The 56,913-nt window shown below is 60.0% G+C and carries 53 protein-coding genes (2 of these 53 cut by a window edge); 23 read left to right on the forward strand and 30 right to left on the reverse strand.

Annotated elements, in window-relative coordinates; translation table 11 throughout:
* Positions 1 to 100, reverse strand: partial view of a bifunctional 2-C-methyl-D-erythritol 4-phosphate cytidylyltransferase/2-C-methyl-D-erythritol 2,4-cyclodiphosphate synthase gene (locus Q1B27_RS01920; RefSeq protein WP_299842797.1) — the 5' portion only. 1,031 nt of this gene lie to the left of the window's left edge; only the first 100 of its 1,131 coding nucleotides appear in the window; the start codon lies at positions 98 to 100; the stop codon falls past the left edge of the window.
* Positions 101 to 270: 170 nt separating this feature from the next.
* Between Q1B27_RS01920 and dusB the strand changes: the two genes are divergently transcribed.
* From dusB to Q1B27_RS01945, 5 genes are all read left to right on the forward strand, one after another.
* Positions 271 to 1,254, forward strand: a complete 984-nt coding sequence (gene dusB / locus Q1B27_RS01925) for a tRNA dihydrouridine synthase DusB (protein WP_299842800.1) — start codon at positions 271 to 273, stop codon at positions 1,252 to 1,254.
* Entirely contained in the window at positions 1,251 to 2,318 is a 1,068-nt protein-coding gene (locus Q1B27_RS01930; protein ID WP_299842802.1) for an ATP-binding protein, read from the forward strand. Before dusB ends, Q1B27_RS01930 begins: the two co-directional genes overlap by 4 nt.
* Positions 2,318 to 3,679: a response regulator gene (locus tag Q1B27_RS01935; RefSeq protein WP_299842805.1), complete on the forward strand. Its 1,362-nt coding sequence runs from the start codon at positions 2,318 to 2,320 to the stop codon at positions 3,677 to 3,679. Before Q1B27_RS01930 ends, Q1B27_RS01935 begins: the two co-directional genes overlap by 1 nt.
* Before the next feature lie 153 nt (positions 3,680 to 3,832).
* Entirely contained in the window at positions 3,833 to 6,037 is a 2,205-nt protein-coding gene (locus Q1B27_RS01940) for a PAS domain-containing sensor histidine kinase (RefSeq protein ID WP_299844836.1), read from the forward strand.
* Positions 6,038 to 6,044: 7 nt separating this feature from the next.
* Complete coding sequence (locus Q1B27_RS01945; RefSeq protein WP_299842808.1) at positions 6,045 to 7,466, forward strand: sigma-54 dependent transcriptional regulator; 1,422 nt, start codon at positions 6,045 to 6,047, stop codon at positions 7,464 to 7,466.
* A 325-nt stretch (positions 7,467 to 7,791) separates the two neighbouring features.
* On the opposite strand, the gene Q1B27_RS01950 is transcribed toward Q1B27_RS01945, so the two are convergent.
* A complete protein-coding gene (locus Q1B27_RS01950) occupies positions 7,792 to 8,268 on the reverse strand; it encodes a hypothetical protein (protein ID WP_299842811.1) in 477 nt (158 codons plus the stop codon).
* A 112-nt stretch (positions 8,269 to 8,380) separates the two neighbouring features.
* Between Q1B27_RS01950 and trkA the strand changes: the two genes are divergently transcribed.
* From trkA to Q1B27_RS01975, 5 genes are all read left to right on the forward strand, one after another.
* Entirely contained in the window at positions 8,381 to 9,757 is a 1,377-nt protein-coding gene (gene trkA / locus Q1B27_RS01955) for a Trk system potassium transporter TrkA (protein ID WP_299842814.1), read from the forward strand.
* 4 nt (positions 9,758 to 9,761) lie between these two features.
* Positions 9,762 to 11,282 carry a TrkH family potassium uptake protein gene (locus tag Q1B27_RS01960; protein ID WP_299842817.1) on the forward strand — a complete coding sequence of 507 codons (1,521 nt, stop codon included), beginning with the start codon at positions 9,762 to 9,764 and terminating at the stop codon, positions 11,280 to 11,282.
* 135 nt (positions 11,283 to 11,417) lie between these two features.
* Positions 11,418 to 11,657 (forward strand): RNA chaperone Hfq, encoded by a 240-nt coding sequence (gene hfq / locus Q1B27_RS01965; RefSeq protein ID WP_085800088.1) that lies wholly within the window; start codon positions 11,418 to 11,420, stop codon positions 11,655 to 11,657.
* Positions 11,654 to 12,931, forward strand: a complete 1,278-nt coding sequence (gene hflX, locus Q1B27_RS01970) for a GTPase HflX (RefSeq protein WP_299842827.1) — start codon at positions 11,654 to 11,656, stop codon at positions 12,929 to 12,931. Before hfq ends, hflX begins: the two co-directional genes overlap by 4 nt.
* 266 nt (positions 12,932 to 13,197) lie before the next feature.
* Entirely contained in the window at positions 13,198 to 13,662 is a 465-nt protein-coding gene (locus tag Q1B27_RS01975) for an NUDIX domain-containing protein (RefSeq protein ID WP_299842830.1), read from the forward strand.
* Positions 13,663 to 13,689: 27 nt separating this feature from the next.
* On the opposite strand, the gene Q1B27_RS01980 is transcribed toward Q1B27_RS01975, so the two are convergent.
* From Q1B27_RS01980 to Q1B27_RS01995, 4 genes are all read right to left on the reverse strand, one after another.
* Complete coding sequence (locus tag Q1B27_RS01980; RefSeq protein WP_299842833.1) at positions 13,690 to 14,142, reverse strand: carboxymuconolactone decarboxylase family protein; 453 nt, start codon at positions 14,140 to 14,142, stop codon at positions 13,690 to 13,692.
* Positions 14,143 to 14,339: 197 nt separating this feature from the next.
* The gene (locus Q1B27_RS01985) at positions 14,340 to 14,897 is read right to left on the reverse strand and encodes a TRAP transporter small permease (protein ID WP_299842836.1); all 558 of its coding nucleotides are present in this window, start codon (positions 14,895 to 14,897) and stop codon (positions 14,340 to 14,342) included.
* Between the two features lie 67 nt (positions 14,898 to 14,964).
* Entirely contained in the window at positions 14,965 to 16,254 is a 1,290-nt protein-coding gene (locus Q1B27_RS01990) for a TRAP transporter large permease (RefSeq protein WP_299842839.1), read from the reverse strand.
* A 106-nt stretch (positions 16,255 to 16,360) separates the two neighbouring features.
* Positions 16,361 to 17,401, reverse strand: a complete 1,041-nt coding sequence (locus Q1B27_RS01995) for a TRAP transporter substrate-binding protein (protein ID WP_299842842.1) — start codon at positions 17,399 to 17,401, stop codon at positions 16,361 to 16,363.
* Between the two features lie 174 nt (positions 17,402 to 17,575).
* Here Q1B27_RS01995 and Q1B27_RS02000 point away from each other — a divergent pair, with 174 nt between their 5' ends.
* On the forward strand, positions 17,576 to 19,039 hold the full coding sequence (locus Q1B27_RS02000; RefSeq protein ID WP_299842845.1) for a PLP-dependent aminotransferase family protein: 1,464 nt from the start codon (positions 17,576 to 17,578) through the stop codon (positions 19,037 to 19,039).
* 152 nt (positions 19,040 to 19,191) lie between these two features.
* Complete coding sequence (locus Q1B27_RS02005) at positions 19,192 to 20,364, forward strand: epoxide hydrolase family protein (RefSeq protein WP_299842848.1); 1,173 nt, start codon at positions 19,192 to 19,194, stop codon at positions 20,362 to 20,364.
* A gap of 88 nt (positions 20,365 to 20,452) precedes the next feature.
* Here the strand turns inward: Q1B27_RS02005 and Q1B27_RS02010 are convergent, their stop codons facing one another.
* A complete protein-coding gene (locus tag Q1B27_RS02010) occupies positions 20,453 to 21,127 on the reverse strand; it encodes a response regulator transcription factor (RefSeq protein WP_299842851.1) in 675 nt (224 codons plus the stop codon).
* Entirely contained in the window at positions 21,124 to 22,551 is a 1,428-nt protein-coding gene (locus tag Q1B27_RS02015; protein WP_299842854.1) for a cache domain-containing protein, read from the reverse strand. The genes Q1B27_RS02010 and Q1B27_RS02015 overlap by 4 nt, the downstream gene beginning before the upstream one ends.
* Positions 22,552 to 22,778: 227 nt before the next feature.
* On the opposite strand from Q1B27_RS02015, the gene Q1B27_RS02020 reads away from it, so the two are divergent.
* The 4 genes from Q1B27_RS02020 (at position 22,779) to Q1B27_RS02035 (ending at position 28,441) form a co-directional block, all read left to right on the forward strand.
* Entirely contained in the window at positions 22,779 to 23,864 is a 1,086-nt protein-coding gene (locus tag Q1B27_RS02020; protein ID WP_299842857.1) for a TRAP transporter substrate-binding protein, read from the forward strand.
* Between the two features lie 108 nt (positions 23,865 to 23,972).
* On the forward strand, positions 23,973 to 24,863 hold the full coding sequence (locus Q1B27_RS02025; RefSeq protein ID WP_299842860.1) for a TRAP transporter small permease subunit: 891 nt from the start codon (positions 23,973 to 23,975) through the stop codon (positions 24,861 to 24,863).
* A gap of 14 nt (positions 24,864 to 24,877) precedes the next feature.
* A complete protein-coding gene (locus tag Q1B27_RS02030; RefSeq protein ID WP_299842863.1) occupies positions 24,878 to 27,232 on the forward strand; it encodes a TRAP transporter large permease subunit in 2,355 nt (784 codons plus the stop codon).
* Between the two features lie 132 nt (positions 27,233 to 27,364).
* Positions 27,365 to 28,441, forward strand: a complete 1,077-nt coding sequence (locus tag Q1B27_RS02035) for an acyltransferase (protein ID WP_299842866.1) — start codon at positions 27,365 to 27,367, stop codon at positions 28,439 to 28,441.
* Between the two features lie 5 nt (positions 28,442 to 28,446).
* Here Q1B27_RS02035 and Q1B27_RS02040 read toward each other — a convergent pair whose 3' ends face one another.
* The 12 genes from Q1B27_RS02040 to Q1B27_RS02095 all read right to left on the reverse strand — a co-directional run bounded on the left by Q1B27_RS02040 (position 28,447) and on the right by Q1B27_RS02095 (position 40,379).
* Positions 28,447 to 29,274, reverse strand: coding sequence for an arginyltransferase (locus tag Q1B27_RS02040; protein WP_299842869.1), 828 nt, complete (start codon positions 29,272 to 29,274; stop codon positions 28,447 to 28,449).
* Positions 29,275 to 29,378: 104 nt separating this feature from the next.
* Positions 29,379 to 29,828 (reverse strand): RDD family protein, encoded by a 450-nt coding sequence (locus Q1B27_RS02045; RefSeq protein ID WP_299842871.1) that lies wholly within the window; start codon positions 29,826 to 29,828, stop codon positions 29,379 to 29,381.
* 54 nt (positions 29,829 to 29,882) lie between these two features.
* The gene (locus Q1B27_RS02050; RefSeq protein WP_299842874.1) at positions 29,883 to 30,314 is read right to left on the reverse strand and encodes a DUF2852 domain-containing protein; all 432 of its coding nucleotides are present in this window, start codon (positions 30,312 to 30,314) and stop codon (positions 29,883 to 29,885) included.
* A gap of 410 nt (positions 30,315 to 30,724) precedes the next feature.
* The gene (locus Q1B27_RS02055; protein ID WP_299842877.1) at positions 30,725 to 31,480 is read right to left on the reverse strand and encodes an ABC transporter ATP-binding protein; all 756 of its coding nucleotides are present in this window, start codon (positions 31,478 to 31,480) and stop codon (positions 30,725 to 30,727) included.
* Positions 31,477 to 32,262, reverse strand: coding sequence for an ABC transporter permease (locus tag Q1B27_RS02060; protein ID WP_299842880.1), 786 nt, complete (start codon positions 32,260 to 32,262; stop codon positions 31,477 to 31,479). The genes Q1B27_RS02055 and Q1B27_RS02060 overlap by 4 nt, the downstream gene beginning before the upstream one ends.
* Positions 32,259 to 33,299 (reverse strand): alanine racemase, encoded by a 1,041-nt coding sequence (gene alr, locus Q1B27_RS02065; protein WP_299842883.1) that lies wholly within the window; start codon positions 33,297 to 33,299, stop codon positions 32,259 to 32,261. Before alr ends, Q1B27_RS02060 begins: the two co-directional genes overlap by 4 nt.
* Positions 33,300 to 33,444: 145 nt before the next feature.
* Positions 33,445 to 33,891, reverse strand: coding sequence for a response regulator (locus Q1B27_RS02070; protein WP_299842886.1), 447 nt, complete (start codon positions 33,889 to 33,891; stop codon positions 33,445 to 33,447).
* Entirely contained in the window at positions 33,888 to 35,702 is a 1,815-nt protein-coding gene (locus Q1B27_RS02075) for a CHASE domain-containing protein (RefSeq protein WP_299842889.1), read from the reverse strand. Before Q1B27_RS02075 ends, Q1B27_RS02070 begins: the two co-directional genes overlap by 4 nt.
* Positions 35,703 to 35,929: 227 nt before the next feature.
* Positions 35,930 to 37,420 carry a replicative DNA helicase gene (locus tag Q1B27_RS02080; protein ID WP_299842891.1) on the reverse strand — a complete coding sequence of 497 codons (1,491 nt, stop codon included), beginning with the start codon at positions 37,418 to 37,420 and terminating at the stop codon, positions 35,930 to 35,932.
* A gap of 207 nt (positions 37,421 to 37,627) precedes the next feature.
* Positions 37,628 to 38,305, reverse strand: a complete 678-nt coding sequence (locus Q1B27_RS02085) for an orotate phosphoribosyltransferase (RefSeq protein WP_299842894.1) — start codon at positions 38,303 to 38,305, stop codon at positions 37,628 to 37,630.
* Positions 38,306 to 38,327: 22 nt separating this feature from the next.
* On the reverse strand, positions 38,328 to 39,365 hold the full coding sequence (pyrC, locus tag Q1B27_RS02090) for a dihydroorotase (RefSeq protein WP_299842897.1): 1,038 nt from the start codon (positions 39,363 to 39,365) through the stop codon (positions 38,328 to 38,330).
* 72 nt (positions 39,366 to 39,437) lie between these two features.
* A complete protein-coding gene (locus Q1B27_RS02095) occupies positions 39,438 to 40,379 on the reverse strand; it encodes a phosphoadenosine phosphosulfate reductase (RefSeq protein WP_299842900.1) in 942 nt (313 codons plus the stop codon).
* 186 nt (positions 40,380 to 40,565) lie between these two features.
* Between Q1B27_RS02095 and Q1B27_RS02100 the strand changes: the two genes are divergently transcribed.
* From Q1B27_RS02100 to Q1B27_RS02115, 4 genes are all read left to right on the forward strand, one after another.
* A complete protein-coding gene (locus tag Q1B27_RS02100) occupies positions 40,566 to 41,474 on the forward strand; it encodes a MoxR family ATPase (protein ID WP_299842902.1) in 909 nt (302 codons plus the stop codon).
* A 60-nt stretch (positions 41,475 to 41,534) separates the two neighbouring features.
* Positions 41,535 to 42,788, forward strand: coding sequence for a VWA domain-containing protein (locus tag Q1B27_RS02105; protein WP_299842905.1), 1,254 nt, complete (start codon positions 41,535 to 41,537; stop codon positions 42,786 to 42,788).
* A gap of 120 nt (positions 42,789 to 42,908) precedes the next feature.
* A complete protein-coding gene (locus Q1B27_RS02110; protein WP_299842908.1) occupies positions 42,909 to 43,871 on the forward strand; it encodes an XdhC family protein in 963 nt (320 codons plus the stop codon).
* Entirely contained in the window at positions 43,868 to 44,863 is a 996-nt protein-coding gene (locus tag Q1B27_RS02115) for a molybdopterin-binding protein (protein ID WP_299842911.1), read from the forward strand. The genes Q1B27_RS02110 and Q1B27_RS02115 overlap by 4 nt, the downstream gene beginning before the upstream one ends.
* Positions 44,864 to 45,277: 414 nt before the next feature.
* Here Q1B27_RS02115 and Q1B27_RS02120 read toward each other — a convergent pair whose 3' ends face one another.
* The 8 genes from Q1B27_RS02120 to Q1B27_RS02155 all read right to left on the reverse strand — a co-directional run bounded on the left by Q1B27_RS02120 (position 45,278) and on the right by Q1B27_RS02155 (position 51,916).
* On the reverse strand, positions 45,278 to 45,538 hold the full coding sequence (locus Q1B27_RS02120; RefSeq protein WP_299842913.1) for a 3-ketoacyl-ACP reductase: 261 nt from the start codon (positions 45,536 to 45,538) through the stop codon (positions 45,278 to 45,280).
* Positions 45,539 to 45,607: 69 nt separating this feature from the next.
* The gene (locus Q1B27_RS02125) at positions 45,608 to 46,720 is read right to left on the reverse strand and encodes a trypsin-like peptidase domain-containing protein (RefSeq protein WP_299842916.1); all 1,113 of its coding nucleotides are present in this window, start codon (positions 46,718 to 46,720) and stop codon (positions 45,608 to 45,610) included.
* Between the two features lie 99 nt (positions 46,721 to 46,819).
* Positions 46,820 to 47,092, reverse strand: a complete 273-nt coding sequence (locus Q1B27_RS02130; RefSeq protein ID WP_299842919.1) for a YrhK family protein — start codon at positions 47,090 to 47,092, stop codon at positions 46,820 to 46,822.
* Positions 47,093 to 47,102: 10 nt separating this feature from the next.
* Positions 47,103 to 47,735, reverse strand: coding sequence for a MarC family protein (locus Q1B27_RS02135; protein ID WP_299842922.1), 633 nt, complete (start codon positions 47,733 to 47,735; stop codon positions 47,103 to 47,105).
* Positions 47,736 to 47,921: 186 nt separating this feature from the next.
* Complete coding sequence (locus tag Q1B27_RS02140; protein ID WP_299842925.1) at positions 47,922 to 48,581, reverse strand: YfdX family protein; 660 nt, start codon at positions 48,579 to 48,581, stop codon at positions 47,922 to 47,924.
* A gap of 87 nt (positions 48,582 to 48,668) precedes the next feature.
* Complete coding sequence (locus Q1B27_RS02145) at positions 48,669 to 50,030, reverse strand: HAMP domain-containing sensor histidine kinase (protein ID WP_299842928.1); 1,362 nt, start codon at positions 50,028 to 50,030, stop codon at positions 48,669 to 48,671.
* A complete protein-coding gene (locus tag Q1B27_RS02150) occupies positions 50,017 to 50,694 on the reverse strand; it encodes a response regulator transcription factor (RefSeq protein WP_299842931.1) in 678 nt (225 codons plus the stop codon). The genes Q1B27_RS02145 and Q1B27_RS02150 overlap by 14 nt, the downstream gene beginning before the upstream one ends.
* 268 nt (positions 50,695 to 50,962) lie before the next feature.
* A complete protein-coding gene (locus tag Q1B27_RS02155) occupies positions 50,963 to 51,916 on the reverse strand; it encodes a radical SAM protein (protein ID WP_299842934.1) in 954 nt (317 codons plus the stop codon).
* Positions 51,917 to 52,098: 182 nt separating this feature from the next.
* Here Q1B27_RS02155 and zwf point away from each other — a divergent pair, with 182 nt between their 5' ends.
* The 3 genes from zwf to pgi are packed head-to-tail and all read left to right on the forward strand — an operon-like array spanning position 52,099 to position 55,834.
* Positions 52,099 to 53,553 (forward strand): glucose-6-phosphate dehydrogenase, encoded by a 1,455-nt coding sequence (gene zwf, locus Q1B27_RS02160; protein WP_299842937.1) that lies wholly within the window; start codon positions 52,099 to 52,101, stop codon positions 53,551 to 53,553.
* Positions 53,550 to 54,221 carry a 6-phosphogluconolactonase gene (gene pgl, locus Q1B27_RS02165; protein WP_299842940.1) on the forward strand — a complete coding sequence of 224 codons (672 nt, stop codon included), beginning with the start codon at positions 53,550 to 53,552 and terminating at the stop codon, positions 54,219 to 54,221. Before zwf ends, pgl begins: the two co-directional genes overlap by 4 nt.
* 8 nt (positions 54,222 to 54,229) lie before the next feature.
* Positions 54,230 to 55,834, forward strand: a complete 1,605-nt coding sequence (gene pgi, locus Q1B27_RS02170) for a glucose-6-phosphate isomerase (protein WP_299844839.1) — start codon at positions 54,230 to 54,232, stop codon at positions 55,832 to 55,834.
* Between the two features lie 141 nt (positions 55,835 to 55,975).
* Here pgi and Q1B27_RS02175 read toward each other — a convergent pair whose 3' ends face one another.
* Both Q1B27_RS02175 and Q1B27_RS02180 read right to left on the reverse strand, forming a co-directional pair.
* On the reverse strand, positions 55,976 to 56,527 hold the full coding sequence (locus Q1B27_RS02175; RefSeq protein WP_299842943.1) for a fasciclin domain-containing protein: 552 nt from the start codon (positions 56,525 to 56,527) through the stop codon (positions 55,976 to 55,978).
* Between the two features lie 103 nt (positions 56,528 to 56,630).
* Positions 56,631 to 56,913, reverse strand: the 3' portion of a protein-coding gene (locus Q1B27_RS02180; RefSeq protein ID WP_299842945.1) for a cupin domain-containing protein. The gene runs 149 nt beyond the window's last position; the window shows 283 of its 432 coding nt (coding positions 150–432); the start codon falls outside the window, past its right edge; it ends in the stop codon at positions 56,631 to 56,633.

Here is a 56,913-nt window from a genome sequence, read left to right on the forward strand (position 1 = left end):
CGATCACCCGCTTTCCGGCCACGACCTGCCATTGCTTGGGCAGATCGCCCCCGGCGCGGGTGCCGCGACCGGCGGCGACGATGATGGCGGCGGTTCTCATGCCCTCTGATTACGGCGCGATGTGAATAAGCGCAATGGTGGGCATAGTTGCCTAAAAAATAGGCAATTTGCTCCGCGGCAGGTCGATTTCACCCCTGCAAACATTGTTTAACATTGGGTTTCTGCGTAGAACGGTGCCGCTGCACAAGGATTAGGCATTTGGCGTTGCCCGTGACAAAAACTGCGAATTCCCCGGCTGTTTTGCTGGCGCCGCTGGCGGGAATCACCGACCTGCCGTTTCGTACGCTGGTGTCGCGGTTCGGTGCCGGTCTGGTGGTGAGCGAGATGATCGCCAGCCAGGAAATGGTGCAGGCCAAGCCCGGCGTGCGGGAAAAGGCCGAACTGGGGTTTGGCATCGCCAACACGGCGGTGCAGCTGGCCGGGCGCGAGGCGCATTGGATGGCCGAGGCGGCGCGGCTGGTCGAAGCGAATGGCGCGCGGATCATTGACATCAACATGGGGTGCCCTGCCAAGAAGGTGACCAGTGCCAGTGGCGCGGGAGCGAGCGGGTCGGCCTTGATGAAGGACCTGGACCATGCGCTGAGCCTGATCGAGGCGGTGGTGGGCGCGGTCAGCGTACCGGTGACGCTGAAAACCCGGCTGGGTTGGGATTACGCGCTGCTGAATGCGCCCGACCTGGCGCGGCGGGCGGAAGAGGCGGGCATTCGGATGATCACCATCCACGGACGCACCCGCTGTCAGTTCTACAAGGGCCATGCGGATTGGGCCGCGATCCGCGCCGTGAAAGAGGCAGTGAACATCCCGGTCATCGCCAATGGGGATATCGTCGACGTGGCCAGCGCGCGCGAAGCGCTGCGCCTGTCAGGGGCCGATGGTGTGATGATCGGGCGCGGCGCGCAGGGGCGGCCCTGGAAGCTGGCCGAAGTGGCACAGGCGTTGAGCGGTGGCCCCGCGCCGATCATCCCGCACGGCGCGGCATTGGCCGATCTGGTCTGTGGGCATTATGAGGAGATGATCGCGTTTTACGGGGCCGAGCTGGGCAACCGGGTGGGGCGCAAGCATCTGGGCTGGTATCTGGACGATGCGGGCACCGGCGTGGCGATGCGCAAGCGGCTGCTGACCTGTCGCGACGTGGCGGAGGTGTTGCGCCTAATCCCCGAGGCGCTGGCGGATCGCGAGAGGGCGGCGGCATGAGCGATGACGCGATCTGGACCTCGTTACCCGTGCCGGCGCTGATGCTGGACGCCGAGGACCGGATCACACGGATCAACCCGGCGGCGGAGGGGTTCCTGATGTCCTCGGCGCGGGCGGTTCTGGACCAGCCGGTCTGGGACAGGCTGGCGGTGGATGCGCCTCTGGAGGACGCGTTGCAGCGGGCCCGGGCCCATGATGCACCGCTGTTCGTCAACGATGTGGATGTGGGCACCGGGGACCGCGCGCCGATGCAGTGCAATCTGCAGATCGCACCGCTAAATGGCGCGCCGGGAGTGATGCTGCTGCTGATCTCACCGCGTGAACTGGCCGGGCGGATGACGCAGAACACCTCGGTCAAGTCGGCGGCGCGGTCGGCGATCGGCATGGCCGAAATGCTGGCGCATGAGATCAAGAACCCGCTGGCGGGCATCACCGGGGCAGCGCAGCTGTTGTCGATGGGACTGAAGGCGGATGATCTGGAACTGACCGATCTGATTGTCAGCGAAAGCCGCCGCATCGTCGGGCTGCTGGATCAGGTCGAACAATTCGGCAATGTCAGCGCGCCGGATCTGCAGCCGGTGAACTTGCATGATGTGCTGGACCGGGCGCGCCGGTCGGCGATCGTGGGCTTTGCCGCGCGGATGCAGGTGCTTGAGGAATATGACCCGTCGCTGCCGCTGGCGCAGGCCGATCCGGACCAGTTGCTGCAAGTGGTGCTGAACCTGCTGAAGAACGCGGCCGAGGCGGCGGGCGAGGGCAGTGGCAGGATCATACTGCGCAGCTATTACGAACCTTCGCTGAGGGTGCGGCAGGGCGACGGGCCGGGGCGGTCGCTGCCGCTGCAGATCGAGATCGAGGATGACGGGCCGGGCCTGCCCGACGAAATTGCCGGAGAGGTGTTCGAGCCGTTTGTGTCGGGGCGCGAAAACGGCACTGGGCTGGGGCTGGCGCTGGCGGCCAAGATCATTTCTGACCATGGCGGGTGGATTTCGGTGACCTCGGCACCGGGGCGGACGGTGTTCCGCATTTCGCTGGCGCGCGCGGATCAAAAGGGAGACGGCTGATGGATGGCACGGTATTGGTGGCCGATGATGATCGCACGATCCGGACGGTGCTGACCCAGGCGCTGACGCGGGCAGGGTGCAAGGTGCATGCCACCTCGAGCCTGACGACGCTGATGCGTTGGGTCGGTGAGGGCAAGGGCGATGTGGTGATCAGCGATGTGATGATGCCCGATGGTAACGGGCTGGAGATGCTGCCCAAGATCGCCCGTGACCGGCCCGGGCTGCCGGTGATCGTGATCTCGGCGCAGAACACGATCATGACCGCGATCAAGGCCAACGAGGCGGAGGCCTATGATTATCTGCCGAAGCCGTTTGACCTGCCGGATTTGATGAAGCGGACGGCGCGCGCGATGGAAGGCGCGACCCGGGCGGCGAAAGCGACCGAGCTGCCCGAGGCCCCCGAGGAGTTGCCGCTGATCGGTCGGACACCGGCGATGCAGGCGCTATACCGGGTGGTGGCGCGGGTGATGAATACCGATCTGCCGGTGCTGATCAGTGGTGCCTCGGGCACCGGCAAAAGCCTGATCGCGCGCACGATCCATGATTTCAGTGACCGGCGCAGCATGCCGTTGGTCACGGTTACCCCAGGCGATCTCGTTGATCTGGAAGGGCCAAGCCGATTGATGGCGCGGGCGCGCGGCGGCACCCTTGTGCTGGAAGAGATCGGCGATCTGGACGCCGATGCCCAAGGCCGGGTGGTGCGGATGCTGGACGCCCCGGGCGAGGATCAGCCAAGGTTCATGGCGACCACCCAGATCAGCGGGGCCGCCGCGATACAGGAGGCCGGGCTGCGCGAGGATCTATACTACCGCCTGGGTGGCGCGGTGATCGACGTGCCGGCGCTGTGCGACCGGGTGGATGACATCCCGCTGCTGGCAGCGCATTTCCTGGCTCGTGCCGAGCGCGACGGGATGGGCGCGCGATCACTGTCCGACGAGGCGATGGAGCTGATGCGCGGCTATATCTGGCCGGGCAATGTGCGGCAGCTGGAGAACGCGGTGCGCCGGATCGCGCTGACCGCACAATCCGAGATCGTGACCCGCGCCGAGGTCGAAGCGTTGCTGAGCACGCAGCCCGCCGCACAACCGATTCTGGGGCAGAATGACAGCGAAAGCCTGTCGGAATCAGTGGGGCGTCATTTGCAGCGCTACTTCGATTTGCACGGTGATATGCTGCCACCATCGGGCCTTTATGCGCGAATACTGCGGGAAATCGAACTGCCTCTGATTGAAATTGCACTGGATGCCACCGGCGGAAATCAGGCTAAGTGTGCCGATTTGTTGGGGATCAACAGAAATACGCTACGGAAGAAGATAACAGAGCTTGATATTCGCGTGACACGACGCCGCAAGTTGATGTAAAACTGCAACATAGTTGTGGCCGATAAGGGGCAGTCGCCTGCTTGGCCACCATATGTAGCGGGGCGTGGCAGTATCACCCCCATCAAATGAGGGCAGCCCGTGGCAACGCGGACACGCAGGATTAGCTGGGAAAGCCTGAGCCGTCTGCGCCGTATGCGCAGGGTTCAGAATGTTGCGACCTTTGGCCTGGTCGTGCTGGGGCCGGTTCTGGCGCTCATGACCTTCCTGGTGATGGGGCCGTTGGATCGGGGTGCATCCTCGAATGTGCTGCGCATCGTGATGCTGGCCGACCTGATCTACGTGATCATAGTCGCCGCCCTGGTTTTGCAGCGCGTCGTGCGGATGGTGGCAGACCGGCGCAAACGCTCTGCCGGATCAAAGTTGCATATCCGCCTGACCTGGGTTTTCGCGATCATGGCGCTGCTGCCGACGGTCACCGTGGCGGTCTTTGCAACACTCAGCGTGAATATGGGGCTTGAGGCGTGGTTTTCCGACCGGGTGGGCGGGGTTGTCGACAGTTCGGTCGCCGCCGCGCAAGCCTATGAGGACGAACACCGGCGCGACCTGATCACCGATGCGCGGGTGTTGGCGTCGTTCATCAATGCGACCAAGCGCGCGACGGTGTTCATGGATGATGGCGACATCCGCAAGGTCCTGTCCGAAGGTCAGCAGAAAATCCAGCGCGGGCTGCGCGAGGCATTCGTGATTGACGGCACCGGCGAGCTGCGATCGCGCGGCGAACGCTCCTACCTCTTTGATTATGAACAACCGACACCGCAGGCGATTGCCGCGGCGCTGGATCAGGGCCTGCTGGTCATTCAGGACTGGGATAATAACGAATTCCGCGTGCTGATGCCGCTGGAGGCGATCCCGGACCGGCTGCTTTATGTCAGCCGCAACGTGGATGGCGCCATTCTGAACCTGCTGGATGAAACCCAGGAAACCGCAAGGTTCTACAAGCAACGTGAGACCGAGCGCGGCCGGGTGCTGTTTGAGTTTGGCCTTGTTTATCTGGGCTTTGCCCTGATCCTTATCCTTGCCGCCGTCTGGTTGGGCATGCTTTTCGCCGAGCGCCTGTCGCGCCCCGTCGGGCGGCTGACACTGGCAGCACAGCGCGTGGGTGAGGGCGATCTGGACACCCAGGTGCGCGAGGAAGAGGGCGATGACGAGATCGCGCAGCTGAGCACCTATTTCAACCAGATGACCAAGCAATTGAAGGGCCAGCGCAACAAGCTTTTGGCCAACACCCAGCAGATTGAACGGCGCAGGCGGCTGTTTGATTCCGTGCTTGGATCAGTCTCGTCCGGTGTGGTCGGGCTGGATGCGCGCGGGCGCGTGACCTTTGTGAACCGCGCGGCGGAAAGACTGCTGGATTGGCACGAAGATCAGCAATCGCTGTCGCTGAGCGTAGCAGTGCCCGAGTTTGACGCGCTTTTTGAGCGGCTGCGCGGTAGTGCCACGGGTTTTGTGCAGGAAGAGATCAAGGTATCGCGCGGCAAGCGGCAGGAGAACCTGCTGGTGCGGATGTCGAAGCGTTTGAACGAAGAGGGCAAGCGCGAGGGCTATGTTGTGGCCTTTGACGATGTGACCGATCTGGTTGCGGCGCAGCGGATGGCGGCCTGGGGCGACGTGGCCCGGCGGATCGCCCATGAGATCAAGAACCCGCTGACGCCCATTCAGCTATCGGCGGAGCGAATCAAGCGCAAATTCTCGAAGCAACTGGACGAAGAGAATGCCGCCAGCCTGGAGCAGTTGACCGACGTTGTGGTGCGCCAGACAAATGATCTGCGCCGGATTGTCGATGAATTCTCGAAATTTGCGCGGATGCCCGAACCTGAAACCAAGGATGAAAGCCTGAGCCGGTTGATCCGTGAGGCGGCGCTGTTGCAGGAAAGCGGGCAGCCCAATGTGCGGTTCGAGACCGATTTCTGCGAGGATGATCTGTGGGCCGAGGTAGATGCGACCATGATCAGTCAGGCGCTGACAAATCTGATGAAGAATGCCGGGGAAGCCATTGAAAGCCTTTATGAAAAAGGAAAACCCGAAGACCACACGCCAATGATCCGCATCAGCAGTGCCATCGAGGATGACGTGGCGGTTCTGCGGATTTCCGACAATGGCATCGGCCTGCCCGAGGATCGCAGCAGGCTGTTTGAACCCTATGTGACGACGCGGGAAAAAGGCACCGGTCTGGGCCTGCCGATCGTCAAGAAGATCATCGAAGAACATGGCGGCACGCTGGAACTGGACGATGCCGAGCCATTCACCAAAAACGCGCGGCCCGGTGCGATGGCCGTGATTCGACTACCGCTGATGCGGGCGGTCGGAACCCAACCACAAGAACAACAGGCGGTATGAGGATAAAATGAGCGATATTCTGATAGTCGACGACGAACGGGACATTCGTGAACTGATCGCGGACATTCTGGAAGACGAGGGGTACGGGACCCGGCTGGCCGGCAATTCCGACGACGCGATGAGCGCGATTGCCGACAGCCAACCGGCGCTGCTGATCCTCGATATCTGGCTGAAAGACAGCAATATGGATGGGATCGATATCCTGAAGGCGGTCAAACGTGATTACCCGGAAGTGCCGGTGGTGATCATCTCGGGCCACGGGAATATCGAGATCGCGGTCGCGGCGATCAAGCAGGGCGCTTATGATTTCATCGAAAAGCCCTTCAACATCGACCAGTTGATGGTGGTGATCCGACGCGGCATGGAAACCAGCCGTCTGAGGCGCGAAAACACCGAATTGAAGCGACGCGATACGGCGCCTGCGGACATGCTGGGAGACAGCGCGGCCTTCCGCACGCTGGTCAGCCAGCTGGACAAGGTGACCAAATCCAATGGCCGGGTGATGCTGACCGGACCCGCGGGCTGTGGCAAGGAACTGGCGGCGCGCTATATCCATGCCAATTCGAACCGCGCCGACGGGCCGTTTGTGAGTGTCGGCTGCGCATCAATCGAATCCGACCGTATGGAAGAGGTGCTGTTTGGCCGCGAGGGCGAGGACCGGGGCGTGGAGCCGGGCCTTTTGGAAGAGGCCAATGGCGGGGTGATCTATTTCGACGAGGTGGCGGATATGCCGCCCGGCACGCAATCGAAAATCCTGCGGGTGCTGGTGGATCAGACGTTCCTGCGGGTTGGCGGTTCCGAGAAAATCGAGGTCGATCTGCGGGTGATATCCTCTACCAACCGCGATCTTGAGGCTGAAATCGCCTCTGAAAGGTTCCGCCGCGAGCTCTATCATCGCCTCAACGTCGTGCCGATTGCCGTGCCGTCGCTGGAAGAGCGGCGAGAGGATATTCCGCAGCTGGCGGCCTATTTCATCGAGATGTTCAACCGGACACAGGGCCTGCCGATGCGCCGGCTGAGCAGCGAGGCGGGGGCCTTGTTGCAGACGATGAGCTGGCCGGGGAATGTACGGCAATTGCGCAATGTGATGGAGCGCGTGCTGATTCTGGGCGACGATTCGGACGAGATCGAGGTGCGTGAACTGCCCGGCGAGAGCGATGCGGCACCCGAAGAGGGGCGCGTGGTGCTGTCAGGTTCGATCGCGACATTGCCGTTGCGCGAGGCGCGCGAGGCGTTCGAGCGAGAGTATCTGCTGACCCAGATCAACCGGTTTGGCGGCAATATCAGCCGCACCGCCGAATTCGTCGGGATGGAGCGCAGCGCCCTGCACCGCAAGCTTAAATCTCTGGGCGTGGTGACCAGCGCCAAGGCCGGAAACCGAGTGGCGCATGTCAACGATTCCGAAGAAACCGAACCGGCGGAGACATGAAAACGGCAAAAAGGCCGGAATACATTAACCCAGAGGTCATTATTTAGGCTTTGACCAACTCGCCTTAAAGTAGTAACCTATCCATAAGTACAATTTGTGTGGACGCACAATTTTTGCTTATATTAACGGAATGGCAATCTTTGCGATGCCTGAATTGAATTTGATAAGTCGTTTTTGAAGAAGGAAAAAATTACTCTCGGTACGGTTTCCACGTCACCACTCACGGATTTAAACATCTGGCCACGGCAATTTTGTGTCGGGTGGCATAACGTTTGAATAGACGACATACCCCGTTGGTAGTTTTTTCTTTTTCGTTCGGCTCAGTCTATTCGGCGCCGGGGGTGACAATCTTCCAACGACCGGACTTCAGACGGATCGCGCAGGATTGCGCTGTGAGCGGGGGCAGAACCTGCGTTGCCCGCAAGCGGGTGGCGCGCGTTGTGGCCGTATCACAGCGCTTTATTTTTGCTCGGGCGTAGCCCTGATCGGCCATGCACTGATCTGAGACCTTGCTGCGCAGCCCCTCATTGGCATCATAGCGTTCGTAGCGCCCCGGCGAGATAAGCTGATGGCGCCAATAGCAATGCCCGTAGCCGTGACAGTACTGATAGGGTTCGTAAACCGGTGGAATATAGCGCGAACGGATGTCCGTAGGCACCTGCCTGAGCGCCGACACCTCACAGGTCGTCTGGTCGCGTTCCATGCGGGCAACGGTTTCACCTTCCTTGTAAAAGATCTGCAATGGCGCGCAGGAGGTCAGAAAAAAGCTGGCCGCCAGCGTGATTTTTCCAAGGTGTTTCATGTGGTTACTCATATGTTGGTATCATGATTACAGCGCGAAACCGGGACAAAGCAATTGACCATGCATTTTCCTTCTGTCATGCAACACCCTCAGAGAGGATGAGGCAAGACGTATGAAGGTCATCATCTGCGGTGCTGGTCAGGTAGGCTGGCAGATCGCCCGCCATCTGTCTGGCGAAAACAACGATGTCACGGTGGTGGATAATAACCCCGATCTGGTGCGCCGGGCAACCGACACATTGGACGTGCAGGGTATAACCGGTTTCGCCTCATATCCCGACATTCTGGATCGTGCGGGTGCGCGCGATGCCGACATGATCATCGCCGCCACCTATTCCGACGAGGTGAACATGGTCACCTGTCAGGTGGCGCATTCGGTCTTTGCGATTTCGCGCAAGGTGGCGCGGCTGCGCAGCCAGTCCTATCTGGACGCGATCTATTCCGATCTTTACCGGCGCGATCACATGCCCATCGACGTGGTGATCAGCCCCGAACGCGAGGTGGCGCAGGCCGCGTTGCAACGGCTGGCGGCCCCGGCGGCCTTTGACACCGATACATTTCTGAACGGCAAGGCGCAGTTGATGGGATTGCGCCTGGAAGAGGACTGCCCGGTGGTCAACACCCCGCTCAGGCAGCTGAGCGACCTGTTTTCGACCCTCAGGGTGGTCGTGCTAGCGGTGCGCCGCGAGGGGCGGCTGTTCGCGCCCGAGGCGGGTGATCAGTTGTTCGTGGGTGACGAATGTTATGTTTTTGCCCCGGTCGAGGATATTCCCAGGACGCTGGAGGTTTTTGGCAAGTCCGAGGTCAAGCAAGAGCGGCTGGTGATCGTGGGTGGCGGTAATATCGGTCTGGCGGTGGCGCGCGCCCTGGAAGAGCTGGGCGGGCGCGTGCGGGTCAAGATGATCGAGCACAGCCGCAAATGCGCCGAATTGGCCGCCGATGCGCTGGAACGTACCATCGTGCTGAATGGCGACGGTCTGGACGCGTCTTTGTTGAAAGAGGCAGGGATTTCGCGCGCCGATGCGGTGCTGGCGGTGACGGATGACGACAAGGTCAACATGCTGGCCGCCGTGCGCGCCAAGGCCGAAGGTTGCCCCTTTGCCATATCGTTGATCAACGACCCGACGCTAGTGCCGCTGATGGGCCCGCTGGGCATCGACGCGCATATCAATCCGCGCGCCACCACCGTCAGTTCGATCCTGCGCCATATCCGGCACGGCAAGGTGCGCGGTGTCTATTCCATCGGCGATGCCGAGGCGGAAGTGATCGAGGCCGAGGTCATGTCGACCTCGAACATTGCCGGATCGGCTATTCGCGACATTGATTTCCCCGAAGGCGTGCTGGTGGGGGGCGTGCTGAAGGAAGGTGAGATCCTGAAGCCGACCGGCGGTTTGCGGATCGAGGCGGGCGACGTGATCGTGCTGTTTGCGCTGGCATCTGACGTGCCGATGGTCGAGCAGTTGCTTCAGGTCTCGATCGATTTCTTCTGATCCGATGATCGCGCGGATCCTGACATTCCCCCTGATCCTGGTTCTGACCGGCATCGCGGCGCTTGCGATGTTTATCCCGGCGCTGCATGCGCTGGTCAACGAGGATCACAGTGTATCGCGCAGTTTTGCTTATTCGGGCATTCTGGGCATGGCGCTGGTGATGGTCGTGGGGTTGGCGATGTCGGGGCGCCAGCGGGCCGGCCCGAGCGATTTGCAGAACCTTCTTTCGCTTTTCATGGCGTTCTCTGCCTTGCCGCTGTTCCTGGCGGTGCCGTTCTACGAGGGGTTGGAGACCACAAGTTTTCTCAATGCCTATACCGAGATGGTGTCCTGCGTCACCACCACCGGGGCCACGCTGTTCGAGGACCCGCGGCGGCTGGGGGACACGCTGCATCTGTGGCGCGGCATGGTCGGCTGGGCGGGGGGGCTGCTGATCTGGGTTAGTGCCTCGGCGGTTCTGGCACCGCTGAACCTGGGCGGGTTCGAGGTAACGGCCACGGCCGAACCGGGGCAGGGGGCGGACGCGACTGGCCGGTTTGAACGGGCCACCGCGGCCCGGCGCATCCAGCTGATTACCCTGCAACTGGCGCCGATCTATATCGGGCTGACCGGGGCGCTGTGGCTCTTGCTGCTGATCGGGGGGGACCGACCGATGGTTGCGCTGATCCATGCCATGTCGACGCTGGCCACCAGCGGAATATCGCCCATCAACGGGGTGCAGAATGGCACCTCGGGGATGACCGGCGAAATGGTGATTTTCCTCTTCATGCTGTTCGCCCTGTCGCGGCTGACATTTTCGTCCGACACCATCACCACCGCGCGGCCCGGGCTGAACAATGACCCCGAATTTCGCATCGGGATGCTGTTGGTCCTGGGGGTGCCGTTGCTGCTTTTCGGACGTCACTGGCTGGGCGCGGCGGATGTGAACCAGGTCCCCGATGTGCAGGTGGCGCTGAGGGCGCTTTGGGGCGGAATTTTCACGGTGCTGTCTTTCCTGTCGACCACCGGGTTTGAAAGCGCAGATTGGGAAGTGTCGCGCAATTGGTCTGGGCTTGGCACGCCGGGCCTTATTTTGCTGGGCCTGTCGCTGGTGGGTGGCGGTGTCGCAACCACGGCGGGCGGGGTGAAGCTGCTGCGGGTTTATGCGCTGTACCTCAATGGTCGACGCGAGATGGAACGGCTTGTGCACCCCTCATCGGTAGGTCGGTCCAGTGCGGGCGGGCGGCGCATCCGGCGGCAGGGGGCGTTCATCGCCTGGATATTCTTCATGCTTTTTGCCTTGTCGGTGGCGCTGGTCACGGTCGCACTGGCCTTGCTAGGTGCCGATTTCCAGGAGGCGATCGTTCTGGCCATCGCCACGATTTCCACCACCGGACCGCTGACACAAGTGGCCGCTGAAGATCCGATAAACCTGCTACAATTGAGCACCCCCGCCAAGCTGGTCATGTCGGCGGCGATGGTGCTGGGACGCCTGGAAACACTGGCGATCATCGCGCTTTTCAACCCCGGATTGTGGCGCGATTGACAGGCAGGGGCTTGCATCCCCCGCGCAAAGATGAATTTTAGGGTGGAAACCTGCGCATGGGCACTTCATACTCACGCGACGGGAAAGACCTGTGCCGGTCCGCGGCGCGCGCAAGAACAAAGGCTTTGAGGTTTAATGGCTGCTGACAGACAAAATTTGCAAGACGCATTTCTGAACCAGGTACGAAAGACCAAGATCCCGGTCACCGTATTCCTGATCAACGGAGTCAAGCTGCAGGGTGTGATCACCTGGTTTGACAATTTCTGCATCCTGCTGCGCCGGGATGGGCAATCGCAGCTTGTCTACAAGCATGCGGTCAGCACCATCATGCCATCGCAGCCGGTGAACCTTTACGATGGTGAAGACGCCAGTTGACCGAGACCGCGCGGGAGGCGACCCGGGCCTGGGTTCTGCATCCTGACATCAAGACATCCCAGGGACCACGTGATCCCCAGCTGGCGCTGGAAGAGGCGATATCGCTTGCCCATGCGCTGCCCGAGCTGGAGGTGGTGGGGGACGCACTTGTGCGCCTGCCCAGGGCCCATCCCGGTATGCTGTTCGGCAAGGGCAAGATCGAGGAGCTGAAGGCGCTTTTCGAGGCCGAAGAGATCGAGCTGGTGCTGATCGACGGGCCTGTGACGCCCGTGCAGCAGCGAAATCTGGAAAAAGCCTGGGGGTTGAAACTGCTGGATCGCACCGGGCTGATCCTGGAGATTTTCAGCGACCGTGCCGCCACCCGCGAGGGGGTGTTGCAGGTCGAGATGGCCGCGCTTTCCTATCAGCGCACCCGGCTGGTGCGGGCCTGGACCCACCTAGAACGCCAGCGCGGCGGACTTGGTTTTGTCGGCGGTCCCGGCGAGACCCAGATCGAGGCCGACCGGCGGGCGATTGACGAACAGCTTGTGCGGCTGCGTCGACAACTTGAAAAGGTGGTCAAGACCCGCACGCTGCACCGTGCCGCGCGTGCCAAGGTGCCGTTTCCCATCGTGGCGCTGGTGGGCTATACCAACGCAGGAAAATCCACACTTTTCAACAGGATGACCGGGGCCGAAGTGATGGCCAAGGACATGCTTTTTGCCACGCTTGACCCGACCATGCGGCGGATCGAATTGCCGGATGCCGGCCCCGAGATCATCCTGTCGGACACGGTGGGGTTCATCAGCGATCTGCCGACCGAGCTGGTCGCCGCCTTTCGCGCCACGCTGGAGGAGGTGCTGGCTGCGGATTTGGTGGTGCATGTGCGCGATATCTCGCACCCGGAAAGCACCGAGCAGGCCGAGGATGTGCGCGCCATCATGGAGAGCCTTGGCGTGGCCAAGGAGACGCCGCAGATCGAGGTCTGGAACAAGATCGACCGGCTGGAGGGAGACGCGCTGAACGCTGTCCTGACGCAGGCCGCGCGGACCGACGGCGTGATGGCGCTGTCGGCCATCACCGGGGAAGGAATGGACGCGCTTGTTGCCGGCATCACCGAGGCGTTGGCGGGCGACATGGTCGAGGCGGTCTTGTCGCTGGGGTTCAATGAGGGTCGCAAACGCGCTTGGCTGTTCGAACGCGGGCTGGTGGAAGGTGAAGCGCAGGGCGAGGATGGCTTTGACTTGACGGTGCGCTGGAATGCCCGGCAGGAGGCGCAGTTTCGCCAGCTCTAGCGAACGCCCACCCGAATCGCCCTCAACCCGTTGGTTAACAAGGAAAAACGCCGGGCTGTATCACGTCGGTATAACGTCGGTATTGCGTCGGTATTTTGCACCGCAAAGAGCGGGGTTAACGGTGCGGACGGTGAATTTTCGCAAGATACGGATTGTTGCTTGGTGCTGGGGCTTCATCACGCTGACGCGGGCCGCAGGGCTTGGCGCGGGGGCGGGTATCGTCTAGTGCTGCGCCTTTCCGGAATGCCGGGCACAGGAGGGACATGATGCCGGATATTGCCATACGCGCGTCGCTGGTTTCGCTGGTCGCTTTGCGCGAAGTCGGGGCGGGCTATGAGGTTTTGCTGCTGAAGCGGTCGCAATCGCTGGCCGGTACATGGTGCCAGATCGCGGGCAGTCTGGAAGACGGCGAGACGGCGTGGCAGGCGGCCCTGCGCGAGCTTTCCGAGGAAACCGGCCTGACGCCACGCGCGCTTTATTCAGCGGATACCTGCGAGCAGTTTTATACCGCCGCGACTGATACGATAACGATTGCGCCGGTCTTCGTGGCCTTCGTTGATCGCGCCGCGCCGGTCACACTGAACGCAGAACACAGCGATTTTCGCTGGGTCGGGTTCGAGGACGCGGCGCAGATGGTTTCATTTGGCGGCCAGAGGCGGGTTCTGCGCTGGATCGAGGACGAGTTTATCCGGCGACGCCCGAGCGATCATTTGCAGGTTGACATGGGATGAGCGACAACCGGGCGCGAAAAAAGTGCTTTACTGACCTTCTTCCGCCCTGTGCTCGGGCAGATGTCCGAAGCTGATGGCCAGCCTGTTCCAGGCATTCATCTGCGATATGATCAGGGTCAGATCCACGATTTCCGCATCGGAAAAATGCCTCTTTAGCGCGTCGAACAAGGGGTGTGGCGCGCCGTTGACGGATATCGATGTGATCGCTTCGGCCCATGCCAGCGCGGCTTTTTCGGCGGCGTCGAAGAACGGCACCTCTCGCCAGACTGTAAGGCAATCAAGCCTTTGCTGTGTTTCGCCGGCCTTTCTTGCCTCTGTCGTGTGAAGATCAACGCAATAGGCGCATCCGTTGATCTGCGATACGCGCAATTCGATTACCGCCGTAAGCCTTTGTCCGATCGAGGTAATGTCGTTCTTGGCCTTGGCCATTCTGGCGATGGCTGGGCCGTTGATGGCCACGTAATCTAGGCGTTCGATCATGTCCTGTTCCTGTTTATGCGGTGCCATGAGGGCCTGTTTTGGAGCCGGCTGGCAAGGGGCCAAAGGGTGGCCATCTGGAATGGTTGGCAGGGCAAGGTCGTTGCGTCATCGGGCCCGAAACCGACCACTTTTCGATAGCGGAGTTAGTGCGGCCACACTGGCCCCGAATCTGCATCAGGTTCAATCGGTTTCGGGGGTTAAATATCCAGGTCTTTGGCCTGTTGATATGTGCCTGCCTTCAGGCGCAGGCTGTCTTCGATGATCGACGCCAGCGCGGCAATGCTGACCAGCAGGCCCGAGATGGGCACAATCGCGATGGCATATTTCTTGGGCATGTAGTTCGGCTTGAAGACAAACTGGCCGTCTTCCCACGCGAAATACCACATCTCCCAGTATTTGCCGCCCATCGTCGAGACCGCTTCCATCCCGTAGATGATCATGATCAGGCCCAGACCAAAGATGATCAGCGACCAGAATTGCTGAACCGCGAAGGCGGCCTTGAGCGGCAGCCAGGAATAGATCAGGTCCAGCGCGATGTGATCCTTGTCGCGCACGGTCAGGGCGAGGGCGAAAAAGACCAGCCAGATATTGCTGAGCACGGTCAGGAGGTCGCCCCAGACGGGTGGATTTTCAAACACATAGCGCATGACGACCGAATAGACCGTGAAGGCCACCATGAGCAGCAGCAAGACGGCGCAGAACGCCGTGAGCGTCTTTTTGACAAGGCTGTCGATGAGCTTGATCGTGGCTAGCATTGGAGGGCCCTTTGGTTACAGGGTGTCGGCCTGCGGTGTGGGCTGGCATATGTGAACACGGCGCGCATCAATTCGAGAACCCGAAGAGGCGGGGCAGGAACATGGTGATGTCCGGCACGACGATCAGCACGAAGAGCAGCGCAAAAAGGGCGACCAGGTAGGGCAGCATGGCGACGGCCACCTTTTCCAGGCGGACATTGGCGATGGCGCCTGCGGTAAAGAAGGCGACGCCGACCGGAGGGGTGACGGAGCCGATCAGAAAGCCGACCACCACGACCAGCGCGGCCTGCACATCAGGGTAGCCTGCCTTGACCATGACATCGACAAGCACCGGCCCCGCGACGATGATATTGGCGGCTGAATCCATCACCATGCCCAGCAGGCAGATGAACAGGACCAGCACCAGCGCAAAGAGCAGTGGGTTATAGGTATAGCTCAGCAGCCATGCCTCAAGCTGGCCGATTGCGCCCAGCGATGTCAGCAGCCAGCTGAACGGCCCCGAGGCGGCGATGATGATGAACACCATGGCCGAGTTTCGGAAGGCGCGCACGAAGGCGCCCTTGCAGTTGGACCAGGTGATCGTGCGGTAGATGAAAAGCCCGACGAAGAGCGCGATGGTTGCGGTCAGCGCGCCGGCTTCGACCACGCCGGCGATGCCAAAGACGACCGACCCCACGAGGACGATGGGAATGAGCAGGGCGAATGAGGATTTATAGCCGACGATCATGATGACCTTGAGGCTGAACGGCTCTTCACTCCGCTCGAAATTATTACGGCGGGCGATGACGTAGTTGATGATCATCAGCAGGATGCCGATCATGATGCCGGGCACGATACCACCGGCGAACAGCGCGCCCACCGAAATGCCGCCCGCATTGGCCAGCACGATCATCATGATCGAGGGCGGGATGATGCCGCCGATGGTGGAACTGACCGCTGTGATCGCGGCGGCAAAGGCCGGGGGGTAGCCCGCCTTTTTCATCGCCGGTACCAGCAGCGATCCCACGGTTGCCGTATCGGCCACGACCGAGCCGTTCATCCCGGCAAAGAACATGCTGACCAGCACGTTTGCCTGCGCCATGCTGCCGCGCATCCGGCCGATCAGGCGCTGGCTCAGCTCTACCAGCCTGTCGGTGATGGTGGCGCTGGTCATCAGCTCTCCGGTCAGCATGAAGAACGGGATCGCGGTCAGCGGGACCGAGTCGATGGCGCTGAACATCTGGCTGGGGATCAGGATCATCGGGGCGGCATCGGTGATCAGGATGTAGACCACCGGGATCAGGATCATTGTGAATCCAACCGGGGCGCCCAACAGGATCAGCAGCACCAGGATGATCAGCAGCACAACACTTTCCATAAAGGGGCGGTCCTATTTATCGTCGAAATCAGCTATCGGGCGCGGATATAAAAAGGTGGCGCGACATTGGTCCGCGCCACCGTCTGGACAAGGTTATCGCCGAAGGTTACAGCGCGCCAGCTTCCTCGAGCTGGGCGATGAAGCCGGTCATGCCCTGCTCTTCGAGGACGCGGCGGGCGGTTTCGGGATCAAAGCTGCCCTTGGCGTTGAGCCAGGCGTCGATCGCACCGGCGCGCCATTGCACCAGCTCTTCCTCGGTTGGCACGTACCATTCGGTGATCTCGGCCTTGATGGCGGTTTCACCGGCTTCGACCCAGGCGCGGTCAAGTTCCTGCACCTTCTGGCCAAAGGCTTGCGCCGCTTCGTGCAGCCACGCCTTTTCCTCGTCGCTCAGCGCATCATACTGGCGCTTGTCCATCGAGAGCTGGTTGCCAGACCACGAGCCGCCGATTTCCGTGAAGTATTTCGCGACCTCGTGCAGTTTCGCGACATGCTGCCAGGGGGTGGCAACATACTGACCTGACACAACGCCGGTTTGCAGGCCCTGGTATAGCTGCGACCAGTCATAGGGCACCGGCACCGCGCCCCAGTTCTTGACCAGCGTATATTCAATCGGGCTTTTGGTGACGCGCCATTTGACGCCTTCCATATCCGAGGGCACATGCACCGGGCCGTGGGCATTGCCCAGTTGCCGGAAACCCCCGCTTGAATAGACCGTCAGGCAAATATGCCCGGCCTCTTCGGCGGCGATGTTGCATTGCTTCTTGGCCAGCCATTCGGTCGAAATACGATCTGCATCCTCGATGCTCTTGAAGATATAGGGCAGATCGAAAATCGCCAGCGCCGTGCCGAAATTGCCGAAATTCGCGGTTGAGCTGGTCCACAATGCCAGTAGGCCCTGATTGGCCTGCTCGCCGCAGGATTGCTCGCTGCACAGTGATTTTCGGTAATGCGGCTCGATCGTCATCTTGCCGCCGGACACCTCTTCGAGTGTCGGGATCAGCGCCTGATCAATGGCATCGCCAATCGGCATTCCCAGAAAGCCGACAGTCCCCAGTTTCAGCACTTTTTCGGCGGCCGCGGATTGCGCAAACAATGCCGTGACCGATGCAATGCAGAGCGCTTTGCAAATGGAATTCATCCTCATTGATCTCGTCTCCCGTTGAATTGTTTTGCTTGGCCATATCTTTCACCGCACCTTTGGCCAGTGAAAGTGACAGATGACTTGAAAGATAGGGACAGATAGGTTTGCATCTGACACCCTGATCCCGATCCCGGTAGGATTTGCCGGCCCGATCAGCGCACCGTATGGGAGGCCCAGTTGAGTTCGACCACGCCACGCTTTCTGAAGCTGCCTGAAACCTCAAGCCTGAGTCTGCGCGATCAGATTTGCGAGGTGGTGAGCGCTGCCATCATGTCGGAATCGCTGGCCTATGACCGGCCGTTGCCATCGTGCCGGGAATTGGCGGATCAGTTCGGCGTGTCCCGGAACACGGTTTTTGCGGCCTATAACCGGTTGGTGGACCTGGATTTCCTGGTGTCGCGCGACCGTTCCGGCTATTTCGTCAATCCGCAGATGGCCAGCGTAAAGGCGCCGCAACAGGATAGCGCAGGGGCCGTGCGCGAAATTGTCCCTTGCCCGGTCAGCTTTGCCAAAAACGACCTTATGCCAGTGGTCAATCCGCTGGATTGGAACGCCTATCCCTATCCGTTCATTTACAATCAGATCGACCCGGACCTGTTCCCGGTGGATGGCTGGCGCGAATGCACGCGGCAGGCGCTGGGCCGCAAGAAAATGCCAGCCTGGGCCAATGATTCAGTCGAAAGCGACAGCCCGCAACTTGTCCGGCAATTGCGGCAACGCCTGCTGAACACGCGCGGGATCTATGCGGAGGATGACGAGATCCTGATCACGCTGGGATCGCAGAATGCGCTGTTTATACTTGGCACGATCTTTGCCGGTTCAGGCAAGCCCGTGGCGCTTGAAGACCCCGGTTTTTTCGGCGCGCGCAATGCTTTTCGTCTGGCTGGCAGTGAGCTGATCGGGGTGCCGATTGACGGCGACGGTATCATACCCTCGGCGATCCCGGCCGCGTGCCAACTGGTCTTTACCACCCCCAGCCACCAGTTCCCGACAATGGTGACGATGAGCCAGCAGCGCCGCGAGGAATTGCTTGAGGCTGCCACTGCCAAGGATTTCCTGATCATTGAGGATGATTACGAGGCCGAGATGAACTATGTCGCCAAATCGTCCCCGTCGATGATGTCGATGGATAAGACCGGACGGGTGATTTATGTGGGCAGCCTGTCAAAGACCGTCTCGCCGGGCATCCGGCTGGGCTTTATCGTCGCCCATCGCGACATCATCCGCGAGGCGCGCATTGCCCGGGGCGTGATGATGCGCCATCCGCCCACCATTGTGCAGGAGATCGTCGCGCTGTTTTTCCAGCTGGGCCATTACGATGCCCATCTGCGTAATATCGAGCGGCGGTACCAGAAACGCTGGCACGCCATGGATGCCGCGCTTTCGAAACACCTTCACATGCTGGAACGGACGCAATCCGAGGGCGGTACGTCGTTCTGGCTGACCGGGCCCGAGGGGTTTGATGCGTCGGAACTGGCGGTGCGCCTGCGCGCGCGGGGGGTATTGGTGGACCGGGGGCAGGATTATTACCTGAACTATAATGACAGCCGGAGTTTCAGGCTTGGATTTGCCTATGTGCCGGTGTCCAATCTTGAAGATGGCGTCAGGGTGATTGCCAAGGAGGTTCGGTCGATGTTGTGACAGCGCCGGGGCAGGGCCGAAGGCATCTGTCCCTTCGAAATGCCTTACCTGTCTCTCGCGGGGTTTGAAGAATTCCAGTTATCTGAAAGCCGGGGAATCCCCCAGCCACCACGCCGCGCGGCGTCTGCAGTCGACTTCAGGGAACCGGCGATTTGAAAGACCGTATCGACACCAACCCGAATGTGACGCCATTCCGTTTCCACGTCCCCGATGACGTTCTGGACAGCATTCTGAGCCGGGTTGCCGCCTATCCCTGGCACGAGATGCCCGACGATGGGGGCTGGGACTATGGCACCAATATCGACTACCTGAGATCACTTTGTGCCTATTGGGTCGATGGTTTCGACTGGCGCGCCCAGGAGGCGCGGATCAACAGTTTTTCGCATTTCAAGGCACCGGTCGACGGGATTGACATGCATTTCATCCACGAAGAGGGCAGCGGGCCTGATCCGATGCCCCTGATGATCAGCCACGGGTGGCCGGGATCGGTGGCCGAGTTTTTCGATCTGATCGAACCGCTGGCACATCCCGAGCGGTTTGGCGGTGATGTCCGTGACGCGTTTACCGTGATCGCGCCTTCACTGCCCGGTTTCGCATTTTCCGGACGGCCCCCGCGTCCTTACGGGCCGCGGAAAATGGCGTCGGTCATCAACTCCCTGATGACCGACGCCTTGGGCTTTGAGGGGTATCTGGCACAGGGCGGGGACTGGGGTGGCGCGATCTGTTCCTGGCTGGGCTATGATCATGCGCCAGCCTGCGCCGCCATCCACATCAACGTGTTGACCATGCGCCACCCGGACGGGCCACAAACGCCCGAGGAGGAAGCCTGGGCGGCGCAGTTTGACCACGATCAGATCATGCAAAACGGCTATCGCACGCAGCAGGCGACGCGGCCCCAGACCCTGAGCTATGCCATGATGGACAGCCCTGTGGGCATCGCCGCCTGGCTGATCGAAAAATTCCATGACTGGTCGGACGTGCCCGTGGGCGGCATCGAAGAGGCGCATTCCAGGGATGAGCTGCTGACCAATATCATGATCTACATCACCACGCGGACCTTCAATAGCGCTTCGTGGATCTATTATGGCCGCCGCGAGGAGGGGGGGCGCATCCTGTCGCCCGAGGGTAACCGTGTCGAGGTGCCCACCGGCTGCGCGGTGTTCCCGGCCGAGATGCTCAACTGGCCGCCACGATCCTATGCCGAGCGGATCTACAATATCCGGCACTGGACCGAGATGCCGCGCGGGGGCCATTTCGCGGCGATGGAAGAACCGGAGATGTTGCTGGAAGATATCCGCGCGTTTGCCCGCACGCTGCGCGCCTGACGCAACGTCCGGGTCCCGGGCCCGAGTGCATTTTCAAGGTAGCCGGAAACGGGGCCGGGCCTTTACGACACCAGGTCTGAGAGGCGGTTCAGAGCTGCACGCCGGTGCCCTGCAACACGCCATGTTCCATCGCATAGCGGGTCAGGCCGGCGGTAGAGGAAATGCCCAGTTTGCGTTTGATATTCTTGCGGTGCGTTTCGACCGTACGGACCGAGATATCCAGGTCATGCGCGACGTCCTTGTTGGATTTGCCCTGCGCCAGTTGCAGCAGGATGGTCTGTTCGCGGTTGGTCAACTGTTCGCGGTCGGTGCTGTCGAACGGTTCCAGCGATTCTTGCGCGCCGGTGCAAAGATACCGTTGCCCGGCCATGACCGCATCAATCGCGTTCTTGATCTTGTCGGTGGGCACGTCCTTGAGCACATAGCCCATCGCGCCGTGGCTGAGCGCCGAGGAGATGTATTCGGGGCTGTCATGCATGCTGAGGATCAGGATGCGGGTCTCGGGGCGGCGTTCCAGAATGATTTCGGTCGCTGTCAGGCCGCCGATACCGGGCATGTTCAGGTCAAGCAGGATGACATCCGGTTGCAGCGCCTCGACCTGATCAATGATCTGCTGACCATCGGCCAGCGTGGCGATCACCTGCACATCATCATAGCTTTCGAGGATGGACTGGATGCCTTCGGCGACCATCGGGTGATCATCGACAATCACAACCCGGATACGGGCGTGATCGGGGGTCGGGGTGTCATCAGGGGATGTCATGCGCTGGCCTTTGTCTCGGGCGTGGTGGCTTGTTCGGGGGGTAACAGGTGGCTGAGGGGGACTGTCGCCTCGATCACCGTGCCGGTCTTGCTGGAGAGAATGCGCAGGTTGCCTTCGAGCTGTTCAATACGTTCCTGCATATTGCGCAGTCCCAGGCCGGACGAGGGCGTATTGTTGGTCTTAGACTGATCCAGCCCGCCGCCATTATCGGCGATCCGCAGGGTGGCGCCCCTGGCATGGCCGCGCAGGTCGATGCTGAGCCGGGTGGCGCCGGAATGGCGTTCGACATTGGTCAGCGCCTCTTGCGCGACGCGGTAAAGCGCGATCTTGGCGTCGTCATCCAGCCGGTTGCGAAAGACCACCGTGTCAAATTCCGTCTCGATCCCGGTGCGTTTGCCGAAATCTTCTGTCAGGGCCTTGAGGGCAGGGCCGAGGCCCAGATCATCCAGCACACCGGGGCGCAGATCGCGGCTAATGCGGCGCACCTCCTGAATCGCGCCGGAAAGGTGGTCGATGCCGCTGTCGAGTGTGTCGGCGGCGCGCATGTCGCCTGAGGCCAGCCGCCGCCGGGCGGTATCAAGCGCGTATCGCACCCCGACGAGGATCTGGCTGATGCCGTCATGCAGTTCACGGGCGACACGACCGCGTTCCTCCTCCTGGGCGTCGAAAACCCGCTGGGTCAGCTTCTTGAGCTTGGCATCGGCCAAACGGCGTTCGCGCATGGTGATGAAAAGGCCCGAACCAAAGACCAGCAGCAGCGTGGCCAGCGTAGTGGCACCGATATAGAGGAAGGTCTGGCGAATGCGGGTTTCAACCTCGGCCCGCGAGGCCGCGACGGTGGCCAGAACATCGTCGATGAACACGCCGGTGCCGACGGCCCACCGCCAATCCTGCAACCCGATCACGTAGGTGACCATGCGGGCGGCTTCGCCGGTGCTGGGTTTGACGGAATCGTAAGCGTGATAGCCGCCGCCCGACCGCGCCAGGCGGATCAACTCGTCGGTGATGGCCGTGCCATTGGGATCAGTCCGCCCGGTCCAGTTATTGCCGATGAGTTTGGTCTGGCGCGGGCTGACGAGGTTGTTGCCGTCGTAATCATAGACAAAGAAATAGCCATCCCGACCATAGAGCATGGCGGATAGAATCTGTGTAACCAGCAGCTTGGCCGCTTCGTCATCGGGGGCCGCGCGACCGTAGATGTTGAAGAATGCGTTGCGCGCGATCGATAGGTAGTTTTTCAGCTCTGCCCGTTTGGCGGCGATCAGCTGTTGTTCAAGATTGCGGATTTCGCGTTCGGCCAGCTGCCTTGCCTCAAGCGTGACAAGCACCGAGATCACGACCGCCGCCAGGATGAGCGGCAGCGTGGCAGTCAGGAATAACTTCTGCCCGTAGTTCTGCCAGAGGTGATCGCGCAAGCGTCGCATGGCGAATCGTTACGTCGAATCATTGGTGATTCCCAGAGTGCCCCCCCAGAATTTGCGGGTTTCATGGGGAAATTGGTAAATTCTCTTTACCGCAGGCGCGATTTCTACGCAGTACTCGGTATTTCCAAGCCCCCAAGGCCACGCTAGGGTGACGCCACTTGCAACGATCCGCGTACCGACCCCGAGAGGGAACGGTGCGCTTTCAACTACTCGGGAGGTATTACCATATGGATCGTCGTTCTTTTCTGAAAAACTCGGCTCTGGGCGGCTCGGCCGCGGCGGCAACCGCACTGGCGGCACCGGCTTATGCACAGGGCAACCGGACGCTGACCATGGTGACATCCTGGCCGCGCGGTTTTGCCGGCCTGGCGGATGCGGCTGACAAAACGGCTGCGAATATCAACGCCATTTCGGACGGCGCACTGACCATTGATGTGAAACATGCCGGTGAACTGGTAGGGGCGTTCGAAAGCTTCGATGCGGTGACCGCCGGTCAGGCCGACATGTATCACGCCGCCGACTATTATTTTGTCAACCAGCACCCGGCTTTCGCCTTCTTTACCGGTGTGCCTTTTGGCATGACTGCGACCGAGCAGAACAACTGGTATTATCATGGCGGCGGCATGGAGCGTCACCACGAACTGGGTGAAATCTTCGGCCTGAAATCCTTCCTTGCGGGGAACACCGGGGCGCAGGCCGGCGGCTGGTTCAACAAGGAAATCAATAGCCCCGAAGACCTGCAGGGCCTGAAATTCCGTATGCCCGGTCTGGGTGGCAAAGCGCTTGGCAATCTTGGCGTGTCCGTGCAGAACCTGCCGGGCGGTGAGATCTATCAGGCGCTGGCGTCGGGTGCGATTGACGGAACCGAATGGGTTGGCCCCTGGTCGGACGAGAAGGTCGGTTTCCAGGAGATTGCCAAGTTCTACTACACCGCCGGGTTCCACGAGCCGTCGGCCGGTCTTTCGGTTGCGGTGAACCTGGATGTCTTCAACGACCTGACCCCGGCCCAGCAGGCCGCGATCGAAATCTCGGCGGGTCATGCCAATGTCTGGAACCTGAGCCAGTACCTGATGAACAACGCCGACTCGCTGAAACGTCTGGCGAGTGGCGGCATCAAGGTTCTGGAATTCCCGGACAGCGTCTGGGATGCGTTCGGCGGTGCCAGCCAGAAAGTCTATGACGAATTCATGGGTGATGAACTCTTCAAATCGGTCTACGATGACTATGTAGCGTCGATGCGGTCGTCCTCGGAATGGATTTCGAAATCCTCCGAAACCTATCGCCGTCAGCGCGACCGGATCATGGGCGGCTGACGCCTTTTCCGGATTTTCATAACGAACACGGGCGGGCTCCGGACGGGGCCCGCCTGAGACACAAAAAGCCGGGCAAAAAATGTCCGCCGACAAGGGATTAGGGGTGCCATGCTTGATGCGATCCTCTGGTTTTTCCAGAACATCGGCCTTGCCTTTTTCAATTTCGGTTACGCGATTACCCATCCGCAACTCTGGCTGAACTGGTCGGACAAGGAAGCGTTGATGCGCTTTGTCTATTACGGTGGGTCGGCGCAGTTTTTCTTTGTGATTTTCACGGGTTTTCTGGTCATCACGGCGATTGGCGTTTGGAAAAACTGGTTCATGTGGGGCTGCGTCCGGGTGCTGGAAGGCTTTGCCAACACGGTCGGTCGCTTTTTCGCCTGGGCCGGGCTGTTGATGGTGATCCAGCAGATCGTCATCGTCTTTATCCAGCGTATCTTTGCCCGGCCGGACATCGTTCTGGGCTTCGGCATCCCGCTGGAACTTGATATCAGCTGGTGGGCCGAGGAACTGAAGTTCTACAATGCGCTGGTTGTCGCGCTCTGCTGCACCTACACCTTCGTTCAGGGCGGCCATGTGCGGGTTGATCTGGTCTATTCCGCGATCAGCTACCGAGCCAAGCGAATGGTCGACATGATCGGGTGCCTGGTGTTCATGATGCCGATGGCGGTGCTGGTCTGGCTTTATGGCTGGTTCTTCCTCTGGCGGCACCTGATCGTGCCCAACCCATCTGCCAGCGATACACTGGACCGTCTGCTGCTCAAGGCCCGCGCGGTGCGCTGGAATGTCGAAACGATCGGCTTCAGCCCCAACGGGTTCAACGGCTACTTCCTGTTCAAAATTCTGCTGATCGCCTTCGCCGCGATGGTGTTCATCCATTCGATCGCGTTCTTCTACCGATCTTATCTGGAGTGGAAAGAAGGACCGGAAAGCGAAAACAAATACCTCGACAAGGATAGCCTTGGCGAAGGTGAAGAAGCCTATGAAGGCACGCACTAAGGGGTTCATGAGACATGTTATTCGGACTTGATGGCGTCGAAATCGGCCTGATCATCGTCTTTCTATGCCTCTTCGGCGGCATTCTTTCGGGCTTTCCCGTGGCCTTCGCGATTGCCGGGGCCGGGATGGTTTCCTTTGGCATCATCGCCGCGCTGGACGACGCGGGACTGCTGATTCACCAGGCGATTGATACCGGCAACGAGGCATATCACGCGCTGGTCGCGTCTGGCGTCAAGGCGGAAACGATATCGATATTCCGATATCCTGACCTGCCGAGGATTGCCCAGCCGGTGTTTGAGCGGGGCTGGGAGGTCGCGCTGGACCGCAATATCAGTTTCATCGTCAACCGGATGAACGAGCGCGTGCTGGCCGGTCAGTCGATCGAAACGCTGTTGGCGGTGCTGATGTTCGTGATGATGGGCATCACGCTGGAACGGTCGAAAATCGCCAATGATCTGCTGACCACGATGGCGCGCGTCTTTGGCCCGCTGCCGGGCGGCCTGGCCGTGTCGGTGGTGGTTGTGGGCGCCTTTCTGGCGGCATCGACCGGTATCGTGGGCGCCACCGTGGTGACGATGGGCCTGCTGAGCCTGCCCACCATGCTGCGCAATAACTATTCGCCCGAAATCGCCACCGGGGTCATTGCCGCATCAGGCACGCTGGGGCAGATCATTCCGCCGTCAATCGTGATCGTTCTGCTGGGAACGCTGGCCGGCGATCTCTACTCAGCCGCGCAGGAAACGCGTGCTGTGGCGGTGGGGTGCACCGATGCGCTGACCTATCTGGGTTCTCCGGCGGTTGTCTCGGTCGGTACGCTCTTTCAGGCGGCATTGTTGCCCGGCATCCTGCTGGCGCTTCTCTATGCCGGATATGCGTTTTGCTATGCGTTGTTTAACCCGTCCAAGGCGCCGTCGGTGCAGCTGGCGGACAACCCGTCCGAACCGGTGACACGGGGTGAGGCCTTTACCTGGTTTGCAGGTGTGCCGATACTGCTTATTGCCGGGCTGCTGGCATTGAGTTCGGCCAATATCATCGGATCGCAGAACCTTGTGGTCGATAGTTTCACCGATGCGGGCAAGACGGCCTCGTTGCGCACGAATGTCGGGGAAGAATGCAAGCAGTCGATGATCGAACTGCACGGGCAGGAGGCCTGGGACACGGCCTTGGCCGAAGCACAGGCGATCGACGATGCCGGTGGCGTGGCCGAAAGCGTCAAGCTGTCCGAGGAGGAGATCGCGGAACTGGTGACCATGAAGGAGGCCGCCGCGGCCCCGATTGGCACGGGCGTTGCGATCATCTTTCTGCTTCTGGGTCTGATCCTGGCGGTGGCGCGGGGCGTCAAGCCGTCGGCCACGCCTGCGCCGTTACTGATCGGTGCGTTGGGCATTGTGCTGGGTCTCTTGGTGGATATCCTGCTGGTTGCGCCTTCTACCAGCGCGGGGGCCACTGTCCTTTTGCTGGCCTTTCCGCTGGCGATGACACTCTATGGCTGTAGCCACGCCGCCGGACGACTGGCGGAAAATGAGCTTATCCGCGTGGTCTTTCCCCCGCTGGTGCTGATCATCGCGGTTCTGGGGTCGATCCTGGGTGGGATTACCAATCCGACACCGGCTGCGGCGCTTGGGGCGGGCGGGGCGATCATGCTGGCGGCCTACCGCAAGCTGCGCGACGACGAACGTTCGGGCAAGGTGATCATCTATGCCACCTTTGCCATCATCGTGGCGATCCTGATGGGGATAAATTTCGATCTGCGGATCAATGTGGCGGATGTCGGCTTTGAAACCTGGGTTGCCTTTGCGGTGGCCAAGGCGGCCTATCTCTTTGCCCTCTTTGGTTTGCTGTTTTCGTGCTGGGTGCTGTTTGCCGGGGGCGTGCTGTCCCCCATCGTGCGCGAAACCGCCAAGGTCACGTCGATGGTCTTTACCATTCTCATCGGTTCGCAGCTTCTGAACCTCGTGGTGATCAGCTTTGGCGGTGAGCATTACATCCAGCAATTCCTGAAAAGCTTCGACAGTGAATTCAAGGTCTTCCTGATCGTGATGATCGTGCTTTTCGTGCTGGGCTTCGTGCTCGATTTCCTCGAAATCATCTATATCGTTATCCCGATCGTGGGGCCTGTCATCTATGGCGGCACCTTCGACCCGAAATGGGTCACGATCATGATCGCGGTGAACCTGCAGACCTCGTTCCTGACACCGCCATTCGGCTTTGCGCTCTTCTACCTAAGAGGGGTCGCGCCGAAAGAGGTGACGACAGGGCACATCTATCGCGGGGTTTTCCCCTTCGTGTTGATCCAGGTGGTCGGGTTGGCGATCCTGTGGTTCTTCCCGGCGATTGTCACCATCGTGCCGGCGCTGATCCCGAACTGACCCGGGACGCAGGCCAGGATATCAGGGGCGTGCTTAGCGGCGCGCCCCTTCTTTGTGACCGGTGGGATTGACCTTTGCCCGTGCGCTGCCTAGGCCGAATGGGAAGGATTTGACAGGCCGGAAAGGGAGTCCATGCTGCTGCGGCAATACGGCGATACGGATTTCATCACCGGGTTGCGCGCCATCGCGGCGCTGATGGTGGTGGCCGTGCATACCCGTGCCTTCGATGCATTCGGTTGGATAGGGCAGATCGCCAGTGATAACGGCAAGTTCGGTGTGCAGATCTTCTTTGTCATCTCGGGCTACACGATTGCCGCGACCTATCTGAGATCGAGCGGTTTCGCGCCCTATTTCGTGCGCCGCCTGATGCGGATCGCGCCGCTTTATTACCTGGCGGTGCTGGTGTTCTTCACGCTGATCGTCACGGGTGTGATGGGCGCGCCCTATTTTATGCAGCTATATGACAGCAAGGCCGACGCCTATAATCTGCTGGCGCATCTGACCTTCCTGAGCGCCTGGGATGCGCGCGTGGCCAATTCCCTGATCGGAGTGGAATGGACCATCCCGATCGAAATTTTCTGGTATGCGGCACTACCGTTTCTGCTGGTCCATCGGGTAGGACGACGCAGTTTCATCATCGTGTTCCTTTTGCTGCTGTTGCTGTCGGGTATATCGCGCCTGATCGGAGAGCTTTGGCTGCCGAAACATGCCGCGCATTTCCTGCCGATCACCTATGGCGCTTATTTCTTTCTGGGGGCGTGGTGCCATCACATGCGGGCGCATTTGCTGAAAGATGATACGTTTACCTGGCGCCGGTGGCTGATGGGCGGGTATGCGGTGTTTGTTCTGGCCCTGATCACCGATACCGGGTTTTCCGCGGCACTGATGGCGGTGGCGACGGCACTGATCATCATCAGCTACCGGGTCATGCCGGGCAGGGCGCAATTGCTGCGGTCACGCGCCTTTGTACTGGTGGGATCGGTCAGCTACAGCATCTACCTGTGGCACCTGCTGGTGATCTTCGTGCTAATCGCCCTGATGGGAAACAGCTATGTGGCGCTGCCGGATCTTGCGAAATTCGCGCTTGTTTCGGTGGTGACGGTGCTATTGTCGATTCTGACCTATCTGCTGGTCGAGCGCCCGACGAACCTGTGGGGGCGTCACCTGTCGCAAAAGTTCGAAACCGAGGAAGTGCCGCGACGGGCCTGAGCCTTCTAGCGGCTGGGCCGCAGCGGGCGGCCATCGGGCAACGAGATATCGGCCACCTGTTCGGCAATCGGATCATTGCTGAGAGGATGGCGGCGCGCATCGTAATCGGCGGGGTCGCGCATGCGTTCCCAATCGCCGTTCACATAAAGCTCCAGCCCTGAAAACCCGGCCTTGTAGCCCATCTTGGCGCTGCCCGGTACCCAATAGCCCAGATAGACATGTGGCAGGCCTGCATCGCGGGCGATCTGGATGTGATCGAGGATGATATAGGTCCCCAGGCTGTCACGTGGGCGGTCCGGCGTGAAGAAAGAGTAGACCATGCTGACGCCATCATCCAGCACGTCGGTCAGGCAGACCGCCACCAGTTCACCGGTGTCGCGGTCAACATATTCCACGACGCGGGTGCGAATGGGCGTTTCCTCGACCATCGCGGCGAATTCGAACGCATCCATATCGGCCATGCCGCCGCTGGCATGGCGGCTTTCCAGGTAGCTTCGGAACAGCTCGTATTGTTCATCCGTGGCCCAGGGAGAGGTGGCGCGACGTTCCAGACCCGCATTGCGCTTCCAGGTACGCTTCTGGCTTTTTGAGGGGGTGAAATCCTCGACCGAGATGCGGGCGGACAGGCAGGCGGCACAATCCGCGCAGGAGGGCCGGTAGAGCACATTCTGTGACCGGCGGAAGCCTTGTTTCGACAGCCCGTCATTCAGCCGCTGCGCCGCTTCGCCTTGCAGGGCGGTGAACAATTTCCGTTCCATCCGGTCCTCAAGATAGGGACAGGGTTGCGGAGCCGTCACATAGAACTGGGGCGCGATGGGAAGGGTATGGCGCATTTCATCTTTTTTAGTGCTGTCACAGAACGATAGCAACGAACCTGTAACAGGCCAAGAGATAATAAAATGTCGGTAAACCCGGCATACGCCACCGGGTTCACGCCTCAGCTGCGGGCCCGGCGGTTAATGGCTACGGTGCCCAGCATGTGATCGCTGAGGCCCTGACCACGCGCGGTGGTCAGCATCAAAACGATCGAGGCGATCTGGAAAATGAAGAGCGCCCACGAGATGCTGTAGCCCAGCGTGTGAAGGAAAGCCATCGACAGGTCAAAGCGGCGGCCCTGTCCGGTGCGGAATTCTATCGCGGTCAGGCGCATGCCCCAGGTGGCCGAGTTACCGGCGATGGTGATAACGCGGTAGATAAAGCTGACGCAGAGGAACAGAAAGGGAAAGAAAAACAAGCCGGTGAAGGCCGTGAACGGCAGGATCAGCAGGCAAACGCCGGTGATCACAACCGTATCAACCACCCAGGCGATAAGCCGTTTGGTGGGGACGTCCGCATAGAAATCGGGTTGCGACAGCGGGTCGGGGATATGCCAGGTGGTATCAGTCATGTGTAGCACGATATAGGGACGCGGAGGGCCCGGGTGAACCCCGGGCCAGACCATTCAGGCGTCTTTTTCGTCGCCGTCTTCGGTTGCGGCCGGTTTGGCGCGTTCGTCCATGAACTGATCGAACTCTGCCTTGTCGCGGGCGTCACGAAGGCGTTGCAGGAATGCTTCGAAGTTTTCCTGCTCTTCTTCCAGGCGGCGCAGGGTTTCGGTCTTGTAGGCATCAAAGGCGGCATTGCCGGTGGGGCGTGACATGTGGTTGTGACGCTGGGCGCGGCGACTGCAAGAGAGGCCATTGGACAGGCGGGACATTTTTCTGCTCCAGAACATGTAGGCGAGAAGGGCAAGGCCAAGCGGCCAGAAGAGGATGAAGGCCACAACAATGGCGATAATCCAGGCAGCTTTGCCTTTGTTGTCCAGCCAGGCCTCGGCCCGATGCAACCATCCGGAGAAGCCGGTGGCAGGGGAAGTTTGGGCAAAGGTGGTCATTCGGTTCAAGTCCTTTCGATGGTTTTTTGTGTATGTGAATGTCTTTCACATTACATAGATTGGGAGTCGGGCCAGTGGTTGCAAGGGGTGATGTAAATCTTTTTTACATTCTGGATGGCTGAGCGCTGAAATCGCCTGATTTTCTAGGTTATCCCAATGTCAGGGTCAGGTTTTCATGACTATGGGATTTTGGCTGAGCTGTTATTCTGCAAGACAGGAGGGGTTCTGAATGCGTTTTATTTCAATCATTTTGTTTGCGAGTGTTCTTGTCATCAGTGTCAGTGTTTACACAAACAACCTTTGACATCTGTCGCATTCTGCAAATTCCCGTCAGCTCACCGTTTGTCTTTTCAAAGACACGGCGGCCCCAACGTCGTGGACGGAGTGCCAGCCCAAGTGCTGCACACCACCTAACGCACGGATTCGATCGGGCCTTCGGCGCTGCCGTGAATGAATTGCTCAAGGTAGGGATCGCCGCTTTCGTCCATCTTGGCCACCGGGCCGGTCCACTGAATTACGCCGTCATGAAGCATGGCGACATTATCGGCGATGGCGCGCACGCTGGTCATATCATGGGTGATGGTCATCGCGGTTGCACCCATTTCGACCACGATTTCACGGATCAGATCGTTGATCACGCCTGACATGATCGGATCAAGCCCGGTTGTGGGCTCGTCGAAGAAGATGATCTCTGGCTCTGCGGCGATAGCGCGGGCGAGACCGACGCGTTTCTGCATTCCGCCGGACAGCTCTGCCGGGAAAAGATCTGCCACTTCTTTTTTTAGACCCACGCGGCGGAGTTTTTCGATGGCGATGGTGCGGGCCTCGTCTTTGGGGCGCTTGAGCGAACCACGCAGAAGCCGGAATGCAACGTTCTGCCAGACAGGCAGGGAGTCGAAGAGCGCGCCGCCCTGGAACAGCATGCCGAACCGGGCAAGGAAACTGTCACGTTCGGAGCGGCGGACATTCGTGACGTCCTTGCCGTCCAGCGTGATGGTGCCGCTGTCGGGGCTGACAAGGCCCAGAATGCTTTTGAGGCAGATGGATTTGCCGGTGCCCGATCCGCCGATCACCACCATCGACGTACCGCTTTCAATGGTCAGGTTGACCCCGCGCAGCACCTTGTTGCTGCCGAATGCTTTATGGACGTGCTTAAGCTCGATCATAGGGAAAACAGGATGCTGGTGAGAAGGAAGTTGGCGGCAAGGATCAGAATGGCGGCGCTTTCGACCGCGCTTTTGGTGGCGCGCCCCACGCCCTGTGCGCCGCGTCCGGTATGGATGCCGTGATAGCAGCCCAGAAGCGTGGCGATAAATCCAAAGGCTGCCCCCTTGATCAGCGATGAAATGACATCGCGCGCTTCGATGAAATTCACTGTGTTCTGCAGGTAGGCTGCGGGGTTGAAACCCAGCGATTTGGTACCCACAACGTACCCACCTAGAATGCCAATGATATCACCGATCCCCACCAGAAGCGGCACCATTATCAGCCCGGCCAGGACGCGGGGCACTGTCAGATATTTCATCGGGTGGGTCGATAGCGTGACCAGAGCGTCGATCTGTTCGGTCACTTTCATGGTGGCAATCTCGGCTGCGATCGAAGAAGTCACTCGTGCCGCAATCATCAGGCCCACCAGAACCGGACCCAGTTCGCGGACCATGCCGATGGCGACAATCTGCGGAACGACCGCCTCGGCGTTGAAACGCGCACCGCCGGAATAAATCTGGAGGGCCAATGCGCCGCCGGTGAATATTGCTGTCATGCCAACAACTGGAAGGCTGAAATATCCAACACTCAGAAGGCTTTGAAGAATTTCTTTAAAGTAGAACGGCGGGCGCAGCATATGGCTGAGCGCTTCACCGCCAAAGATTGCCAGACGCCCCAGCGTGCCAAGTCCCCTTGTCACCGGGCGGCCAATAGCGGCCAGGGCGGCGAAGAACCAACTCATCCGCCGACATAGCGGCGATTATAGCGCGCGCCCAATGAGGTGAGGATTTCGTAGCCGATCGTACCCGCGGCCTCTGCGAGTGTGTCGATGCCTTGACGCGGCCCGAGTAAATCCAGCGCCTTGGGGTTGGGATCGTCCAGATCGGTGATATCGACCCCGATCATATCCATCGAGATGCGGCCGGCAATTGGGCAGGCTATGTCATCGGCATAGAGTTGTGCGTCGTGTCCCATCGCGCGGATCACGCCATCAGCATAGCCCGCGGCAATGGTGGCGATGCGGGTCGGTCGGGTGGCGGTGAAGGCGTTGCCGTATCCCACAGTCTCTCCCTCGTCGAGGTCACGGCACTGAATGACGGGCACGCTTAAGCTGGCAACGGGGGTGCCATCAGCGAAGGGCAGGCCACCATAAAGGCCAATGCCGGGGCGGGTAAGGTCGAAATGGTAATCCGCACCCATCAGAATACCGCCGGTATTGGCAAGGCTGCGGGGGGCGTTAATGCCCTCGGTCATCTCGTGAAAGGTGGTCAGCTGTTGCGCATTCATCGTGTGATCGGGCTCATCGGCACAGGCAAGGTGGCTCATGATGACCGTGGGGTTCTGTTGCAGGGCGATGTCGCGCACGGCGGCCCATTCAGATGCTTCCATCCCAAGCCGGTTCATGCCGGTATCGAGCTGGATGCCAAAGGGGTGGCCGGGCAAGGCCTCGATATGGCGCACAAGCTGGTCGAATGAGTTTGTCATCGGTGTCAGCGCCATGTCTCCGATCATGTCGGTGTCGCCGCGCATGTGGCCGGAAAAGACGTTGATGACGGGCCCCGGACCCATCGCACGACGCAGGGCGGCACCCTCTTCGGCGGCGGCAACAAAGAACGTTCGGGCACCGGCGCGGGCCAAAGCCCGACCGACGCGATCTGCACCCAGACCATAGGCATCGGCCTTGACCACGGCGGCGGTCTCGGTCGTGCTGCGTGTGTCGAGCGCGCGCCAGTTGGCGATCAGCGCGCCCAGATCAATTGACAGAGTAGCGGTTCCCATGAGGTGGGTTTTGACATGCTGGTCGGTCGGGTCAAGGGGGAATGCGCGCTGGTGCGAAGCAGGTCAGGAAAAGATGGGTTACGCATGGCCTGTCGGGGTTCTTGCACATGCTGGTTCTGGCGGGTTTTTAAGCGTTGCCCACTTGTCAGCCTGTCGATGGCAGTTCGATCATAGACAGAAATTGGCTCCACCGTTTGATCCGTTCGACGAAATTGCCCGATCCTACAGGTTTGACAATGTAGCCCGCAACATGTTGCTCATAGGCTTTCCGAATATCCGTTGGTTGGTCAGATGTTGTCAGAACGAAAACCGGCACATGGCACAGCGCCGGATCACGGCGTAGCTCGCCCAGAAATTCATGGCCGTTCATGCGCGGCATATTGATGTCCAGCAGGATCACGGTTTGCGGCGAAGGGGATTGATGCTGGTCGGTCGCGGCGTGCAGTTTTTCAAGCGCCTCTACACCGTCTCGTGCCCGTGCCAAGGGCAAGGTGATACCGAGCTTGTCAAATGCCCGTCTGAGTGCCATCGCGTCGAGTTCGTTATCTTCGACATGTAGCAAATGAACTTCGGTTGTGTCTGCTGTGGTCATGCTGCGATCTTCATTTCTACGGTATCCGAAAGGTGTTTGGGCCAGTCGAAGGTAAAGCGGCTGCCCTGACCCAACTGGCTGTCCAATTGAATGTTGCCATCGTAAAGTTTGACAGTTTTCTGAACAATCGACAGGCCGATACCAGTGCTGTCGGCAGATTTTGAAGGCTGCAAGGTCTGAAACATCTCGAAGATCTTGCCGTGGTATCGCGGGTCAATACCGGGGCCGTTATCTGAGACGGAAAAGTGCAAACGCTCGCCCCGATCCTCGATATTTATGTTGAGTTCGAGCTTGTCCGGTTCAGGATGGTACTTTCGCGCATTGCTGATCAGGTTTTGCAGAACCTGTTCCAGCCGTATCGCATCTGTGGCAATCTCCACCAAATCGCCGCTCAGCGTGTATTGATTGGGGCGCAACCCGGCAGAGGCACATAGCGATTGTATCAGTTGTGCGGTTTCGACGGTTTCGGAAATCACGGAATCTGACCGAATACTGGAATAGGTGAGGATACCTGTAATCAGATTGTCCATCCGCCGCACCTGGTCTTCCAACATTTCGAGGTTTTCCAAAAGCTCGGATTCAGGATCATGGTCTTGCAGAATTTCCAGATCGTCACGGATACATTCGGCAAGGAAACCGATGCCTCGCAACGGGGTTTTGAGGTCGTGAGATGCGACGAAGGCGAACCGTTCAAGATCTTCGTTCGAGCGTTGCAACGATTCAGCGCGATTGCGCGCTTTCACATTCATCTGATCCGCAAATACAAGCGCCCTGCGGTTGGAGCGCGTTAACAGCACGAAGAGACTGAACAATAAGGCATCAATGACCAGCCCCCCCACCAAGATCATGATTGGTTCATTGCTGCGGCTGGTAAATCTGAATTCAGGTGTTTCCCAGATGTCGAATGTCCATGTCCGACCATAGAATTCGACATCCCGGGTTAATCTGTATTGCGGTTCGAATTCGCTGCTGTTCCGATCGTTTTCGTCATAAAGGACTTCGTCATCATCGCGTATCGAGAACTGTACCAGACGGCTATCCTTGCCCAACACACCTTCGATGAGTTTGTGGAACAGAAACGGCGCGTAAACCGTTCCGACGAAATTCGCCCGCCGCTCTTCAATCGTAGCAGCCTGTTGTCCGGCGTAGAACGGCATGTGAAACAGGAAACCAGGTGTCTTTTGCGCGTCCTGAACCAGAACGATTGGCCCTGTGATCTGGGGCTTCCCGCTGTCACGTGCCTTCAGCGTCGCATTCAGACGGTTGGTTTCGTGCGCCATGTCCAGACCAAGTGCGACAGAGTTCTCACCCTCGGGCTCGATATAGGTAATCGGGTAGAGGGTTTCGCCTTCATGCTCGGGATAGACGCGAAATTCGGGCCTGGTTTGCCGCTGCTTGGCAAGGAATTCCCCAACCTCGGCACGCGGTATTCGGTAAATGATGCCAATACCATTGATACCGGGATACTTGGTTTCGATCTGCAAGGCTTCGGTGAAGGCCCGCCATTCCTCATAGCTGATTTCGCCGCCAGCGGATTGGATCGCGGCGACGCCGGACGCCAGCGCATCTTCGTATCTTGTCATCCGTTCCTGAACCAGTTCCAGAACCTGGTTCGAGTAACGCGTAAATCTGTTCTCTGCCTGTGACGCCACTTGCAGGCTGGTAATGTACCAGGCGCCGGTCGTCAGAAGCAAAGACAGAAGCACGGCAAGCCAGTGCACCGCATTGAGCTTGCTCATACGCGCAATTGCAGAGCGCTCAGCCTCTACTGCGTCTTCATCAGGATTTTTCGCCGTCAAATCGGAATTCACTGTGCGCCCCCGCTACACATTTCATCAATCGCAAGACCGATACGAAACCGCACCACCAGAACGACCGTGTTAAGATTTGTCGTGAAAGAGTGAATTATGAGTTAATTTTCATGCCCGACACGGCCTAGTTAAGCCGTATTTTAACGAAATTCACCGCATCAGAGGCGCGTTGCAATACCGGGATAAAAGACAGGGATTGCCAATAAAACACTGCAATTGATCAGCGATCAGAATTCCTGGTCGGCGCTGTTCTGTTGCCAGGGTTTCACCAGATTACCGAAACGGGTGAATTGCGCTTCAAAGCTGAGTTCGACTGTACCGATGGGTCCGTGGCGCTGTTTGCCGATGATAACCTCGGCCTTGCCATGCAGGCGTGACATGCGCTCCTGCCACTCGGCGACCTCGTCCAGTTTCTCATCCGATGGTTTTTCGCGCTCGACGTAATACTCCTCGCGGAAGACGAACATGACCACGTCTGCATCCTGTTCGATGGAGCCAGATTCACGCAGGTCAGAAAGCTGAGGACGTTTGTCATCGCGGCTTTCAACCTGACGCGACAGCTGCGACAGGGCGATGACGGGGATATTAAGCTCTTTCGCGATGGCCTTGAGGCCCATAGAAATCTCACCGATTTCCTGCACACGGTTATCCGAGGTGCCGCGCACCAGTTGCAGGTAGTCAACGATCAGAAGGTCCAGCCCATGCGTACGTTTAAGGCGCCGGGCGCGTGCGGCCAGTTGCGAGATCGGAATTGCGGCTGTGTCGTCGATGAAAAGCGGGCAGGCCTCAAGTTCTTTGGCGGCATCAACGAAACGTCGGAATTCAACCTCGTCCATATCGCCCTGACGGATCTTGTGCGAGGAAATCTCGGATGCCTCGGCCAGGATACGACCCGCCAGCTGTTCGGCGCTCATTTCAAGACTGAAGAAACCGACGACACCGCCATCGACTGCGCCTTCGGTACCGTCCGGGTGGGTGCCGCGTTTATAGGCCTTGGCGACATTGAACGCGATATTGGTGGCCAGAGAGGTTTTGCCCATCGAGGGACGGCCTGCCAGGATCAGAAGGTCGGATTTGTGCAACCCACCCAACATCTTGTCCATGTCCACGAGATCGGTGGCGATGCCAGCCAGACCGCCTTCGCGCATATAGGCGGCGTTGGCCACGTTTACGGCGTCGGTCACGGCCTTCAGGAAAGATTGAAAGCCGCTATCGGTCTGGCCCTGCTCGGCAAGGTTATAAAGGCGTTGCTCGGCCTCGACGATCTGGTCCTTGGGTTCGCTATCGACCTCGACGCTGGCGGCCTTGCCGGCGATCTCCTGACCCAGGCCAATCAGTTCGCGGCGGATCGCCAGATCATAGATCATCTGGGCATAATCGCGTACCGCAAAGGCACTGATCGCCGCGCCGGCCAGCCGTGTGAGATATGCCGGGCCGCCCAGCTCCTTGAGCCCTTCATCCTCTTCCAGAAATGCCTTCAGAGTGACCGGCGATGCAAGGTTATTCTTGGCGATACGGGCAGAAGCCACGTCAAAAATACGGGCATGAACGGGATCGTAGAAATGCTGTGAGCTGATGATGGATGCGATGCGATCATAGACATCGTTATTGGTCAGGATCGCGCCCAGCAGCTGCTGCTCTGCCTCGATCGAATGCGGCATCGTCTCCGCGTTCTGAATCTCTGCGCCCGTCGCATTGAATGTTGCGATTTCGTTCATTCTGCCTGTCCCCTTATTGAGGGGTTAATTAACTGCTCACTCAATATTCCGCTACGTGGAAAGACCTGTGGAAGACCCGGCCTGAGCATTGTGGATATTGTTGTGGATAACACGAAAACTACCCTATATCGAGTTCAATCCAGCAGGTGACGCCATATATTGAGCTCCCAATGCGATTCTGTGGATAATTAGTCCACATTTTGTCCCCTACTTTTTATGCGCTTCCTGCCACTTGCGCGGATCGTTCAGGAAAGCCTCGACTCCATCGAGGGTCGCGCTGGTGAAGCTGCCCTGTGCACGGGCTTCGGCCAGAACATCCCACCAGGTGCAGAGATGATGCAGTGCCACGCCGTGATCGCCCAGGGTCTTTTCGGTCTCCGGGAAGATGCCGTAGTAGAAGATCACCGCCGTGTGGCCGCAGGAGGCACCAGTTTCGCGAATGGCATCGACAAAGCTGAGCTTGGATCCACCATCGGTCGTCAGATCCTCGACCAGAAGTACACGCTCGCCTTCGGCCATCGCGCCTTCGATGCGGGCGTTGCGGCCATAGCCCTTGGGCTTTTTGCGCACATAGGTCATCGGCAGGGCCATGCGCTCGGCCACCAGTGCCGCAAAGGGGATGCCCGCGGTTTCGCCGCCCGCGATATTGTCAAACGCCTCAAACCCCGCATTGCGCATCACTGTGACGGTCAGGAAATCCATCAAGGTGCTGCGGATGCGCGGAAAGCTGATCAGTTTGCGACAGTCGATATAGGTCGGGCTGGGCAATCCCGAGGCCAGCGTGAACGGTTCCTCCGCGTTGAAATGCACGGCCTCGATTTCCAACAGCATTCGCGCGGTCAGGCGGGCAATTTCAGAGGCATCGGGATAGCTGGACGGGATCATGTTGCGGAAACTCCTGTTCGGACTAGGCGGTCACGGACCATGTAAGCGGAAAGCCGGGATCAAAGACGGTGACAGGTCCGTCTTCGGTGTCAATCTTTTCGGGGTAGGTGACAGTATCGCCTCTGCTGAGCGTTATCGTGCCGTCATTCACGGGCAGGCCATAGAAGGCCGGGCCGTTGAGCGAGGTAAAGGCCTCGAGCCGGTCGAGCGCGCCTTCTTCCTCGAACACATGGGCGAGGATCGACAGGGTGTTGGTGGCCGTGAAGCACCCCGCGCAGCCACAGGCGTTTTCCTTGAGCGCATCGGTGTGCGGCGCGCTGTCGGTGCCCAGAAAGAACCGGGGATCACCCGAAGTTGCTGCCGCCCGCAGGGCAAGGCGGTGATCCTCGCGCTTGGCGACGGGCAGGCAGTAGTAATGCGGCTTGATCCCACCGACCAGAATATGATTGCGGTTGATGATCAGGTGATGGGTTGTGATCGTCGCGCCAAGGTTTTCCTGGCTCAGGGCATAATCCACACCGTCGCGGGTTGTGATGTGTTCCATCACGGTACGCAGGCCGGGTGTGGCACGGCGAATGGGATCCAGCACGCGGTCGATGAACACCGCCTCGCGGTCGAAAATGTCGATGGCAGGGTCTGTTACCTCGCCGTGCAGGCAAAGCGGCAGTCCGATTTGTGCCATGCGTTCCAGCACGCCGCGCACCTTGTCGAAATTCGCAACCCCGCTGGCCGAGTTCGTGGTGGCCCCGGCGGGGTAGAGTTTCACCGCCGAGACGAGCCCACTGGCATGGGCGGCGGCCACATCGTCGGGATCGGTGTCTTCGGTCAGGTAAAGTGTCATCAGCGGGGTGAAATCTGCGCCATCTGGCAACACCGCAAGAATGCGGTCCCGATAGGCAGCGGCCTGTGCCCCGGTGACGACGGGTGGCACCAGATTGGGCATGATGATCGCGCGGGCGAAATGGCGTGTGGTTTCGGGCAGCACGGCTTGCAGCATTGCGCCATCACGCAGATGCAGGTGCCAATCGTCCGGGCGGCGGAGTGTCAGGTTCTGGCTCATGCCACGGCATTACACAATCGTGTCGCAGCGCGCCAGACGTGTTCTGTGGGAATTCGGGTCGCTGCGAACTGGTTATGTCACGCTGCGCAGGCCAAGTTTTTGACGTGCACGTGAGAAGGCCTTGCGAAACGGTGGCGCCTCGCGCTTTTCCAGAACCTTTCCTGCCAGAAGCATCACCAGATAGGGGCGGTTGGCGGTGGACAGGCGTTTGAGCATGTTGAACTGATAGGCGGCGTCATCCCGCCGCGCGCGAAACAGCCAGGCCAGGCGTCGACTGTCCAGTTTGCCGGCGCTGAGCTGGGCAATGAGGCGCAAAAGAACGTTCATGCGCAGCAGCGATTGCTCCATCTTCAGCCCGATATGGCGCATGCGGAACCGGGTGACATTGGGTTGGTTGAAGAGCGCCGCATGCATCGCGTCCTCGGTAATCTCGGGGTCATACAGCACGAAAGCCTGCTGTGCCGCCTCGAGCATGTCCGGGGCATAGCCGTAGCGATCTGTAAAGGATGTGCGACGCATATGACGGAACCGCTGATCCCATTCGGCAACACAGGGATCAAGCGTGGCCTGGGGCTGTAGCACCAGAACCTGTGCGCCCGGTGCGGCCACGGAAAACGCTGCCGCCGCATAGCCGCAGGAACCCGCGCCATAAAAGATCACCTGCTCGAAATCCTCGAAAAACCCGTCATCCACAAGCCGGTCGATATAGCCGAAAACCCTGGGATCGCGGAACCAGGTTTCACCGTCGCTGACCAGGCAGAGATGCGACCATTTCAACGCCTTGACCATCTCCCATCCCATCGGATGGCCCATGTCGGATTGCTCGTAAATCGTTTGATGGGTTTCGAAGGTCACCAGCAGTGTGGGCTTTTCCTCGACGAAAATAGCGGCGTGCCGATCCCCCAGTCGTTCGGCGTATCCATCTTCGTCCGTGATGTGCGTCAGCTTGTCCAGCCAGCTATGCCAATCCAATCCGTTCAGAGGGGTTTCATAACTGTCCGTGATGTCTTTCATCTTACTCAGCCCTCAACACATACGCCCTGCGTGCCATCCGCGGGTTCAAATATCATGATAGCGCATCATCGGGATATTTTCAGTAGAATCCAAGTGGATTCCGAAAGGTCTGGTCCGGCCTGGCACCGCGTGGCCTTGACGGGATAGGGTGCCCCATGCAGTGCTGGCCTCAAATGGAGGGTTGCAATGACAGTGCCGGGTTCGATTGATGCGGTTCAGAAGATGCTTGAGGGCGAAGGGTATGTTTGTGGCAGAGCCTTGGGAACGGTGGTTTTTTTGGCCCTGACGCTGGGGCGCCCCCTGTTTTTGGAAGGTGAGGCCGGCGTCGGCAAGACAGAGATTGCCAAGGCATTGGCAACAGGGTTGGGGCGTCGATTGATCCGGCTGCAATGCTATGAGGGGCTTGATGCGGCATCCGCGGTCTATGAATGGAATTTCGCCGAACAGATGATTGCGATTCGCACCGCTGAGGCATCGGGAGGAGTGGATCGGACGCATCTGAAAGACGAATTGTTCACCGAGGAATTCTTGATCGAGCGGCCGCTCTTGCAGGCGATGCGACCCCAACCCGGTGGCGCGCCGGTCTTGCTGATCGACGAGCTGGACCGCACGGACGAGCCCTTTGAGGCATTCCTGCTGGAAGCCCTCAGTGATTTTCAGGTCACCATCCCCGAGTTGGGCACGATCACAGCGCCTGAACCCCCAATCGTCATTGTTACCTCGAACCGTACCCGCGAGGTCCACGACGCGCTGAAGCGCCGGTGTCTGTATCATTGGGTGGACTACCCGAATTTCGACCGCGAGATCGAAATTTTGCAATCCCGCGCACCCGAAGCGGCGGAAAGCCTAAGCCGCGAGGTTGTGGCCTTTGTTCAGGCCCTGCGCACCGAGGATCTGTTCAAGAAACCGGGCGTGGCCGAGACCATCGACTGGGCCAAATGCCTGCTGGCGCTGGACGTGATCTCGCTCAGCCCCGATGTGATCGCCGATACACTGGGCGCGATCCTAAAATATCAGGACGACATCGCCAAATTGCAGGGATCCGAGGCCAAACGCATACTTGAGGAGGCGCAGGCGACGCTGGAGCCCACCTGATGGGTCTTTTTTCCATAGGAAATTCGAAGGTGCGGGTGCCACGGCCTCGTGACGGTCGCGATGCCTGAATATGCACCGCTTGATCTGCCGGAGAATCCTAAGCTTAGCCATAACATCACCCATTTCGCACGGGCGCTGCGACGGGCCGGGCTGCCGATTGGCCCCGGGCGGGTGATCGAGGCGATCCGTGCGGTCGAGGCGGCGGGGTTTACGGAGCGGTGGGATTTTTTCTGGACGCTGCATGCGTGTTTCGTGAACCGGCCCGAACACCGCGCAGTTTTTGCACAGGTTTTCCGCCTCTACTGGCGGGATCCGCGGTATCTGGAACATATGATGGCCATGATGCTGCCTGCCATTCACGGCGTACAAGAGGACCGCACGGCCCAATCCGCAGAAAAGCGCGCGGCGGAGGCCTTGCTGGACGGGGCCCAGGCGGATTTGCCGGAATTTGCGGACAGTCCCGGTGAAGAAACCCTGATCGAGGTCGATGCCAGCGCGACCATGTCCGGTGAGGAACGCCTGCGGACGCTTGATTTTGAACAGATGAGCACGACCGAAATCGCCGAGGCCAAGCGCATGCTGGCGCGGCTCAGTTTGCCGGTCAAGCCCCTGGCCTCGCGCCGAGGACAGCCCAGCCACACGGGGGGGCAGGTGGATGCCCGGCGTACGCTGCGACAGGCCATGCGACGGGGCGGTGAAATGCGCCGTATCGCGTTGAAAAAGCCGCGTCCGCGCTGGCCCAATCTGGTGGTCCTGTGCGACATTTCCGGCTCGATGAGCCAGTATAGCCGCATGGTGCTGCATTTTCTGCATGCGGTGTCCAATACGCAAGGGCAGGGTTGGGCCAGGGTGCACGCATTTACCTTTGGCACGCGTCTGACAAACATCACCCGGCATCTGGCGACCCGCGATGTTGATGCGGCGCTGGCGGCAGCGGGCAGTCATGCGCAGGACTGGGAAGGCGGCACGCGCATCGGCGAATGCCTGCACGCTTTCAACCGCGACTGGTCGCGCCGGGTGATGGGGCAGGGTGCCGTGGTCCTCCTGATCACTGATGGTCTGGATCGCGGCGATGTTGATGGGCTGGGCCGGGAAATGGAGCGTCTGCATCTGTCGGCCCGGCGGCTCATTTGGCTTAACCCCTTGTTACGGTGGGAAGGGTTTGCCCCCAAGGCGCGTGGGGTCGCGGCAATGATGCCGCATGTGGATGCGTTCCGCGCGGGTCATTCGATTGCAACGCTTGAGGAATTGGCGCGGGCAATCTCAGACCCCGGGGATGATGGCGAAAAGGCTCGATTGCTCGCGGCGCTTTGAGGTAGGCGGTGATCCAAAGGAGCGCTACCGCGCAAGATTTTCTCTGCTAAAATCCAGGTGACGCATTGATTGCGAGCGTGGATGGGCGCAGGAACAACATGACTGATCTGTGGATGCAAGATGGACCGTTTTGATAACATACCGGAGCAGGCGTTGGATTGGCACCGGGCAGGCAAAGGGGCGGCTTTGGCCACGGTTGTTGAGACCTGGGGCAGCGCGCCGCGTCGGGTTGGCAGCCAGCTGGCAATCTCGGGGGAGGGCGAGATTGCCGGGTCGGTATCCGGTGGATGTGTAGAAGGCGCGGTTGTGGCCGAGGCGCTGGACGCGATCACGGCGGGTCTGCCGGTGACGCTGGAATACGGGGTGAGCGACGGTGACGCCTTTGCGGTCGGTCTGGCCTGTGGCGGCACCATTCGTGTGCTGGTGGAGCCTGTGGGCAGCGTGATGCCCGAAGCGGTGCTTGAAGACCTGGTGCAGGCACGCGCGGCCCGTGAGCCGGTGGTCTACCTGACGGGGCCTGCCGGGCGCCGTCTGGCACGCGAGGGACACGACCAACGGTTCAGGATGGACCGGTCAGGTTTTGAAGACGATACCGAGACCTTTGTCGCTATCCATAATCCACCCTTGCGGCTGATCGTTGTGGGGGCCGTGCATATCGCGCAGGCCCTGGTGCCGATGGCCCGGATTGCAGGCTATGATCCGGTGCTGATCGACCCGCGCGAAAGCTTTGCCTCGCAGGCGCGGTTTCCCGGCGAAACGCTGGTGCATGAGTGGCCCGATGACGGCGTGCGCGGCTTTGGCCTGGACAGCCGCACGGCGCTCGTTTTGCTGACCCATGACCCCAAGCTGGATGACCCCGCGCTTGAACAGGCTTTGACGTCAAAAGCCTTTTATATCGGGGCTTTGGGATCAACCCGCACCCATGCCAAACGGATTGAGCGGCTGACTGCGGCGGGCTTTACCGAGGTGCAGCTGGCACGCATTCACGGACCTATCGGGTTGGACATCGGGGCGTCTGGACCCGCGGAAATTGCCGTGTCCATTCTGGCCGAGATGACCCGGGTGTTGAGGCAGGGCAAGTGAAATTTGGACCGGTTTCCGTAGCCGATGCCGGGGGGGCCATTCTGGCCCATTCGGTTCGCTTGCCCGAGGGCCGGTTGCGCAAGGGCGTCAAGCTTGAACCGTCGCATCTGGCGGCTTTGTCAGAGGCGGGGCATGACGAGATTGTCGTTGCCCGGCTGGACGAGAATGACCTTCATGAAGATGACGCGGCGCGTCAACTTGCAGAGGCGCTGGCGACGGGACGAGAGGCGCTGCACCTGACCGAGGCCTTTACCGGCCGGGTCAATCTGATTGCCGCGCATCCCGGTGTTGTCCGGCTGAATGCCGAGGCGATCCATGCCGCCAATTCGGTCGATCCCGCGATTACCATCGCGACAGTGGCACCTTTTCACCAGATCCATCCGGGCGGCATGGTCGCTACGGTTAAGATCATCCCCTATGGCGTTGAAAAGGCTTCGGTAATCCGAGCGTGTGAGGGCCTGCGCGGGGCTATTGATCTGGCTCGTCCGGTGTTCCAAACGGTCAGTCTGATCGTCAGTGAAATCCCCGGAGGGCCCGGGACGAAGGGTATTGAGGCGATCAGCAAACGGGTGTCGGGGCTGGGGCTTGAACTGATCGACACACAGACCTGCACCCATGACCGGAAAGGTCTGGCAGAGGCGCTGACCACCGCGCGCGGAGAGGTCATTTTGATCCTGACAGGGTCGGCCACTTCGGATGCGGCGGATACGGCCCCTGCGGCGCTGCGCCTGGCCGGAGGTAGCCTTGAACGCTTTGGCATGCCTGTGGATCCCGGCAACCTTCTGTTTCTTGGCGCGTTGGACGAAAGACCCGTGATCGGCCTGCCGGGCAGCGCACGATCACCGGTGCTGCACGGGGCGGATTGGGTGCTGTCGCGCGTGGTTTGCGGGATCGAGGTCACACGTGCTGACATTGCCAGAATGGGGGTCGGTGGCTTGCTCAAGGAAATCCCGACACGGCCGCAACCGAGAGGTGGGCGCAGGTCGGTGTAGGCGTGAGGGTTAATGAACCGTAAATGCCGGTACGGTCCCGGCCATTGAAACGGCGAGCGAATCACCCCTAAGGTATTGGTTAACAGGGAAAAACTGGGGTCGGTATTTTGTCGGTATAACGTCGGTAATGCGTCGGTATTTTTTCCGTAATTTGCAGGGTTAAGAGACCGCGCGGTGATGCCCGGGGCCGAATTACCAGACAAAAGTGAGATATGCAGGACAGCCTCCCGTCGGCGACAAGATCCGTCTGAACCCTTTTCAGACGTGGCACCCGCTGGCCGGCGCCTTCGGTGTGATTCCGGGACGGCTGCGGTGCGTTTGATAGGTGTTGGAGGGTGTTTTTGTCCGATGCCCTGGGGCCAGGCCCTCTTTGTCCCTCTCAATCACCAACAACCGCCGGAGGCAGGCAACCGGTCATTTGGTTCTGTCGTCCAGATCAGCCAACCATTCGCGCAGCGATAGTTCCAGGCCGGTGACGTGGTGGTCGATGGCGCTGTCATGAGGCATGTTTTCATTAACCCGTGCCTTCAGGTCGGCATATCGGGCGGCAAGTTCCTCGCTGGTCCGGGCATGGCCTTCGTGCCATTCACCGTGCCGCTTTAGCTTTGATTTTGCGTGGAAAATCTTCTGGCTCAGCTTTTCCAGCCGGGCATGGAGCCTATCCAAATCTGCCATGATGCGTCCTGTTGCTACGGGGTGTGGGATGATGCGGCGACCACTTGGACCTGGCCGCCGCAGGGGAGATCAGGCCTCCTGATCTTTGCGATCGGCCAGAACCACGTTGAAGGTCATGGATTTGCCGCCCCGAAAAATCTCGATCTCGGAGGTCTTGCCGGCGTCTTCCATTGCGACCGAGCGGGTCAGGTCGCGCAGTTCAGCGATGTCCTGTTCGCCGAATTTCAGGATGACATCCCCGCTTTCCAACCCGGCCTCCTGCGCCGGGCTGTCGGCCAGCACCTCTTCGATCATGACACCCTGGCCGGAGGTGAGGCCAAGCACATGGGCCACCTCATCGGATACCGGTTTGATCTGGACACCCAGCCAGCTGCGTTTGATCTGGCCGTCATCCTTGAGGTCGGCGACGATATCGACAACCAGATCCGAGGGAACCGCGAAGCCGATCCCGACAGAACCGCCGCCCGGCGAATAGATCGCGGTGTTCACGCCGACGACTTCGCCCTCCATGTTAAAGAGCGGCCCGCCCGAATTGCCCCGGTTCACGGCGGCATCGGTCTGGATGAAATCGTCAAACGGGCCGGAATTGATATTGCGCGATTTGGCCGAGATGATCCCCGAGGTGACCGTGCCGCCCAGGCCGAAGGGGCTGCCGACGGCGACGACTTCTTCACCCACGCGGGCCGCATCGGAGGAGCCGAAGGCGACGGTGGCATAATCCTCGCCCTCGACATCCAGCAGGGCGATATCGGTCAGCGGGTCAGAGCCGATGACCTGCGCGTCAAGTTCGGTCCCGTCCTGAAGTTTGACTAAGACGGTCTCGGCATTGTCGATCACATGGTGGTTGGTCACGATCAGGCCATCCGTCGAGATCAGAAATCCTGATCCCAGCCCCTGGCGCGGCATGTCTTGCGGCGGGGCCGGGAACTGATCGCCGAAACGTTTCATGAAGTCTTCGAACCTGGGGTCGTTTTGTGGCAGGTCATCGGCCTTGGCCTTATGGGCCTTGGTCGTGACTTCGACATAGACAACCGCCGGGCTGACCTCTTCGACGAGATCGGCAAAGCCGCTGCCTGCTGCCGCGGCGCTGGCGGTGGTGGGCAGAATGGCGCTTGAGGCCATCAGCGCGGCGATGCCGGCGCCTAACAACACTGTGCGGGGTTTCTGATTAGGGCGGTTCATTATGCTCTCCTGATTTGGTGGTGAAACCTATCTAGGAGCGCCAGTTTTCCCCGGGTTTTGCCGAAGTTTAATTTTTCTTAAACCGGGCCGAGGCCCGTTTCAGCCCTTGGCGATGTCCTGAATGTCCCCGATGCGCAGATAGGCAAGCTCGCGGTAGAGTTTGATGGTTGGCCGCAGGCCGAACAGGACCGAGCCGACCAGAAACAGCCAGGTGCCCAGATAGGTCGTCGTCGCGCTGAAGAAAAGAATGCTGCCGATGACGAAAAGCGCGGCGGCTGAGAAATCGACAAGAGTGTAGGCCAATTCGCAATAGGCATAGATTTTCCGGTGCTGATCGCTGCGATTGTGGTTCTTGGGATCGAAGAGCTTCATTGTCGCCTCCTCAGGCCAGGCCGGGCAATACGGCTTTGACACCCGTCACCACCATTTCAACGGCTATCGCCAACAGGATCATACCCATCAGGCGGGTCATGATCACGCGCATCGTGTCGCTGAGCACTTTGCCAAAGAAGGACGCGAAGAACAGCACCACGAAGAGGATTGCGAGGATGATGCCAACGATTGCGCCAACCGCGGCCAGATCCGACAGGCCCGGCGCGTGGCCTGCGTAGATGATCAGCGTCGCAATCGTGCCGGGGCCGACGATCATCGGAAAGGTGATGGGGTAAAAGGCAAGGGCCGAGAGGTCGGCCATGTGCTCTTGCTCTGCATCCGTGCCGTGGTGCGACGCGATGGGGCTGCCGTTCAGCATCGACCACGCGATATGTGCCAGCACGATGCCGCCAGCGATGCGGAACTGGTCCACGGTGATGCCGAAAAAGCCGATGATCTTTTGCCCGGCAAACAGGATCACGGCGCACATGATGGCGGAAAAACAGGTGATCTTGAAGGCCAGTGTTCTTTGCTGGGCCACCGTGAAACCCGTCGTCAACGCGAGGAATACCGGCAAATTCACAAACGGGTTCATGATGGCAAAGAAGGCGCCAAAGGCCTTGGAAAGCTCTGCATAATCCATTGAGTTCATCCCTTTCCTGCTAACCCGTCCGGGTCATCCTGCAAGAATGAGCGCGGGGGCGGCCGCGTCAATCAATTGATGCCCTGAAAATGCGTTCTGCCGGGCCGATCCCTGATTTTGCACGCAATAATGCGCCCTGCATGACCTCCCTGAGCATGCAGAGCGCGTCCTCCGCGAGCGATGGGGTTAACCCTGGAGGATTTCGGTCAGCGGATAGCCCTGAGCGGGAAGGGCACCGGGTTTGTAATCTTCGATCACGATCGAGGTTTCGACCGCTTTGAGCGCCATGTTGGCCTTGTGGATTTCGCCCCTTTCGATATCCGCCAAAGCCTGTTTGAGGTTCGCGGCCGCAGTTTCGACGGGCAGGACCACAAGCCGGATATCCAGATCAATCCCCGCGCCGGTCATTGCCGTCACCGCGCTGTCGACATCGCCGGAGCGGATATGCGCACCGGCCTCTTCGATTGCGGCGCCATGTGTTTCGTCAGGTTCGAACCCTTCGGCAAACTGAATGCCGCTATCGACGGGGATTGCGTAGCCGTCATTTTCGGCCAGCTTGATGGCGAATTTCGCGGCATGGTCGTCAAACTGATCGCTGGCGCCCGATATCATCTCTTTGGCCATGTCAAGATTGCCGTCGAAAAGCGCCAGGCGCGCGCCATGTACGCCATCCAGAATATGGGTGCCATTCGCGGGGATCTTGATGCTGCTCTGCCTGACCTCGCCGGATTGCGACACCTCGGATGTGGTGAGCGTGGTCGTGCCGGCCTGTGTAATCTGGGCGATGGCGGTGAGGCCGACCGAGGCTGCAACCAGTGCCGCGATGAAGCTGGAATTCGGTTTCATGTTCTCTCTCTCCTGACAGGGGGTGGCAGCCAAGCTGCGGATGAGGGAGAGATAGGCGGTGGCGTTTACCCCTGCCTGGTGCGAAGTTTAAACTTTCTTGAACTTCGCAAAATGCAGTTGGACCCGTAGCCCCGGATGCGCATCGCCGAGTGTCAGCGTTGCGTCATGATGTTCGGCGACCGCTTGAACCAGCGCCAGCCCCAGCCCGCTACCGGGGCTTGTTCTGGCACTGTCCAGCCGGACGAAAGGCTCCAAAACCTTGTCCTGATCCGGCGCGGGAATGCCCGGACCGTTATCACTGACGGATAGGAACGGCCCGGTTTCATCGTGACCCACCTCAACGATGATAAATGCCCCACGACCGGCATGCGCACAGGCATTGCCAACCAGGTTGACCAAAGCCTGTTCGATCATGGCGGCATCCGCAAAGGCTGATGCTTCGGTGGCAGTCAGACGCAGCTTCTGGCCCTGTTCCTCGGCGAGCGGTTGCATGAAGTCGATCACCTTGGCGGAGACCTTTTTCAGGTCGACCTGTTCAAACCGGGACGTGTCGGTATTTGCCTGAATGCGCGAGATGCGCAGCATCGTTTCAAAGACGGTGTTCAGGGATTGCAACTTTGCCAGAGCCGTGTCGATTTCAGGCAGCGGGTCGCGCCCGGCCTCGGCCGCATCAGCGGCGTCATTCAGGGCAATCTGGGCGTGGGACAAGGGTGTTTTCAGGTCATGCGCGATGGCTGACGCCGTGGATTTCGTGCCCGCGACCAGACGTTCGAGCCGGTCGAGATTCTGGTTCATTTTCACGGAGACACGATCAAATTGATCATTGTGCGACCGCACCGGCAGGCGCGTGTCCATACCGCCTTCGGACACCTGAAAGAGGGCGGCCTCCATATCGCTGAGGCGTTTGAATGAATTGCGGCTGGCCCAAAATCCGAGCGCCAGCGTGGCCACCCCCAGCAGCATGCCAAAAAGAACCAGGCCGGTGGTCAGCCGTTGCCCCGCCGTTTCGATGAATTGCGCGTTGCGTCCGACGACCAGCGTCATGTTCTGAAGCTTTTGCGCATTGAGGACGTATTTTCCGGCAAGCTTCCCGCTGGTCATGGTTGTCACTTCGCGGTGCACGACGCCCACAAAATCCGGCACGCTGGAGATCGGCCCTGTGAGATTGAGGCCATTTTTGTCAAACAGCCCGATCATGTGTTCTGGCGGCCGGAGGCTCTGGCGCATCTTTTCAAGCGCGGCTTGCAGGCCAGCCTTGCCATCGCTTCGATAGATGTCCTGCAATAGCAGGCTTTCGGACTTGGTCTGGGCGGCCAACTCGGCCTTGAGCGTGTTCTTGACGGTCGTCACCAAGAGGTATCCGGCGACCGCATAGCAGAGCAGGAAAACCAGCAGAACCCGCAACGCGGCCTTGAACGGCTGACCGGAGGTGAGGTTACCGAGGCGCACGGATCGTGTACCCCATATTGCGTACCGTGTGGATCAGGGCGGTATCAAACGGTTTGTCGATCTTTTGCCGCAGCTTGCTGATATGGGTTTCAACCACCGTCGTGCCCGGATCAAAGGAGAAATCCCAGATTTTCTCCAAAATCATCGTCCGGCTGATCACCCGTCCTGGCGCGTCCATCAGCAGGTGCAGCAGGGCAAATTCCTTGTTCAGAAGCTCGATCATCTGGCCCTGACGCGTGGCCGTGCGGCTGAGCAGGTCCAGTGTCAGGTCGTGAATGGTGATCGATGTTTCCTGCGGGGTCTGTTTCGGCCGTCTGGAGAGCGCCGTGACACGGGCCAGCAGTTCCGAGAAATGGAAGGGTTTGATCATGTAGTCATCGCCCCCAGCCATCAGCCCGTCGACACGATCCTCGACATCCGAAAGCGCGGTCAGGAAAATCACGGGCAGGTCACTGTTGGAGGCGCGCAGGGCCTTGACCAATGACAGACCATCCATACCGGGCATCATCCGGTCGACAATGGCCAGATCAACCGGATGATACAGGCAATGGGTCAGGGCATCCCGGCCATCCGCCACCCAATCGACGACATGGCCCTGTTCGGTCAAACCCTTGCGAATGTAATCCGCTGATGTCGCGTCGTCTTCGGCCAACAATATCTTCATGGGGAGTGGGATATTATAATTTGATGTTCCGCAAAAGAGTGCGAATTCCAAAGCCGGAAGTGGAGGCCGGACATCGCCGGGTTTTATCAAGATGACGTCGGGGACTTATGAGATCGACGCGGGTGGTAGGACGCGATGCGTCATTCAGCACTGAATGCAGGCGCAAGTTTCACCTGGCTGCCACTACCTTGAACATCCGCTCAGACCGCATGCGGCACACAGAGCTGGAGGAGATTGAACCCAACGCCGTGGTTCAGGCACCGCTGCCTCAGGCAGAGCAGCTGGCGCCGCCAAGAACGCAGAATTTGGCGCAATGGGGGTGGTTGAGGGCCACGTCACGCTCAGCCTCGGCAAGGGTCGCGCCCAGTTCGAACTCGGGGTCGTAGGGCAGGAGGGTGCAGGCCAGAACCGCGGGTTTTGCGGCGCCTTTGCGTTTGACCACCATGCGCGAAGATGCGCACATCACCGCGTCGGGCGATTTGCCCAGGATGTCCCAGCAGGCGGTGGTGATCTCGGGCACCTCGGCGGTTTCGTCCATCTCGGGGAAAAGCACCGTTTCACCGGGATTGTCGGCGTCAATCTGAAATCCGTGGCGGGTGTAGAACGCACGGTATCCATCGCGGGATTGCGCATCGCTTTCACCCCAGACGGTGCGGCCGGCCACGGCCATGCGGATATTGTTGTCACGCAGCCATTCCATGCCCTCGATCGTGCGGGCCAGCGCGCCTTTGCCGCGTTCTTCGTCATGCAGTTTTTCCGACCAGTGATCGACGGAAATGCGCAGGGTCAGCTTGTCGCGATGGCTTTCGGCCAGTTCCAACAGCCCGGCGCGCACGGATTTGCGCATCATCGGGCGCATGGCATTGGTCAGGATCAGAACCTCGTAGCCACGGTCGAGCGCCGCGCGGGTCATCTGGTTCATCTCGGGGTTCATGTAAGGCTCGCCGCCGGTAAAGGCGATCTCGCGGATGGGCCAGTTGCGCTCTTCGATCTGATCGAGATAGTCGTTGACCTCGGCCGCGGTGATATAGACCAGCTTGTCGTTGCTGGGCGAGCTTTCGATGTAGCAGTTCAGGCATTCGATGTTGCACAGGGTGCCGGTATTGAACCACAGTGTTTCAGGGTGGCTGAGCGCCACGCTGGCGCGCGTCTGTCCGTCAGCCGTGACCATAGGGTCCTGAAACTTGCCGGCATTGGCCGGTAGAGCAACCGTATCTTTCATCTTACTACCCGATTTTTCTTCCCTTTTTCGCCTATCGCGTCAAATCCATCAAGGGAAGGGCGCGAAAGGATACTGACACCATTGTGAACAGCCATGAGCATGCTAGAGTTGTGTCTGCGCCTCGGTCGGTGGACCTTGCGGGGCCATCTTCGGCAGAGCATTGAAACGGCAGGAGTTCCCATATGGTTTCGCGCACAATACCGGTTGAACCCGCTGATCTGGTGATCTTTGGCGGCACGGGCGACCTGGCGCGGCGCAAGATCCTGCCAGCGCTGTTCCGGCGATTCTGCGCCGGGCAGCTGGGCGATGCGTCGCGGGTGATCGGGGCGTCCCGGACCGAGATGGACAACAAGGGCTATCGCAAGCTGGCATCCGAGGCGATTGCGGAATTTTCCGAGCACGAAGGCTGCGATATGGGGCGGCTGGATGATTTCCTGGCGATGCTGCATTACGTGACCATGGATGCCAGGGGCACGACCGGGTGGAAGGCGCTGGCCAAGCTGGTGAAATCCGAGCGGATCAAGGCGTTCTATTTCTCGGTCGGGCCCAGCCTTTTCGGCGATCTGGCCGAGCGGCTGCACAAATACGGGATGGCTGATGCGGAAAGCCGGATCGTGGTGGAAAAGCCTTTTGGCCGCGACCTGAAATCGGCGCAGGATTTGAACCGGGTTCTGGCGCAGCATTTCGACGAGACGCAGATTTACCGAATTGATCATTACCTGGGCAAGGAAACCGTGCAGAACCTGATGGCGGTGCGGTTTGGCAACATGCTGTTCGAGCCGCTGTGGAACAGCCAATACGTGGATCATATCCAGATCACCGTGGCCGAAGAGGTGGGTGTGGGCACGCGTGGCGGCTATTATGACCGCTCGGGCGCGATGCGGGACATGGTGCAGAACCACCTGATGCAGCTTTTGTGCCTGATTGCGATGGAGCCTCCTGCCAAGTTCGATCCACATGCTGTGCGAGACGAAAAGCTGAAAGTGATCCGGGCGCTGGACCCGGTCAAACCCGAAAATATCGTGCGCGGCCAGTATGAGGGCGACGGCAAGCGCCCGGGCTATCGCAATCAGGTGGAAAACCGCGACAGCACGACCGAGACCTTCGTGGCGATCAAGGCGCATATCAGCAACTGGCGCTGGGCAGGCACGCCGTTTTACCTGCGCACCGGCAAGCGGCTGAAGGAGCGCGCCAGCGAGATCGCGGTGGTGTTCAAGGATGCGCCGCATTCGATCTTTGACGAGGATGCGGGCAGCCACCGCAATATCCTGACGATCAAGCTGCAACCCAACGAAGGCATCGAGCTGGGCGTGACCATCAAGGAGCCGGGACCGGGCGGCATGCGGCTGGTTGATGTGCCGCTGGACATGACATTCGCCGAGGTTCTTGGCCCGGATGATGCCGATTTCCCGGACGCCTATGAGCGGCTGATCATGGACGTGATCCGGGGCAATCAGACGCTTTTCATGCGGGGGGACGAGGTCGAGGCCGCCTGGGCCTGGACCGACCCTGTGATCGAAGCATGGCGGGACAGTCGGGAATTGCCGATTGCCTATGCCACGGGAAGTTCGGGGCCGGATGATGCGTTGATGCTGATGCACCGCGATGGCCGCCGCTGGAGGGAGATCAAGGCATGAAGATCGTTGAATACGCGGATGAGGAAATGCTGGCGATTGATCTGGCCAATGTGCTGGCCGGAGAGTTGACATCGACGCTGGATCACGAGGACCGCGCCTTGCTGGTGGTGCCCGGTGGCAGCACGCCGGGGCCGGTTTTTGACGATCTCTGCGACACTGATCTGGACTGGTCGCGCGTCGACGTGATGCTGAGCGATGAACGCTGGGTGCCCGAGGTGCATGTGCGGTCAAACACCCGCCTGATCCGCGAACGCCTGCTGACGGGCCGGGCCGCCAAGGCGCGCTACCTGCCGCTATATGCCAAGGCGGAAACCCCCGAAGAGGTGCTGCCCGAGCTGGAGGCGAATATCACGCCGGACCTGCCGATCTCGGTGCTGTTGCTGGGGATGGGGGCGGATATGCACACCGCCTCGATGTTTCCCGGTGCGGACCGGCTGGACGAAGCGCTGGCGCGTAAGGCACCAGTGCTGGTGGCCATGCGCGGTGGCGGCGCGCCCGAGCCACGGGTGACCCTGTCGGCGCGCGTGCTGAATGATGCGATGTCGAAACATCTGGTGATCACCGGGCAGCAGAAACGCGCAGCACTTGAGCGCGCGCGCGGCATGCCGCATTCTGAGGCCCCGATCGCGGCGGTGATGTCGGATCTGACAGTGCATTGGGCGGAATAGGATTGACGATGTGGGATGAGTTGAAGGCGCTGGCGGATCAGGCGCGGCAAGGCGATATTCTGGACCTGCTGGCCGAGGATGGACGGGCCGGGGACTTCTCGGTCTCGTTCGACGGGATGCTGTTTGACTATTCCAAGACCTACCTGATCGCCGAGGCCCGCGTGGCCCTGATTGCGCTGGCCGAAGCGCGGGGTGTGGCCGACCGCCGCGCGGCGATGTTCGCAGGCGAAAAGATCAACGAAACCGAAGGGCGGGCGGTGCTGCACACGGCGCTGCGCAATCTTTCCGGTGATCCGGTGATGGTTGACGGGCAGGAAGTGATGCCCGGCGTTCATGCAACGCTGGACCGGATGGCGGGCTTTGCCGGGGATGTGCGCAGTGGCGCGTTTACCGGGGCAGGGGGTGCCATCACGGATGTGGTGAATATCGGCATTGGCGGATCGCATCTGGGCCCCGAGATGGGCACGCTGGCACTGGCACCCTATCATGACGGGCCGCGCTGTCATTTCGTATCGAACGTCGACGGGGCGGATATCGCCGACACGCTGGCAGGGCTGGACGCCCGCACGACACTGGTGATCGTCGCCTCGAAATCCTTCACCACCATTGAAACCATGACCAATGCGCAGACCGCGCGGAACTGGATGGCGGCCAGTGTCGACGCGCCGGCCGATCAGTTTGTTGCCGTCTCGACCGCCGAGGACAAGACCAGCGCGTTCGGCATTGCGCCCGAGCGGGTCTTTGGTTTCGAGGACTGGGTTGGTGGGCGCTATTCGATGTGGGGGCCAATCGGCCTGCCGCTGATGCTGGCGATCGGGCCGGAGAATTTTCGGGCATTTCTGGCCGGTGCCGAGGCGATGGACAAGCATTTCCGCGCCGCACCGATGGCCGAGAACATGCCAGTGATGCTCGCGCTGGTGGGCATGTGGCACAATCAGATCTGCGGCCATGCCACGCGTGCCGTACTGCCCTATGATCAGCGGCTGGCGCGGCTGCCGGCCTATTTCCAGCAGCTTGAGATGGAGAGTAACGGCAAGCGCGTGACCATGACGGGGGAGGCGATTGACGGTCCCTCGGGCCCGGTGGTCTGGGGCGAGCCGGGCACCAATGGTCAGCATGCGTTCTACCAGCTGATCCATCAGGGCACGCAGGTGGTGCCGTGCGAATTCATGGTGGCGGCGCGCGGGCATGAGCCTGGTTTGGCGCATCACCATCAGATGCTGGTAGCTAATTGTCTGGCGCAATCCGAAGCGTTGATGCGCGGGCGATCCCTGGACGAGGCGCGGCAGCTGATGGCCGACAAGGGGCTTGAGGGGGCTGAACTGGAACGTCAGGCGCGACACCGGGTGTTTCCGGGCAATCGCCCGTCGACGACGCTGATCTACGATCGGCTGACGCCGCGGCGTCTGGGCCAGATCATCGCGCTATATGAACACCGGGTGTTTGTCGAAGGGGTCATTCTGGGTCTCAATTCCTTCGATCAATGGGGGGTCGAACTGGGCAAGGTCCTGGCGACCGAGCTTGAGCCGCTTCTGACCGGCGCGGCGGAGAAAGAGAAAAAGGACGGATCAACCCGGCAACTGATCAATTTCGTACTGGATACAAAGGGTTGAACCGTCCACCCTGCAAGAGGTTTTGCAGGGTGGCGGATGATCTAAGAACGCTTAACAAAAAACTCTTCCCCCAGTAGATCGCCCGCCAGATCCGGGGGCATGACGCATATGGCGCCCCCGAAACAGCGCTTTCAGTGGTGCCTATTTGGGCACGAGCACCGAATTGACAACATGGATGACGCCGTTTGACTGATCGACATCGGCGATGGTCACTTTCGAGGCATTGCCGGATTCGTCGTAGATATAGACGTTGCCACCCTTGACCTGCGCCGAGAGGGCATCGCCCGAGACCGCGTTGAAATGGTAGAAGCCATCGCTGCTGTTGCGCGCGGCTTCGGCGATCTGTGCGGCGGACCAGTCACCGGCGACCACATGGGCGGTCAGGACCTTTTGCAGCAGTGCCTTGTTTTCGGGTTTGAGCAGCGTGTCAACCGTGCCCTCGGGCAGGGCGGCAAAGGCATCGTTCACCGGTGCAAAGACGGTGAAGGGGCCGTCGGAATTCAGGGTATCGACCAGATCGGCGGCTTTAACGGCGGCGACGAGCGTGGTGTGATCGGCCGAGTTGACGGCGTTTTCGACGATGGTCTTTTCTTCGTACATCGCCGCACCCCCGACCATCGGGTTGGCGGCTATGGCAGTGTTGCCCAAAGCGATGAGGGCGGTTGTCAGGGCAAGTTTCTTACCGTGTTTCACGGGGTCTTTCCTCCGGTTTGCTGACCCGGGTATCGGGTCGTGTACAAGCATTCACGGAAGGGGCGCGGCAAAAGTTTCGCGCGGCAGCAGATTTTTTGAAAGGTCAGGTTTTGGCGCTGCGCGGTATGTCGAAGCCGGGGGCTGCCAGGGTGAAGGTGTCGAACTGAAAGCCGGGCGATACGGTGCAGCCCACAAGCGTATAGTCACCGGTGCATGTAGCTTTTTGCCAGTGATGTGGGGGTATGATGATCTGGGGCGACTGGGCTGCGGTCAGATCCGCGCCCAGAACATGGTCATGGGCAGGGCCGTCATCACTGTCCGAGATCGACAGGATCAGCGGCGCACCGGCGTAGAAATGCCAGATCTCGGCAGCATCGACCTTGTGC

It is taken from the genome of uncultured Roseovarius sp. (assembly GCF_947489715.1).
Classification (GTDB): Bacteria; Pseudomonadota; Alphaproteobacteria; order Rhodobacterales; family Rhodobacteraceae; genus Roseovarius.

What these genes read in the sequence shown, in the direction of transcription:
- trkA (WP_299842814.1), top strand. Translation starts at nt 8,381, where the DNA reads ATGAAGGTCATCATCTGCGGTGCTGGTCAGGTAGGCTGGCAGATCGCC.
- Q1B27_RS01960 (WP_299842817.1), top strand. Translation starts at nt 9,762, where the DNA reads ATGATCGCGCGGATCCTGACATTCCCCCTGATCCTGGTTCTGACCGGC.
- Q1B27_RS01985 (WP_299842836.1), bottom strand. Translation starts at nt 14,897, where the DNA reads ATGCTAGCCACGATCAAGCTCATCGACAGCCTTGTCAAAAAGACGCTC.
- Q1B27_RS02120 (WP_299842913.1), bottom strand. Translation starts at nt 45,538, where the DNA reads ATGGCAGATTTGGATAGGCTCCATGCCCGGCTGGAAAAGCTGAGCCAG.
- Q1B27_RS02050 (WP_299842874.1), bottom strand. Translation starts at nt 30,314, where the DNA reads ATGACCACCTTTGCCCAAACTTCCCCTGCCACCGGCTTCTCCGGATGG.
- alr (WP_299842883.1), bottom strand. Translation starts at nt 33,299, where the DNA reads ATGGGAACCGCTACTCTGTCAATTGATCTGGGCGCGCTGATCGCCAAC.
- Q1B27_RS02085 (WP_299842894.1), bottom strand. Translation starts at nt 38,305, where the DNA reads ATGATCCCGTCCAGCTATCCCGATGCCTCTGAAATTGCCCGCCTGACC.
- hfq (WP_085800088.1), top strand. Translation starts at nt 11,418, where the DNA reads ATGGCTGCTGACAGACAAAATTTGCAAGACGCATTTCTGAACCAGGTA.
- Q1B27_RS02030 (WP_299842863.1), top strand. Translation starts at nt 24,878, where the DNA reads ATGTTATTCGGACTTGATGGCGTCGAAATCGGCCTGATCATCGTCTTT.
- Q1B27_RS02060 (WP_299842880.1), bottom strand. Translation starts at nt 32,262, where the DNA reads ATGAGTTGGTTCTTCGCCGCCCTGGCCGCTATTGGCCGCCCGGTGACA.
- Q1B27_RS02125 (WP_299842916.1), bottom strand. Translation starts at nt 46,720, where the DNA reads ATGAACCGCCCTAATCAGAAACCCCGCACAGTGTTGTTAGGCGCCGGC.
- Q1B27_RS02150 (WP_299842931.1), bottom strand. Translation starts at nt 50,694, where the DNA reads ATGAAGATATTGTTGGCCGAAGACGACGCGACATCAGCGGATTACATT.
- Q1B27_RS02095 (WP_299842900.1), bottom strand. Translation starts at nt 40,379, where the DNA reads ATGAAAGACATCACGGACAGTTATGAAACCCCTCTGAACGGATTGGAT.
- Q1B27_RS01940 (WP_299844836.1), top strand. Translation starts at nt 3,833, where the DNA reads ATGCGCAGGGTTCAGAATGTTGCGACCTTTGGCCTGGTCGTGCTGGGG.
- Q1B27_RS01980 (WP_299842833.1), bottom strand. Translation starts at nt 14,142, where the DNA reads ATGATCGAACGCCTAGATTACGTGGCCATCAACGGCCCAGCCATCGCC.
- Q1B27_RS01975 (WP_299842830.1), top strand. Translation starts at nt 13,198, where the DNA reads ATGCCGGATATTGCCATACGCGCGTCGCTGGTTTCGCTGGTCGCTTTG.
- Q1B27_RS02015 (WP_299842854.1), bottom strand. Translation starts at nt 22,551, where the DNA reads ATGCGACGCTTGCGCGATCACCTCTGGCAGAACTACGGGCAGAAGTTA.
- Q1B27_RS02100 (WP_299842902.1), top strand. Translation starts at nt 40,566, where the DNA reads ATGACAGTGCCGGGTTCGATTGATGCGGTTCAGAAGATGCTTGAGGGC.
- Q1B27_RS02140 (WP_299842925.1), bottom strand. Translation starts at nt 48,581, where the DNA reads ATGAAACCGAATTCCAGCTTCATCGCGGCACTGGTTGCAGCCTCGGTC.
- Q1B27_RS02135 (WP_299842922.1), bottom strand. Translation starts at nt 47,735, where the DNA reads ATGGATTATGCAGAGCTTTCCAAGGCCTTTGGCGCCTTCTTTGCCATC.
- Q1B27_RS02130 (WP_299842919.1), bottom strand. Translation starts at nt 47,092, where the DNA reads ATGAAGCTCTTCGATCCCAAGAACCACAATCGCAGCGATCAGCACCGG.
- Q1B27_RS01950 (WP_299842811.1), bottom strand. Translation starts at nt 8,268, where the DNA reads ATGAAACACCTTGGAAAAATCACGCTGGCGGCCAGCTTTTTTCTGACC.
- Q1B27_RS02035 (WP_299842866.1), top strand. Translation starts at nt 27,365, where the DNA reads ATGCTGCTGCGGCAATACGGCGATACGGATTTCATCACCGGGTTGCGC.
- Q1B27_RS01995 (WP_299842842.1), bottom strand. Translation starts at nt 17,401, where the DNA reads ATGAGGATGAATTCCATTTGCAAAGCGCTCTGCATTGCATCGGTCACG.
- Q1B27_RS02080 (WP_299842891.1), bottom strand. Translation starts at nt 37,420, where the DNA reads ATGAACGAAATCGCAACATTCAATGCGACGGGCGCAGAGATTCAGAAC.
- Q1B27_RS02110 (WP_299842908.1), top strand. Translation starts at nt 42,909, where the DNA reads ATGGACCGTTTTGATAACATACCGGAGCAGGCGTTGGATTGGCACCGG.
- Q1B27_RS01930 (WP_299842802.1), top strand. Translation starts at nt 1,251, where the DNA reads ATGAGCGATGACGCGATCTGGACCTCGTTACCCGTGCCGGCGCTGATG.
- Q1B27_RS02040 (WP_299842869.1), bottom strand. Translation starts at nt 29,274, where the DNA reads ATGCGCCATACCCTTCCCATCGCGCCCCAGTTCTATGTGACGGCTCCG.
- pgi (WP_299844839.1), top strand. Translation starts at nt 54,230, where the DNA reads ATGTGGGATGAGTTGAAGGCGCTGGCGGATCAGGCGCGGCAAGGCGAT.
- Q1B27_RS02020 (WP_299842857.1), top strand. Translation starts at nt 22,779, where the DNA reads ATGGATCGTCGTTCTTTTCTGAAAAACTCGGCTCTGGGCGGCTCGGCC.
- Q1B27_RS02045 (WP_299842871.1), bottom strand. Translation starts at nt 29,828, where the DNA reads ATGACTGATACCACCTGGCATATCCCCGACCCGCTGTCGCAACCCGAT.
- Q1B27_RS02070 (WP_299842886.1), bottom strand. Translation starts at nt 33,891, where the DNA reads ATGACCACAGCAGACACAACCGAAGTTCATTTGCTACATGTCGAAGAT.
- Q1B27_RS02155 (WP_299842934.1), bottom strand. Translation starts at nt 51,916, where the DNA reads ATGAAAGATACGGTTGCTCTACCGGCCAATGCCGGCAAGTTTCAGGAC.
- Q1B27_RS02010 (WP_299842851.1), bottom strand. Translation starts at nt 21,127, where the DNA reads ATGACATCCCCTGATGACACCCCGACCCCCGATCACGCCCGTATCCGG.
- zwf (WP_299842937.1), top strand. Translation starts at nt 52,099, where the DNA reads ATGGTTTCGCGCACAATACCGGTTGAACCCGCTGATCTGGTGATCTTT.
- Q1B27_RS01935 (WP_299842805.1), top strand. Translation starts at nt 2,318, where the DNA reads ATGGATGGCACGGTATTGGTGGCCGATGATGATCGCACGATCCGGACG.
- Q1B27_RS02105 (WP_299842905.1), top strand. Translation starts at nt 41,535, where the DNA reads ATGCCTGAATATGCACCGCTTGATCTGCCGGAGAATCCTAAGCTTAGC.
- pgl (WP_299842940.1), top strand. Translation starts at nt 53,550, where the DNA reads ATGAAGATCGTTGAATACGCGGATGAGGAAATGCTGGCGATTGATCTG.
- Q1B27_RS01945 (WP_299842808.1), top strand. Translation starts at nt 6,045, where the DNA reads ATGAGCGATATTCTGATAGTCGACGACGAACGGGACATTCGTGAACTG.
- Q1B27_RS02055 (WP_299842877.1), bottom strand. Translation starts at nt 31,480, where the DNA reads ATGATCGAGCTTAAGCACGTCCATAAAGCATTCGGCAGCAACAAGGTG.
- pyrC (WP_299842897.1), bottom strand. Translation starts at nt 39,365, where the DNA reads ATGAGCCAGAACCTGACACTCCGCCGCCCGGACGATTGGCACCTGCAT.
- Q1B27_RS02025 (WP_299842860.1), top strand. Translation starts at nt 23,973, where the DNA reads ATGCTTGATGCGATCCTCTGGTTTTTCCAGAACATCGGCCTTGCCTTT.
- Q1B27_RS01990 (WP_299842839.1), bottom strand. Translation starts at nt 16,254, where the DNA reads ATGGAAAGTGTTGTGCTGCTGATCATCCTGGTGCTGCTGATCCTGTTG.